68 protein-coding genes, 2 tRNA genes and 1 pseudogene (2 of these 71 only partly in view) are annotated in these 56,794 nt (G+C 32.8%); 36 read left to right on the top strand and 35 right to left on the bottom strand.

Translation table 11 applies throughout. The features are described from left to right. The 3 genes from sucD to sucC all read right to left on the bottom strand — a co-directional run. On the bottom strand, positions 1–805 hold the 5' portion of the coding sequence (gene sucD, locus ACQH2P_RS05650) for a succinate--CoA ligase subunit alpha (RefSeq protein ID WP_425363383.1). Its footprint begins 74 nt before the window's first position; the window shows 805 of its 879 coding nt (coding positions 1–805); the start codon lies at positions 803–805; its stop codon lies beyond the left edge, outside the window. Positions 806–870: 65 nt separating this feature from the next. Continuing rightward, complete coding sequence (locus ACQH2P_RS05645; RefSeq protein ID WP_425363382.1) at positions 871–1,791, bottom strand: Rpn family recombination-promoting nuclease/putative transposase; 921 nt, start codon at positions 1,789–1,791, stop codon at positions 871–873. Positions 1,792–1,894: 103 nt separating this feature from the next. After that, positions 1,895–3,055: an ADP-forming succinate--CoA ligase subunit beta gene (gene sucC, locus ACQH2P_RS05640; protein WP_425363381.1), complete on the bottom strand. Its 1,161-nt coding sequence runs from the start codon at positions 3,053–3,055 to the stop codon at positions 1,895–1,897. A gap of 486 nt (positions 3,056–3,541) precedes the next feature. On the opposite strand from sucC, the gene ACQH2P_RS05635 reads away from it, so the two are divergent. From ACQH2P_RS05635 to ACQH2P_RS05625, 3 genes are all read left to right on the top strand, one after another. Further along, complete coding sequence (locus ACQH2P_RS05635) at positions 3,542–5,071, top strand: N-acetylmuramoyl-L-alanine amidase (protein WP_425363380.1); 1,530 nt, start codon at positions 3,542–3,544, stop codon at positions 5,069–5,071. Positions 5,072–5,120: 49 nt separating this feature from the next. Beyond that, on the top strand, positions 5,121–5,252 hold the full coding sequence (locus ACQH2P_RS05630) for a hypothetical protein (RefSeq protein ID WP_425363379.1): 132 nt from the start codon (positions 5,121–5,123) through the stop codon (positions 5,250–5,252). Positions 5,253–5,471: 219 nt separating this feature from the next. After that, positions 5,472–6,917 carry an SH3 domain-containing protein gene (locus ACQH2P_RS05625; RefSeq protein WP_425363378.1) on the top strand — a complete coding sequence of 482 codons (1,446 nt, stop codon included), beginning with the start codon at positions 5,472–5,474 and terminating at the stop codon, positions 6,915–6,917. 308 nt (positions 6,918–7,225) lie between these two features. Here the strand turns inward: ACQH2P_RS05625 and ACQH2P_RS05620 are convergent, their stop codons facing one another. Further along, positions 7,226–7,600, bottom strand: a complete 375-nt coding sequence (locus tag ACQH2P_RS05620; protein WP_425363377.1) for a helix-turn-helix domain-containing protein — start codon at positions 7,598–7,600, stop codon at positions 7,226–7,228. 986 nt (positions 7,601–8,586) lie between these two features. Here ACQH2P_RS05620 and ACQH2P_RS05615 point away from each other — a divergent pair. After that, positions 8,587–8,688 carry an integrase core domain-containing protein gene (locus tag ACQH2P_RS05615; protein WP_425364114.1) on the top strand — a complete coding sequence of 34 codons (102 nt, stop codon included), beginning with the start codon at positions 8,587–8,589 and terminating at the stop codon, positions 8,686–8,688. Positions 8,689–8,809: 121 nt separating this feature from the next. Here ACQH2P_RS05615 and ACQH2P_RS05610 read toward each other — a convergent pair whose 3' ends face one another. Next, positions 8,810–8,935: a hypothetical protein gene (locus ACQH2P_RS05610; protein ID WP_425363376.1), complete on the bottom strand. Its 126-nt coding sequence runs from the start codon at positions 8,933–8,935 to the stop codon at positions 8,810–8,812. A gap of 245 nt (positions 8,936–9,180) precedes the next feature. Here ACQH2P_RS05610 and ACQH2P_RS05605 point away from each other — a divergent pair, with 245 nt between their 5' ends. The 3 genes from ACQH2P_RS05605 to ACQH2P_RS05595 all read left to right on the top strand — a co-directional run bounded on the left by ACQH2P_RS05605 (position 9,181) and on the right by ACQH2P_RS05595 (position 12,581). Further along, positions 9,181–9,549: a hypothetical protein gene (locus tag ACQH2P_RS05605; RefSeq protein WP_425363375.1), complete on the top strand. Its 369-nt coding sequence runs from the start codon at positions 9,181–9,183 to the stop codon at positions 9,547–9,549. 435 nt (positions 9,550–9,984) lie between these two features. After that, positions 9,985–11,031, top strand: a complete 1,047-nt coding sequence (locus ACQH2P_RS05600; protein WP_425362708.1) for an IS110 family RNA-guided transposase — start codon at positions 9,985–9,987, stop codon at positions 11,029–11,031. A gap of 326 nt (positions 11,032–11,357) precedes the next feature. After that, positions 11,358–12,581: an IS256 family transposase gene (locus ACQH2P_RS05595; protein ID WP_425362497.1), complete on the top strand. Its 1,224-nt coding sequence runs from the start codon at positions 11,358–11,360 to the stop codon at positions 12,579–12,581. 746 nt (positions 12,582–13,327) lie between these two features. Here the strand turns inward: ACQH2P_RS05595 and ACQH2P_RS05590 are convergent. The 6 genes and pseudogenes from ACQH2P_RS05590 to ACQH2P_RS05565 all read right to left on the bottom strand — a co-directional run bounded on the left by ACQH2P_RS05590 (position 13,328) and on the right by ACQH2P_RS05565 (position 18,846). Continuing rightward, a complete protein-coding gene (locus tag ACQH2P_RS05590; protein ID WP_425363374.1) occupies positions 13,328–15,190 on the bottom strand; it encodes a patatin-like phospholipase family protein in 1,863 nt (620 codons plus the stop codon). A gap of 265 nt (positions 15,191–15,455) precedes the next feature. After that, positions 15,456–16,652, bottom strand: coding sequence for an SGNH/GDSL hydrolase family protein (locus ACQH2P_RS05585; RefSeq protein ID WP_425363373.1), 1,197 nt, complete (start codon positions 16,650–16,652; stop codon positions 15,456–15,458). A 260-nt stretch (positions 16,653–16,912) separates the two neighbouring features. Then, positions 16,913–17,209 (bottom strand): annotated as a pseudogene (locus tag ACQH2P_RS05580) (DUF2335 domain-containing protein); the annotation flags it as partial. Next, entirely contained in the window at positions 17,196–17,369 is a 174-nt protein-coding gene (locus ACQH2P_RS05575; RefSeq protein WP_425363372.1) for a hypothetical protein, read from the bottom strand. The pseudogene ACQH2P_RS05580 and the gene ACQH2P_RS05575, both read right to left, overlap by 14 nt. 101 nt (positions 17,370–17,470) lie before the next feature. Continuing rightward, the gene (locus ACQH2P_RS05570; RefSeq protein ID WP_425363371.1) at positions 17,471–18,259 is read right to left on the bottom strand and encodes a DUF2163 domain-containing protein; all 789 of its coding nucleotides are present in this window, start codon (positions 18,257–18,259) and stop codon (positions 17,471–17,473) included. After that, entirely contained in the window at positions 18,256–18,846 is a 591-nt protein-coding gene (locus ACQH2P_RS05565; protein WP_425363370.1) for a phage distal tail protein, Rcc01695 family, read from the bottom strand. The genes ACQH2P_RS05570 and ACQH2P_RS05565 overlap by 4 nt, the downstream gene beginning before the upstream one ends. A 110-nt stretch (positions 18,847–18,956) precedes the next feature. On the opposite strand from ACQH2P_RS05565, the gene ACQH2P_RS05560 reads away from it, so the two are divergent. After that, positions 18,957–19,124 (top strand): hypothetical protein, encoded by a 168-nt coding sequence (locus tag ACQH2P_RS05560; protein ID WP_425363369.1) that lies wholly within the window; start codon positions 18,957–18,959, stop codon positions 19,122–19,124. Here ACQH2P_RS05560 and ACQH2P_RS05555 read toward each other — a convergent pair. Both ACQH2P_RS05555 and ACQH2P_RS05550 read right to left on the bottom strand, forming a co-directional pair. Next, positions 19,092–19,376 carry a nucleotidyltransferase domain-containing protein gene (locus ACQH2P_RS05555; RefSeq protein WP_425363368.1) on the bottom strand — a complete coding sequence of 95 codons (285 nt, stop codon included), beginning with the start codon at positions 19,374–19,376 and terminating at the stop codon, positions 19,092–19,094. The genes ACQH2P_RS05560 and ACQH2P_RS05555 overlap by 33 nt on opposite strands. Further along, a complete protein-coding gene (locus ACQH2P_RS05550; RefSeq protein WP_425363367.1) occupies positions 19,363–19,758 on the bottom strand; it encodes an HI0074 family nucleotidyltransferase substrate-binding subunit in 396 nt (131 codons plus the stop codon). The genes ACQH2P_RS05555 and ACQH2P_RS05550 overlap by 14 nt, the downstream gene beginning before the upstream one ends. A 42-nt stretch (positions 19,759–19,800) precedes the next feature. Here ACQH2P_RS05550 and ACQH2P_RS05545 point away from each other — a divergent pair, with 42 nt between their 5' ends. Next, entirely contained in the window at positions 19,801–19,935 is a 135-nt protein-coding gene (locus tag ACQH2P_RS05545; RefSeq protein WP_425363366.1) for a hypothetical protein, read from the top strand. Between the two features lie 61 nt (positions 19,936–19,996). On the opposite strand, the gene ACQH2P_RS05540 is transcribed toward ACQH2P_RS05545, so the two are convergent. The 8 genes from ACQH2P_RS05540 to def all read right to left on the bottom strand — a co-directional run bounded on the left by ACQH2P_RS05540 (position 19,997) and on the right by def (position 26,228). Then, positions 19,997–20,263 carry a type II toxin-antitoxin system Phd/YefM family antitoxin gene (locus ACQH2P_RS05540; RefSeq protein ID WP_425363365.1) on the bottom strand — a complete coding sequence of 89 codons (267 nt, stop codon included), beginning with the start codon at positions 20,261–20,263 and terminating at the stop codon, positions 19,997–19,999. A gap of 253 nt (positions 20,264–20,516) precedes the next feature. After that, positions 20,517–20,924: a tail completion protein gp17 gene (gene gp17 / locus ACQH2P_RS05535; protein ID WP_425363364.1), complete on the bottom strand. Its 408-nt coding sequence runs from the start codon at positions 20,922–20,924 to the stop codon at positions 20,517–20,519. A 19-nt stretch (positions 20,925–20,943) separates the two neighbouring features. Continuing rightward, positions 20,944–21,282, bottom strand: a complete 339-nt coding sequence (locus ACQH2P_RS05530) for a phage head closure protein (RefSeq protein WP_425363363.1) — start codon at positions 21,280–21,282, stop codon at positions 20,944–20,946. Positions 21,283–21,297: 15 nt separating this feature from the next. Beyond that, positions 21,298–21,834 (bottom strand): head-tail connector protein, encoded by a 537-nt coding sequence (locus ACQH2P_RS05525; RefSeq protein ID WP_425363362.1) that lies wholly within the window; start codon positions 21,832–21,834, stop codon positions 21,298–21,300. 153 nt (positions 21,835–21,987) lie between these two features. Next, on the bottom strand, positions 21,988–23,505 hold the full coding sequence (locus ACQH2P_RS05520) for a phage major capsid protein (protein ID WP_425363361.1): 1,518 nt from the start codon (positions 23,503–23,505) through the stop codon (positions 21,988–21,990). 395 nt (positions 23,506–23,900) lie between these two features. After that, a complete protein-coding gene (locus ACQH2P_RS05515) occupies positions 23,901–24,242 on the bottom strand; it encodes a hypothetical protein (RefSeq protein ID WP_425363360.1) in 342 nt (113 codons plus the stop codon). 541 nt (positions 24,243–24,783) lie between these two features. Next, positions 24,784–25,704: a methionyl-tRNA formyltransferase gene (gene fmt, locus ACQH2P_RS05510; protein WP_425363359.1), complete on the bottom strand. Its 921-nt coding sequence runs from the start codon at positions 25,702–25,704 to the stop codon at positions 24,784–24,786. Continuing rightward, entirely contained in the window at positions 25,701–26,228 is a 528-nt protein-coding gene (gene def, locus ACQH2P_RS05505) for a peptide deformylase (protein WP_425363358.1), read from the bottom strand. The genes fmt and def overlap by 4 nt, the downstream gene beginning before the upstream one ends. 234 nt (positions 26,229–26,462) lie before the next feature. Here def and ACQH2P_RS05500 point away from each other — a divergent pair, with 234 nt between their 5' ends. The 5 genes from ACQH2P_RS05500 (at position 26,463) to ACQH2P_RS05480 (ending at position 28,962) form a co-directional block, all read left to right on the top strand. Continuing rightward, complete coding sequence (locus ACQH2P_RS05500) at positions 26,463–26,726, top strand: hypothetical protein (RefSeq protein WP_425363357.1); 264 nt, start codon at positions 26,463–26,465, stop codon at positions 26,724–26,726. A gap of 74 nt (positions 26,727–26,800) precedes the next feature. Continuing rightward, positions 26,801–27,025: a TA system antitoxin ParD family protein gene (locus ACQH2P_RS05495; protein ID WP_425363356.1), complete on the top strand. Its 225-nt coding sequence runs from the start codon at positions 26,801–26,803 to the stop codon at positions 27,023–27,025. Between the two features lie 3 nt (positions 27,026–27,028). Then, positions 27,029–27,310 (top strand): type II toxin-antitoxin system RelE/ParE family toxin, encoded by a 282-nt coding sequence (locus ACQH2P_RS05490; protein WP_425363355.1) that lies wholly within the window; start codon positions 27,029–27,031, stop codon positions 27,308–27,310. A 277-nt stretch (positions 27,311–27,587) separates the two neighbouring features. Next, positions 27,588–28,229: an exopolysaccharide biosynthesis protein gene (locus ACQH2P_RS05485; RefSeq protein ID WP_425363354.1), complete on the top strand. Its 642-nt coding sequence runs from the start codon at positions 27,588–27,590 to the stop codon at positions 28,227–28,229. Positions 28,230–28,242: 13 nt separating this feature from the next. After that, complete coding sequence (locus ACQH2P_RS05480; RefSeq protein WP_425363353.1) at positions 28,243–28,962, top strand: phosphoribosylaminoimidazolesuccinocarboxamide synthase; 720 nt, start codon at positions 28,243–28,245, stop codon at positions 28,960–28,962. 465 nt (positions 28,963–29,427) lie between these two features. Here ACQH2P_RS05480 and ACQH2P_RS05475 read toward each other — a convergent pair. The 4 genes from ACQH2P_RS05475 to ACQH2P_RS05460 all read right to left on the bottom strand — a co-directional run bounded on the left by ACQH2P_RS05475 (position 29,428) and on the right by ACQH2P_RS05460 (position 32,811). Further along, positions 29,428–29,504: transfer RNA gene (locus tag ACQH2P_RS05475), tRNA-Arg, on the bottom strand. A gap of 41 nt (positions 29,505–29,545) precedes the next feature. Next, on the bottom strand, positions 29,546–30,403 hold the full coding sequence (locus ACQH2P_RS05470; protein WP_425363352.1) for a M23 family metallopeptidase: 858 nt from the start codon (positions 30,401–30,403) through the stop codon (positions 29,546–29,548). A gap of 8 nt (positions 30,404–30,411) precedes the next feature. Continuing rightward, positions 30,412–31,716, bottom strand: a complete 1,305-nt coding sequence (locus ACQH2P_RS05465; protein ID WP_425363351.1) for an APC family permease — start codon at positions 31,714–31,716, stop codon at positions 30,412–30,414. A gap of 852 nt (positions 31,717–32,568) precedes the next feature. Further along, a complete protein-coding gene (locus tag ACQH2P_RS05460; RefSeq protein WP_425363350.1) occupies positions 32,569–32,811 on the bottom strand; it encodes a hypothetical protein in 243 nt (80 codons plus the stop codon). A 214-nt stretch (positions 32,812–33,025) separates the two neighbouring features. On the opposite strand from ACQH2P_RS05460, the gene ACQH2P_RS05455 reads away from it, so the two are divergent. Beyond that, complete coding sequence (locus tag ACQH2P_RS05455) at positions 33,026–33,202, top strand: hypothetical protein (RefSeq protein WP_425362513.1); 177 nt, start codon at positions 33,026–33,028, stop codon at positions 33,200–33,202. A gap of 11 nt (positions 33,203–33,213) precedes the next feature. Here the strand turns inward: ACQH2P_RS05455 and ACQH2P_RS05450 are convergent, their stop codons facing one another. The 4 genes from ACQH2P_RS05450 to ACQH2P_RS05435 form a co-directional block, all read right to left on the bottom strand. Further along, complete coding sequence (locus tag ACQH2P_RS05450) at positions 33,214–33,375, bottom strand: hypothetical protein (RefSeq protein ID WP_425363349.1); 162 nt, start codon at positions 33,373–33,375, stop codon at positions 33,214–33,216. Between the two features lie 104 nt (positions 33,376–33,479). Next, complete coding sequence (locus tag ACQH2P_RS05445; protein WP_425363348.1) at positions 33,480–34,508, bottom strand: ferritin-like domain-containing protein; 1,029 nt, start codon at positions 34,506–34,508, stop codon at positions 33,480–33,482. Positions 34,509–34,878: 370 nt separating this feature from the next. Next, positions 34,879–34,953 (bottom strand) — tRNA-Glu (locus ACQH2P_RS05440). Between the two features lie 117 nt (positions 34,954–35,070). After that, positions 35,071–35,532, bottom strand: a complete 462-nt coding sequence (locus ACQH2P_RS05435) for an outer membrane protein assembly factor BamE (RefSeq protein WP_425363347.1) — start codon at positions 35,530–35,532, stop codon at positions 35,071–35,073. Between the two features lie 106 nt (positions 35,533–35,638). On the opposite strand from ACQH2P_RS05435, the gene rpmF reads away from it, so the two are divergent. The 4 genes from rpmF (at position 35,639) to ACQH2P_RS05415 (ending at position 37,610) form a co-directional block, all read left to right on the top strand. Beyond that, a complete protein-coding gene (rpmF, locus tag ACQH2P_RS05430) occupies positions 35,639–35,839 on the top strand; it encodes a 50S ribosomal protein L32 (RefSeq protein WP_425363346.1) in 201 nt (66 codons plus the stop codon). 6 nt (positions 35,840–35,845) lie between these two features. After that, on the top strand, positions 35,846–36,799 hold the full coding sequence (locus ACQH2P_RS05425; protein WP_425363345.1) for a beta-ketoacyl-ACP synthase III: 954 nt from the start codon (positions 35,846–35,848) through the stop codon (positions 36,797–36,799). Between the two features lie 219 nt (positions 36,800–37,018). Continuing rightward, positions 37,019–37,315 carry an HU family DNA-binding protein gene (locus tag ACQH2P_RS05420; RefSeq protein ID WP_425364113.1) on the top strand — a complete coding sequence of 99 codons (297 nt, stop codon included), beginning with the start codon at positions 37,019–37,021 and terminating at the stop codon, positions 37,313–37,315. Continuing rightward, complete coding sequence (locus tag ACQH2P_RS05415; protein WP_425363344.1) at positions 37,305–37,610, top strand: MerR family transcriptional regulator; 306 nt, start codon at positions 37,305–37,307, stop codon at positions 37,608–37,610. Before ACQH2P_RS05420 ends, ACQH2P_RS05415 begins: the two co-directional genes overlap by 11 nt. A 431-nt stretch (positions 37,611–38,041) precedes the next feature. Here ACQH2P_RS05415 and ACQH2P_RS05410 read toward each other — a convergent pair whose 3' ends face one another. Further along, positions 38,042–38,200, bottom strand: coding sequence for a hypothetical protein (locus ACQH2P_RS05410; RefSeq protein WP_425363343.1), 159 nt, complete (start codon positions 38,198–38,200; stop codon positions 38,042–38,044). A gap of 8 nt (positions 38,201–38,208) precedes the next feature. Here ACQH2P_RS05410 and ACQH2P_RS05405 point away from each other — a divergent pair, with 8 nt between their 5' ends. The 4 genes from ACQH2P_RS05405 to ACQH2P_RS05390 all read left to right on the top strand — a co-directional run bounded on the left by ACQH2P_RS05405 (position 38,209) and on the right by ACQH2P_RS05390 (position 40,265). Continuing rightward, positions 38,209–38,352, top strand: a complete 144-nt coding sequence (locus tag ACQH2P_RS05405) for a hypothetical protein (protein ID WP_425363342.1) — start codon at positions 38,209–38,211, stop codon at positions 38,350–38,352. 30 nt (positions 38,353–38,382) lie between these two features. Beyond that, complete coding sequence (locus tag ACQH2P_RS05400) at positions 38,383–38,616, top strand: hypothetical protein (protein ID WP_425363341.1); 234 nt, start codon at positions 38,383–38,385, stop codon at positions 38,614–38,616. 38 nt (positions 38,617–38,654) lie between these two features. Further along, positions 38,655–38,825, top strand: a complete 171-nt coding sequence (locus tag ACQH2P_RS05395; RefSeq protein WP_425363340.1) for a hypothetical protein — start codon at positions 38,655–38,657, stop codon at positions 38,823–38,825. A 117-nt stretch (positions 38,826–38,942) separates the two neighbouring features. Beyond that, positions 38,943–40,265 (top strand): IS5 family transposase, encoded by a 1,323-nt coding sequence (locus ACQH2P_RS05390; protein WP_425362791.1) that lies wholly within the window; start codon positions 38,943–38,945, stop codon positions 40,263–40,265. Positions 40,266–40,768: 503 nt separating this feature from the next. Here ACQH2P_RS05390 and ACQH2P_RS05385 read toward each other — a convergent pair. The 5 genes from ACQH2P_RS05385 to ACQH2P_RS05365 form a co-directional block, all read right to left on the bottom strand. Continuing rightward, positions 40,769–41,815 (bottom strand): IS110 family RNA-guided transposase, encoded by a 1,047-nt coding sequence (locus ACQH2P_RS05385; protein WP_425362708.1) that lies wholly within the window; start codon positions 41,813–41,815, stop codon positions 40,769–40,771. A gap of 223 nt (positions 41,816–42,038) precedes the next feature. After that, entirely contained in the window at positions 42,039–42,956 is a 918-nt protein-coding gene (gene secF, locus ACQH2P_RS05380; protein WP_425363339.1) for a protein translocase subunit SecF, read from the bottom strand. 16 nt (positions 42,957–42,972) lie between these two features. Then, the gene (locus ACQH2P_RS05375) at positions 42,973–43,209 is read right to left on the bottom strand and encodes a DUF2312 domain-containing protein (protein WP_425363338.1); all 237 of its coding nucleotides are present in this window, start codon (positions 43,207–43,209) and stop codon (positions 42,973–42,975) included. A 617-nt stretch (positions 43,210–43,826) separates the two neighbouring features. Further along, the gene (locus ACQH2P_RS05370) at positions 43,827–45,077 is read right to left on the bottom strand and encodes an MFS transporter (RefSeq protein ID WP_425364112.1); all 1,251 of its coding nucleotides are present in this window, start codon (positions 45,075–45,077) and stop codon (positions 43,827–43,829) included. Next, entirely contained in the window at positions 45,070–45,960 is an 891-nt protein-coding gene (locus ACQH2P_RS05365) for a DMT family transporter (RefSeq protein WP_425363337.1), read from the bottom strand. The genes ACQH2P_RS05370 and ACQH2P_RS05365 overlap by 8 nt, the downstream gene beginning before the upstream one ends. Positions 45,961–46,137: 177 nt before the next feature. Between ACQH2P_RS05365 and ACQH2P_RS05360 the strand changes: the two genes are divergently transcribed. From ACQH2P_RS05360 to ACQH2P_RS05300, 13 genes are all read left to right on the top strand, one after another. Beyond that, entirely contained in the window at positions 46,138–46,866 is a 729-nt protein-coding gene (locus ACQH2P_RS05360) for an OmpW family outer membrane protein (protein WP_425363336.1), read from the top strand. A 98-nt stretch (positions 46,867–46,964) separates the two neighbouring features. Next, positions 46,965–47,531, top strand: coding sequence for a cell cycle transcriptional regulator TrcR (locus ACQH2P_RS05355; protein ID WP_425363335.1), 567 nt, complete (start codon positions 46,965–46,967; stop codon positions 47,529–47,531). 168 nt (positions 47,532–47,699) lie between these two features. Next, on the top strand, positions 47,700–47,852 hold the full coding sequence (locus tag ACQH2P_RS05350; protein WP_425363334.1) for a hypothetical protein: 153 nt from the start codon (positions 47,700–47,702) through the stop codon (positions 47,850–47,852). Positions 47,853–47,933: 81 nt separating this feature from the next. Continuing rightward, on the top strand, positions 47,934–48,107 hold the full coding sequence (locus tag ACQH2P_RS05345; RefSeq protein ID WP_425363333.1) for a hypothetical protein: 174 nt from the start codon (positions 47,934–47,936) through the stop codon (positions 48,105–48,107). Then, positions 48,104–48,277 (top strand): hypothetical protein, encoded by a 174-nt coding sequence (locus ACQH2P_RS05340; RefSeq protein ID WP_425363332.1) that lies wholly within the window; start codon positions 48,104–48,106, stop codon positions 48,275–48,277. Before ACQH2P_RS05345 ends, ACQH2P_RS05340 begins: the two co-directional genes overlap by 4 nt. Continuing rightward, on the top strand, positions 48,274–48,492 hold the full coding sequence (locus tag ACQH2P_RS05335) for a hypothetical protein (RefSeq protein ID WP_425363331.1): 219 nt from the start codon (positions 48,274–48,276) through the stop codon (positions 48,490–48,492). The genes ACQH2P_RS05340 and ACQH2P_RS05335 overlap by 4 nt, the downstream gene beginning before the upstream one ends. Positions 48,493–48,571: 79 nt before the next feature. Next, a complete protein-coding gene (gene murJ, locus ACQH2P_RS05330) occupies positions 48,572–50,116 on the top strand; it encodes a murein biosynthesis integral membrane protein MurJ (RefSeq protein WP_425363330.1) in 1,545 nt (514 codons plus the stop codon). Continuing rightward, on the top strand, positions 50,103–50,807 hold the full coding sequence (locus ACQH2P_RS05325) for a TraX family protein (RefSeq protein WP_425363329.1): 705 nt from the start codon (positions 50,103–50,105) through the stop codon (positions 50,805–50,807). The genes murJ and ACQH2P_RS05325 overlap by 14 nt, the downstream gene beginning before the upstream one ends. A gap of 41 nt (positions 50,808–50,848) precedes the next feature. Beyond that, complete coding sequence (gene ligA, locus ACQH2P_RS05320) at positions 50,849–52,945, top strand: NAD-dependent DNA ligase LigA (protein WP_425363328.1); 2,097 nt, start codon at positions 50,849–50,851, stop codon at positions 52,943–52,945. An 88-nt stretch (positions 52,946–53,033) separates the two neighbouring features. Further along, positions 53,034–53,837, top strand: coding sequence for a signal peptidase I (gene lepB / locus ACQH2P_RS05315; protein ID WP_425363327.1), 804 nt, complete (start codon positions 53,034–53,036; stop codon positions 53,835–53,837). Then, entirely contained in the window at positions 53,824–54,540 is a 717-nt protein-coding gene (gene rnc, locus ACQH2P_RS05310) for a ribonuclease III (RefSeq protein WP_425363326.1), read from the top strand. The genes lepB and rnc overlap by 14 nt, the downstream gene beginning before the upstream one ends. Before the next feature lie 26 nt (positions 54,541–54,566). Beyond that, on the top strand, positions 54,567–55,457 hold the full coding sequence (era, locus tag ACQH2P_RS05305) for a GTPase Era (RefSeq protein ID WP_425363325.1): 891 nt from the start codon (positions 54,567–54,569) through the stop codon (positions 55,455–55,457). A gap of 118 nt (positions 55,458–55,575) precedes the next feature. After that, positions 55,576–56,794: the 5' portion of an ATP-dependent DNA helicase RecG gene (locus tag ACQH2P_RS05300; protein WP_425363324.1), read on the top strand. The gene runs 857 nt beyond the window's last position; the window shows 1,219 of its 2,076 coding nt (coding positions 1–1,219); the start codon lies at positions 55,576–55,578; its stop codon lies off the right edge, out of view.

Raw genomic sequence — 56,794 nt, 5'->3', positions numbered from 1 at the left:
TCTGTAGTGCCTCTAACTTATGTTCAGCTGACCCTTGACCATTAGAAATAATCGCACCAGCATGCCCCATTCTTTTTCCTTCAGGAGCGGTAATACCAGCAATGAAACTAACTATCGGTTTTTTAATCTTTGAACTTTTTATTAATTCAGCAGCCTTTTCTTCAGCATCCCCACCTATTTCGCCAATCATAATAATTGATTCTGTTTCATCATCTTTTAAAAACATTTCAATACAATCAACAAAATCAGTACCGTTAACTGGATCTCCACCAATACCAATACAGGTGGATTGACCAAGACCAGTAGCTGTAGTCTGTGCTACTGCTTCATACGTTAAAGTACCGGAACGAGATATAATTCCAACCCTTCCTCTCTTATGAATATAACCAGGCATTATGCCTATTTTACACTCATCAGGAGTAATAATGCCTGGACAATTGGGGCCAATTAATTTAGTTTTTGATCCGACTAATGCCCTTTTGACCTTTATCATATCAAGTACTGGTATACCTTCTGTAATACATACTACTAATCCAATTCCTGCATCTATAGCTTCCAAAATTGAATCAGCAGCAAATGGCGGTGGAACATAAATAACGCTGGCTGTAGCCCCTGTTTTTTCAACTGCTTCATGTACTGTATTATATACAGGTAAACCTAAATGAGTATTTCCTCCTTTTCCAGGAGTTACTCCTCCTACCATCTTAGTGCCATAATCAATGGCTTGTTCAGAATGGAAAGTCCCTTGTGAACCAGTAAAACCCTGGCAAATTACTTTTGTGTTTTTATCAACTAATATTGACATATATGTATTTTCCGTATTTTTTGAAATAGTGATTGAATAGACCTATTTTAAGACTAATAATTTGTTTACTGTATTTTCAGTAATTCATTGATTTTAGTAATAGATAGCCCTGTCATTCTAGCTACTTCTTCAATAGAGCTACCATTACTTATCATCATTTTTATTAATTTAGCTTCGCCCCTAGCTTCGCCTCTAGCTTCGCCAATTTGAATACCTTCTTCTGTCCATACTTGGGTTATACTAGGCATAAGTTCCTCTCCTTTTTCTTTAGTTAAACTGGTGATTAACATTTTTTCTAACTCTATTTTATCACTTTGCTCAATAAAGGTCAAAGTATAGTGTAATAGATTTCTTATATGGTCATAACCTATGCTCACTTTAGTTAATTCAGGCAAGAGATCAGAGATTTCTTGCCATCTTTTCAGTAATTGACGCTCGTGGATGTGTTTGAGAAAAAATAACAGAATACCAGACCACACCTTTTTCTTAAGTTCTTCATCTGGGATATCCTGCACGTTAATAAGCTGATAATCATTTATCCAGAAGCACCTTGCTAAATCTGGGTAGGTAAATAAATCCCATATGTTAAGTGGGGCATCATATTTTTTCTTGCCATTGTACAACACTAACGGATAGATTAACGGAAGGCGTTTAGATTTAGGATTAATAGTTAAATATCGATCGCAAATATTCACCATATATTTAAATAACCTAAACGCCATTAGCTGATCAACCGTACTTTGATGCTCTAATAACAAAAAAATATAGCCATCCGTATCATTAAACTTAACAGAAAATAATATGTCCGAGATAGTTTCAGAAAGGTCTGGTTCAATAAAACTATCTTTTTCTAATTTTAGAGTTGTGCTGTCAATTAAAGCCAGTACCTCTTTAGGTAAGTGAGTTGCCAGAAACTCTTTGGCAACTATTGGATTCTCCATAGATTTACGAAATATTTTATCATGTTTTGGTCTGTCTGGAGTCACAATAAAATTACCTATAGTTTAAAATTCATCATTTCCCAGGGTGTTTTATGGCACTAAAATTAAAAGAAAAAGTTGTTTTGTAACAATGTCTAAGTTCATGCAATTACTTTACCGCAGCAACAATTTTAACAGCAGCATCACCTAAATCATTTGCAGCGATTATTTTTAAACCAGAATTTGCTAAAATATCTTTACCTAACTCAAAATTGGTGCCAGCTAAACGCACAACCAGGGGAACCTTGATGCCAATTTCTTTTACTGCAGCAATAATACCCTCAGCAATTATATCGCAACGCATTATCCCACCAAAAATATTAACTAAAACTCCTTGTACGTGCGAATCTGATAGAATTATTTTTAGCGCTTCCGTTACTTTCTTACGATCAGCTCCACCACCAACGTCTAAAAAATTTGCTGGTTCAGCACCATAAAGCTTGATAATATCCATTGTCGCCATAGCTAATCCAGCACCATTCACCATACAACCAATAGTACCATCCATCTTAACATAACTAAGACCAAGGCTATTTGCTTGCATTTCAAGAGCATTTTCTTCATCATTGTCTCGCATATTTAAAATATCAGGATGTTTAAATAATGCATTATCATCAAAGTTAATCTTAGCATCAAGTGCCAATAAACTACCATCAGGTTTTGTGATTAATGGATTAATTTCAATTTGGTTAGCATCAGTTGCTATAAAAGCCTGATAGGTTGATTCAACAATTTTCATCATTTGTTTTGCTTGTTCATTTTTAAAGCCAAGCTTATATGCTATTTGACGACAATGAAATGGTTGTATGCCTGTTGCAGGATCAACTGATATTTTGATAATTTTTTGTGGAGTATTATGGGCAACTTCTTCAATATCTACACCACCTTCAATAGAGGCTATAAAGGTTACTTTACTATTACTACGATCAAAAACAGCACTAAAATAATATTCTTTTAGAATATCACAGCCAGATTCAACATATAGACGACGAACCTTTTGCCCATCAGATGATGTCTGATGAGTTATTAGGTTAATTCCAAACATCGCGTGAGCTGCCTTCTTTGCCTCTTCTTTACTTCTTACAACTTTTACACCACCAGCTTTCCCCCTACCACCTGCGTGAATTTGGGCTTTAACCACATATAGCTCTGCCTCTAAATCATCAATTAGTTTATCGATATCTTCTTTTTGCAATATCACAACCCCTGTTGAGGTAGGTATGCCATATTGTCTCAAGATCATCTTTGCTTGGTATTCATGAATATTCATTTTTATAATTTTTTAAGTATATTTAAGCTTATGTTCTTATATACAACAAATGTTGTCCATCTGTAAAGCATCATTTAGTTTTGTCATTACCCCATATCAGCTAATTCTAGTGCAAACTGAATGCTACCAAAAAAAATAGCAAGTATAATATTAAGGAGATAATGCCTAGGCGTCCAGAAAAATGTGTAAATTTCGAAATAGATTATATATACAAAATATAACGAAGAAGGAATGAGGTGTTCCTGATTAATCCCTTGAATTTACCATTGAATAATCTAAAATAAAAGATATAGCTAACCTAATTGACATTCATCCATAGTAAATTGGCGTCATTGCGAGGAAGTAGCATTGCTACGACGAAGCAATCCAAATACCACTTTATTGGATTGCCTCGTTGCCACTAAAGTGGCTCCTCGCAATAATGGTAATGCTAATCTGGCTAGCTATACGTACTTAATTTTTTAACATATTTTATTTAGTGATTGTATGACCAATAAAACTCTTGAGACTTTTTTAAGATACTATGTTATAATAGTTGCATTGTTAAATGCTGGGTGTTCCCATAAAGAAGGGCGTACTTTATCTAAGCCGTATCCTGATATTGTAATCTTTCAAAATGATTTTGATCATTTACAAAAAGAGCTTCCTTTATTACAAAAGAAGAATTTACTGTTCCTAGCCCCTGTTCCAGTTGCAAATTATGGTGACAGAGAAAATAAAAAAGTATCAATGGTTATAGTTCACCATACTGTTGTATCAACATTAAAAGATACAAAAGAATTACTAAATAAAGTAGGTTTATCTGCTCATTTTATTGTAGATAGAGATGGTAGTATTACGTTAACGGTTCCTTTAGAAAAGCGTGCGTACCACGCTGGTATTAGTTATGCTAAAATTAAAACGGGTGAGCGATTTGAAGAGTTAACTGCTTTAAATGATTATTCTATCGGTATAGAAATAGTTAATACTGGGCGTGAGTTGTTTCCACAACAGCAAATGGAATCTGTAAAAGAATTGCTCCTATATCTTATGAAACGTTTTAAAATAAGAAAAGATATGATATTTAGTCATGCTGAAATAGGGACAATATTGTACAGTAAGGCACTTGACAGTTATGTGCTACGTAAAGTTGATCCTCATAAATTATTTGATTGGGAGTTATTGGAAAAAAATAATATAGGGTTGCATATAAATGATAGAATAGACCACAACAAGGCTAAGCACTTAATGGATAAAGTCTTATATAAAATGGGAGATAAAAACGTAGCTATTTTGAAATTAAAAGAAAGGCTGAATAGATTCTTTTATAAGATACGACCTTGGAGTGATAAAGAAGGTAAGATAAATGTACCTGATGATCGTATCAATTACTCAAATGAATTTGATGAGAGTTTTATGTGGGTAGTATATCAGTTTTCGATACATAATCTACCAATAAAAATTAGGAAAGATTTACCTTTGAAATTGGAGCAACAAGATATATTTCCTAAGCTTCTAGGTAAGTATCGAGATAGTATTTATAGTGAATTTAATAATTTGCGTTCCAAAATTCATATGCTTATTAAATCACGTGATTTAAATGAAGAAGATTATAAATATTTATTAACTTGCCTTACAAGTTATGAACAAGAGGTATCACGTGAAGCGTTCAATAGTCTAATAGATACAATGGAAATATATTATAATTCTGATTTAAGGTATGATATAAGCTTGCTATATAATACCTTTAAGAGCAATATATTAAATAAAATAGATATTTTACAACAAGACATTTTATCTTTGAAATCTTTAGATAGTCATAAAATTACTAAGGTTTCAAATTTAATAGCTATGTTTAAAACAAATATTTCTTCTGAATTTCAGAAGTGCGAAAAAGAATATTCTCAGCAATATATAAAAGTATGGAAGGAAGAATTTCTACCTCTCATGAAAAAACAAGTTAAATGGACTGTATTACATGAAGAAATATTAAAATACTTAGAGAAATCTAAATTACAAGTTAATGAGACAAACTAATATTATAGCTAACTCGATTAGCATTTAGCTATTTGTTTCAACGAAAAGGATGTCATTCCCGCGTAGGCGGGAATCTATAATAGCTAAGGGCTTTTTGAGTGTTATTCTAGACCCCTGTCTTCGCAGGGACGACAACATTACCCTAGATCAACTATGGATAAATGCTAATCGGGTTAGCTAAAAAATTTCTTAAATAATTTGCGTATATCTATTAGTGTAGTTGATTTTTATGATATATTGTTACTTAAGTATGGCAATTTAAAAGTCATAGGGAAACAACCTGGCATTAATTTGTCGCGACTAAAGTATCATTTCCTCGTTAATAGACGTCTGTAAATGGGGGATAATGTTATCCAGGTTAGCTATAAAATAATAATGGTAGAATTTAGGAGTTTATTTTATGATAAAACGTATTTTTTATTTACTTATATTATGTTCTATGACTAGTTGCACTTTAACAGCTACTAAGAATCGGAAAATAGACCAAGATGTTATCCAGATATTTCCTCTAGAAAATTATTCTCAAAATATTAATGACTGGATAAATAAAAATAATCCTGATTACGATACTCCATTATTAAGTCCAGATGTACAAAAGAAACATCTAGAAAAACTTTATGAACATAATTATGGTAATTTATCCCCATGGAATAAGCAATATGTAAACCAATTATTACATAAAGCTGCACCGAATGATATAGTGACTATTATACAAAATAGTTTAATTGAATTTGGCAACAAAGATAAAACCGGTAATGCAATTGCTTATGGAGAGAATTTCCGTCCTTATACGGAAGGTTGGATTGATAATATTAGTGCTAATATTAATATAACACAATTTTATAATTTAACTTATCAAGCTAGTAACAGAGCTATTGCCATTGATAATTTGCATGGACGATTATTACCAACTGATGACGTCCATTTTTATAGTTACAAGCAGGCAGGTCAAGGATATCCTTTTGATAACTTACAAATGTCATCTATTTGGGCTGGAACACCTCTTTATATTATAGGAACAACAAAGGATAGAGCCTGGTCGTTGGTCATAGCTCCTGATTTTATTGTATGGGTGAAAAGTAGTGGGATTGCCCAAACAACCACAGAATTTGTTAATAAATGGCAGATGGCAGCAAAATCTCACCTTGTGGCAATTACTCGTACTCAAACAGCTATAACTGACACAACAGGTCAATTCCTATTTTATGCGTATATAGGCTCCATATTCCCAATGAACAACAATAGCACTCTCAGCAAAGAGTTAATGATACCTTCAATAAGCAATGGATATGCTGTGGTCAAATATGCTCAAGTATCTAATCAAAATACTATAGAAATACCTTTGATGGTCACTCAGCGTAATATAGCTAATATTCTTAGTAGTCTAGTTGGTCGTCCATATGGTTGGGAGAATTTGTATTTTTATAATGATTGTTCCGCAGAATTAAAAAACTTTTTTGCTACTTTTGGGATATGGTTGCCAAGACAAGCATCAGATCAATCAAAATATGGTAGAGTGGTGGATATGAGTTCTGCTTCTCCAGAACAGAGGATATCGTATCTAATGGGGAGCGGTAAACCGTTCTTGACCATCATATATATTGGAGGACATGTAGTTATGTATATTGGTAATTATCCCAATTCTCATAATAAAGAAATCCCCTTAATGGCCATGAGTTATCAAAATGTATGGGGATTACGTCCTGCTGGAGTCAATACACGTATTGTTGTTGGAGGAAGCGTATTCTTACCGTTATTACTACAATATCCTGAAATGCCTAATATAGAGTCGTTAGCGGCTAAAAAATATTTTCAAGTAATTTATTTAGATCAGGTTGCTGAATGAATTAGAGATTGTAAATTTATCACATTATTTATGTTGGGTATAAAGAAACATGTGACATAATAAGCACATAGGTTTAAATTTGGAAATTTAATACTTGCGAATTGTGAGTTATAGTAGATTGGTTGCTCAACTCAACAAACCCACTATAACTCACAAGTTCTAGGATTCCTTCCTATAACTTTTAGTGTAACATAAATAAAATCTTTAAAAGTACGATAATGACTCAAGTGAAATATCACTATAAATTATAGTGATATTTTCTGAGAAAGTTATACTACTTTTAATAATATAATTATGTTTTATTTCGCCTAATCTTCTTTAATCAAAGAACGTATCAATGCATTAATAGCTTGTTGATGTGCGGAGTTACGAATTTTCATAAAATTCCTTGATACTTCTATACACATACGCTGATGTTGAGTATGTACAGGCTCGACATTATCAGCTCCTTCTAAACCATTATAAAAATAATCGATATTTTTTTCTAGTGCTTTAGCAATAAGAATCAGTCTACCCATTGGTATTCTATTAACCCCCTTCTCATATTTTTGTAACTGCTGATGTGTTACTACTATTACTTTTGCAAGTTGTTGACGTGACAACCCCTTAGCAAGCCTTAAAGAATAGATCTTCTCGCCTATAAATTTGTCAGCTTTTTCTATAAAGTCATTCTTTCGTGCCATAGTTAACTCCTTTATGAATGAATTATTAAATTTTTGCAAATATACATATTAACAAATGCAAAGATTACTGTCATATATTATCTAACCTAGAAAGGCAACAATTAAAATAGGTTTATTCCCATGTAAACTAATCTACTATCAGTAAATATTGATATATCGTTTGTTTTCATACTAATTAGTACTTAATATTTTTTAACTTTTATATCATTATAAGGATCTTATAGATACTTATACATCTTGTAAATTATAATTTCATTCTTATTATATTTTTAAACCTATATTTTACTATTTTAATAGAATAAGACTAAAAAGTGAAAATTGTAGAATTATATTGCGAAGGGTTTATACCACAACTGTCGAAAATTAGAAAAGGAAGAGGTTTTAGATATAGTGAAACCTATTGAATTAGGTGATACATGTTTGCGGTTAAAAATCACATCAAAATCCATAAGATTTTCACCCTATTTTGTCAAAAACCTTATGGATTTACAAAGTTTTTATAACCTAATCACAGTACCAAGCTTGTCATCCCTGCAAAAGCAGGGATCTAAAATAGTGGACAAAAAGCCCTGAGATATTATAGATTCCTGCCTACGCAGGAATGACATCCTTTTTGTTTAAACATATAGTTATGCTCATAGGATTAGGTGATAAAGAACATAACGATTGTAAGTTGTCATTCCTAGCTGCGGCGGGAATCTAGATACCTGCTTTCGCAGGTATGACACAAAGTTTGTATCACCTAATTCAATAGGTTTCACTATAAATGACTCTTCAAAATTCAATGTGGCTCACTTTAATTGACCGCTTAATTGACCGCAAAAAATACCTGGCTCACATTAACTGATTTTATATTTTCCTTCAGTTTACATTATTTGACAATATCGTTAATTTTCTTGGGTGGTAATGTGGTGCATAATTAGATAAAAACGTTCATTATTTCCATCTTCTGCACCTTAAAATTAAGATTATGGAATTAGCAGAAAATACTGAATGAATTTATTAGGTGGTATAACAATGAGAGACGACATCAATCTCTCAATTATAAAAGACCAACTGATATTTATCAACCAATAGAAGTGAATTAGCTATGTTGAAATTTTGTATTAGCTGTATTTTTTGATTATAAAAAAATAGTTAATTTCTAAATAGTTAAAAACAGATTAACTTATTTTTTTAGTTTAACAATTGGGTACACTATAGTTATGCTCATAGGATTAGGTGATAAAGAACATAACGATTGTAAGTTGTCATTCCTAGCTGCGGCGGGAATCTAGATACCTGCTTTCGCAGGTATGACACAAAGTTTATATCACCTAATTCAATAGGTTTCACTATATACCTAACTAACCTGAATTTGATATAATAATAACTACATCTTATATCGAATTCAGGTTATTATAGGGTAGTTTTATCTAAGTTATTCAAGTCATTTGACCCCATACATCTATAAATATTAAGATAGTTTAAAATATTTATAGATTTTTATCTCGAAACTATTAGTACAACCATAAAAATCATTATACTTCTTAGGTTCTGCATGCAGAACCTAAGTGAAATCAATATATGGTAATAAATTTATGGTAAATAAAGTAAATATATCTAATGTTATTAAATTCCCATCTCCATTTGAACGCCTTAAGTCATACACTAATTCTCCTGATGTCAGCTTGCGTAAAGCTATTATTACTCAGGCAATTATTGATGCAACCAATATATCAGAATTCCGTATTGCAAAAAAGCTCGAACAAGAAGCAAAATCATGGATTTTCGGTGGTGGCGAATCTTTTAAAGCAATTTGTATGGAAGGTGAGATTGAGCCGTCTTTTGTAGTAAGAGTAACCAAGGAAATTATAAAACTACATAAGAATAAATCTAGTTTTAGGAAGCAATCGCAACAAAACTCAGTAGATAGTAAAAATAAAAAATCATTATTTAAAACAAAATAATAGATATGTTTTCTATCTATTAAATATTATAATAAATATGTTATAATTTAGATAAAATTACGACCAAAAGCTCTCCTTTTGATTAAATAGCAAACTAGCATAGACAACTTAAAGTAAGTGCTATGGCTTATATTTTAGCTAAAACAATCATCAAGCCATTATAAAAATTCAAAATAATGGCTTGAAATTCATTATGATTATATAGTCTCCCCGTCAAAAGTTTTAAAACACAACATCTACTATAGTGAAACCTATTGAATTAGGTGATACAAACTTTGTGTCATACCTGCGAAAGCAGGTATCTAGATTCCCGCATAAGCGGGAATGATGGTATGGACGAGTGAAGCGAAATATGCTTTACTTGTACGGAGTCTGGTGAAAAATGTTTTTCAGTTGCTCCAAATTAAATAACAATTTAATTAATAGGTCCATACCATGATAAATAATAGCATAGAAAATAGTATAATTGGAATAGATTTAGCAAAAAATATTATGCACTTGGTGCAAGTTGATCAAAATGGCAAAAAAGTCGGTCATCAAAAAGTTAAAAGAGATGAGTTAATAGGATGTTTAAACAATCTCAATAAAAGTTCACTGGTGGTCATGGAAGCATGTGGAGGAGGTAATTATTGGTCGCAAGAAATTAACAAGCTTGATTTGCAAGTTAAGTTGATGAAAACAAAAGATGTAAAAATTTATGCAACATCGAGGCAGAAAAATGATTATAACGATGCCTTAGCAATATGTAAAGCTGCTCGCGATCCAGAGCTAAAAGATGTGTTACCCAAAAGCAAAGAGGAACAAGATATAAAATTTTTGCATAAAATCCGAAGTAATACGATCAGAGATCGAGTACAAAAAACTAATTCTACAATATCAAGTTTATATGAATATGGTTATAATACAAAATTAAGCAAAAATAAATTTTGCAAAGCATGTAAGTCGGAGGTAGAATTAGCGTATATAGAAGGTTATATAACTTCTGGGGTACAGTCAATTTTACTTTTAGAATGTGAAGAAATTGAGAATTTGTGTAACAAAGAAAAAACTTTAGAAAAGCTGATAATCAGTAATAATAAACAGAATGAGAAAGCTATTAGGTTGCAGACAATTTTTGGGATTGGAGCAATCAATGCTAGTTGTTTGAGCGTAGCACCAATGGAAAATTACGCAACCCCGAGGGATTTTTCTGCGTCGCTTGGTTTGGTGCCAAAACAATACACCTCAGGAGATAAGATAGTTTTAGGAGGAATTAGCAAACAAGGTGATAGATATGCTAGAACTATGTTGATTCAAGCTGCAAGAACAATAGCAATAAGAGCCAAAAGCGATAAAGAATCAAAAGATAAGCTAGTTCAGTGGGCAGTGAAGAAATTTGCTGAAAACAAATCATATAATATTATATGTGTTGGTTTAGCGAATAAATTAGCTAGAATAGCTTATGCAGTAGTTACCAATGGCAGCGAGTATGTCGCAAATTAGCGCTGTTGGCAAGAAGGATAATTTATGTCAATTAAGCAAAAGAATGGCAATTGGTAAATATTGCGAGTAAGTTAGTAACAATAAAGAGAACGAAAGTAAAAGAGTTAATGAAATAAGTATTCTGAACAAAATCCGCAATTATGTCGAGGCTCTAGAAGCCGTGGGAATGAGAGGTTACTCAAGGATATTTAGAAGAATGCAGAAACCATTATGGCACTCGATGCCGAATATATGACCGCTTCCTTTGTGGCTCTAGGCTCTGTCCAGAAAAGTGTGTAAATTTCGAGATAGGTTATATATAAAAATATAACAAAAAAGGAAATTACATGAATAAAAAAACAAATGAATCAATAAAGCAAGCAGTAGATTTATTAATAGATAATGATACAGATGTAAGCACAATACTGAAAGAAGGAGGATTATTAAAAGAATTGACCAAACGCTTGATAGAGAAGGCATTGCAGTCAGAATTGAATAATCATCTAGGCTATGATAAATACAGTCGTGTAGATAATGATAATGCTCGTAATGGTATAACTAGCAAAAAACTGATCTCCGAACATGGAGCGGTTGAGATAGAAGTACCAAGAGATAGGCGTAGTACCTTTGAACCAGCAATACTACCGAAAAGACAAAAACGTTTTGATGGTTTTGATGATAAAGTCTTATCATTATATGCTAAAGGTATGAGTGTATCTGATATTAAGGTTCAATTACAAGAGTTGTATAGTGTTGAAATAAGTGAGAGTTTAATCAGTCAGATCACCGATGATGTAATGGATGATGTAAAAGCTTGGCAGAGTAGACCGTTAGAAGAGATATATCCGATAGTATTTTTTGATTGTTTAGTAGTAAAAGTTAGGCAAGACAAAAGGATAATTAACAAGGCAATATATGTTGCATTAGGGATTGATTTATCTGGTAGAAAAGATATATTGGGATTATGGATCAGTGAAAATGAAGGGGCAAAATTTTGGCTTGGTAATTTTACTGAAATGAAAAATAGAGGATTAAAGGATATACTGATTGCCTGTAGTGATAATCTTACTGGTATGTCTGAGGCGATAGAAGCAGTTTATCCAAAAACAGAACATCAATTATGTATTGTACATCAGATTAGAAATAGTTTAAAATACGTATCATATAAAGATAGGAAGCAGGTGGCTAGCGATTTAAAGCCGATATATACTGCAGCAACGGAAGAACAAGCACATTTAGCTTTAGTATATTTTGAAGAAAAATGGAATAAACAATATCCACAAATTGCCAAATCATGGTATAATCATTGGGATAATTTAATGATTTTTCTAGGATATCCAGAGGCAATTAGAAAGGTAATTTATACCACTAATTCAGTTGAATCTGTTAATAGTCAATTGCGTAAAGTAACAAATAATAAGCGTGTTTTCCCTAGTGATAGTGCTGTTTTTAAAAGCTTATATTTGACAATTGACTATATGACCAAAAAATGGACTATGCCTATTCCCAACTGGAATGAAGCTATGGCTCATTTGATGATCAAATTTGAAGATAGGCTTAACAAAATTTAATGACCTATTTTGGAAATTTACACACTTTTCTGGACAGAGCCTGGCTCTATTTTTTATTTTCTTTATTGACAAATTCACTCGTCCATATATGACAACTTACAATTACTTCGTCGACCTACGGTCTTCTCGCAATGACTGTTGACCACATACGACTTTTAAAGTATACTATCTAAACTCGCTTCCCCTTCTAACTCTCGATAGTTGTGGTAACAGAGCCTGTCCTGTGGTTATAGTGAAACTCAGTGTATTAGGTAACAAAGATATAGCAATAAGTTCCTAAAGATTAGTGATATTTTTCTTCTATTTATATCATCTAATTCAATAGGTTTCACTATAGACTGCAAAAATTTTGAGAATCCATAAGATTTTCACCCTATTTTGTCAAAAACCTTATGGATTTCAAAGTTTTTATAACCTAATCACAGTACCAAGCTTGTCATCCCTGCGAAAGCAGGGAGCTAGAATGGCGGACAAAAAGCCCTGAGATATTATAGATTCCTGCCTACGCAGGAATGACATCCTTTTTGTTTAAACATAGCAGATGTTGTATCTTTAGACTTTTGACGGGGGGACTTTATAATCGCTGTCATTGCAAGAAGGCGTAAGCCAACGAAACGATCCTGTTTTTTGTCATCCCCGCTTCAGTGCGGTATCTAGATTCCCGCCGTTGCTAAGAATGACACCTTTTTCGTTTAAATATAGTAGATGTTGTATTTCTATACTTTTGACAGCTCAACTATTTATGGTCATCCACCCTTAGCAGCTCCAGCTCCTTTCCCCTGATTACTAATACGAAAAGCTTCACTTTTATTTTTACTTAGAAAGGCACTAAAATCTTCTTTTGTGAATTTAAACTCAGCAATATTTTTTGCTGGACTTTTTTCGGTATCCAATCTTTTATCTTGTTTTTTATCAATAGCTAATAATTCTATAAAATCTTCTTTAATTTTACTTGATGTTGTTGGAGAATTTAAGGTCTTGATCAGTGATTCTAAAGCCTTGGTATCATTTCTAACTTCTTTACTGCGGTTAGTCGCTGCAAGTATTACATAATCCTTTAAGCTACTCTTATTATCTTTACCTTCCCAACGTTCTGAAGTACAAAAAGATAAAAGTGTATCAGCTTTTGCTTGGTGACTTTGAGTAGCATCACGATCTTGCCAACTTTTCTCAGTTTTAGGCTTTGGCGGGATTACATGGTCTAACATTTTCTGAGGAAATGTTTTATTCAAATTTTCATTATCATAAACCTCATAGACCTCTAGAAGAAATTTCTGATGTTCAAACGTTTTATCTACCCCTTTACCTAGTTCATAATTATCTAAGTATTCCAAAGTCTGAAAACGACCTTTAATATGCAAATAATCCGCATATTTTTGAGCATCGTCAAAATCAAGAGTGGATATACCTTGAGTATCTAGTGTCACCGTGTTTAGCGCATGCTCGCGTAAATTAGTAAGAGTGTCTTTATTAGTTTCCGTATATTTAAAATGCCCACCAACCTGAGCCAACGCTTTATATACTACATCCATTAAAAATTTCATTAAAGCACTTGGACTTTCAAAAGGCTTGGCACTATATATAGCCATATTTGTTGAAGCATCCATACCACTACCAAAAGCAAGAGCTAGAACCCTACCTTGTGTTTTTGCTAAAGTGACATCTTCAAAACCATCTAATTCTTCAGCAGAATCCACTTTACTCTCATTCTCAGGAAAATACCCCATAGGTACATTGTCTCTATATCCCCCATCAACATATTCAACACCATTAATTGTTACAGGTTGAAAAACTACAGGAATTGAAGCAGAGGCTCGGCAAGCTAAAGCAATTTCAACATTAGGGCTATTTTCCGCACTAAAAATTTGCAACGTACCATTGTCTCGCCTTACTGCAGTAATTAATAAATCTTTAAATTGTTCTGAATCAACAAGTTTTAAAAGAGCTAAATCCTTAAAAAGAATTTTCCCACCACTTTGACATTTCTCCATTAATTCACTAAACTCTTTACCATTGGAATCTATTATAGTTTGAATTTTGGCAAATTGCTTATTTAGCTCTTGTTTTTGAAAATCCAACCCTCGAATATTTTCATTTATATCGGTAATCTGCTGACTATTATCACCTTCTTGTTGTTTTAATTGTTCAATTGAGTTTAAAAGCTCTTGCTTTTTTTTCTCTAATTTTTCTTGCTCTTGTGAAATCCTATCATGACCCGCCTGACAAAGCTTTACAGGGTTCTTGTCCTTTAAAAAGTCAGATACACCTTTTCTTATAGTCTTATTTAAAAGATCATATAATGGCATACCATCCTTACCAATCTGCACCGGACCAGCTGAGAATCCTTGTGTGCCAAGTAAACCTTTTAGGTTGGTCTCTTTTGAAATTTTTTCAAATGTTTCAGGAGCTATACCACATGCAACCATTGCAGCACTTATCGCCCCGGCAGATGAGCCGGCAACCGCTTTGACCGCTCCAACTGCTCCAGATTCTGCCAAAGCTGAATAAACACCGGAATATATTGCTCCCTTAGCTCCACCGCCACTAAAAACCAAATATTCAAAAGGAGTTTCCTGCCTTTCCTGCATTTCTTTTTGTAACTTACTCATAATTTTCACTCAACATTTAATTTACCCAGTGTGCAAGTTTATTTGGTCGCTTCATCAAAATGCCTACAAGCATAAAAGATATTCGTGGTCAGGAAATTACTTTAAATCCACAAGATTTTTACCTTATTTTATTTAAAACCTTATGAATTTCTAACAATTTAGTATCCCCTGCACATAATTTAGTGTCATCCCTGCGAAAGCACACTAGTGCGTCTACGCTGACAATTGCTTCCTTCCACAAAAGTTTGCAGTAATTTTATCCACTTTATTTCACTATCAGATCATATAATATCTCACCTGCAACTTGATCTACCAACGTAGTTGGATGAACATCATCAAAGAATACATAATCGGAAATTTTACAATCATTACACGGAGCAATATAGCTTGCTTTCAACTCCCCTGTTAGCACTAATTCTAGTAAAGTTATAGCACCCTTGCCAAGAGGCATATCTAAGACACAAGCCTTAGAGAAGGTCTGCCCATTCTTCTTGTAATCAGCGATTATATTCTGCAATACATTATTCATATCAAATAGTCTTATATCAATTGTTGGATATATTTTTCTTAAATTCTCTATTTGATCATTTAATTTTTTATTAAACTCCTGTGTTAATTTTGTAGCAAATGCTTGTGCCTTGGTATTGACCACAGCTGGGATTGAGCCAATATCTGGTACGTTACCAACAACTATGTGTCTGACATTTCTTTTTGCTAAAATATTAATGGCTTTAAATATTTCAGTAACACTCTCATTAATTATTCCAATGGGATCTTTATCCAACAAAGCTGCTTTAATATCATTCCCACCAATTATAATTATGAATAAATCGTTTACTCCAATATCTGGGTGATGTTTAATAATGGAATTAAGTTGATTTTTTAACTGAAATTGATTGAACCATAAAGTATATGGTAACTCATTACCAACAGAGGCTCTAGCAGATGAAACGGCATAATTAGTGCCAATTTGATCATACGAAACGTAAGATGCACTTTTTAAGTGTTCTTTTTGTAAAATGTCTGCAAGCGGTATGGATAATTCCTTGGATTTTTGTTCTAGAATCCATTGTTTAAATGCAGGTGTTATGCTAAAACTCCAGCCTGGTGTTATTGACACCCCAAAACTTGCGGTTGCATATTCAACGATTAATGAGCCATTACTAAAGGATCTTTCTTTATAGAATGGCGGAGAGAAATAGACTCTCTCAGCCCACTTTAACCTTGGGAAGTCTTGTTTCATGGAGTTCAGTACACTGTTAAAAGAACCAACAAAAGCCCCGGTGTCAGACAAACTATCTCCCATAATATACACTGCTCTATATTGACTATTTATGTGAGACGGAGATGAGGAACTCGTTTGTTTAAATAATGGGCTTGGCGAAATATTTTTGTTGTTGCCACAACTAATTAGTAATAGCGACAATGACGATATTAAGAAAAATTGATTTAATAATTTCATAGCAATATATACCTTGATGTACCCTATCAGACTATTCCGAATCAGGCGATTTTAAATATAGCGATTTCCTGAAGAATAACACTAATTCCAACCTAATGACAACAATTTTTTCATCTTCTATTATAGTCTTTCTGCCTAGTAAATTTAGTAGAAGATAAGAATAATCCGGTTCCCATAACTAAAAATACTGAAACAATAAAAATACTAGTAATCATAAAATGCCCGAGCATTGCTAAAACTACAGTAGTAATACAGACCATTATCATAAATATAATGGCACTAAGTTTACCTTTTTTTGTGATGCTTTCATAAACTTCAATACTTTTAATATCCCTTTGATGTCTATGTATTTGCTCTTTTTCTGCCATGACTATTAACTTTGCCAAGGTTCCTGGATAAATATTTTCATATTCTTCCATTAAATCTATAGGGGGCATAACATGCTCAAACTTCTTACGATAGAAGCTATTATCTTTGTCTCTAGGATTATTGCTAACTTTTAAATATCCTTTATTCAATCTATTATTACTAGCAAAGAAACTTTTACTCTCTTTCATATTCTTTTTTTATTTCTTGAAATGTTAAATTAATATCTTTTTCTATTTTAATAAAATACTCAAGCAGATCCGTCTCTGGCTTCTTTCTTATTGTTGTTTTAGATATTTTAAATATACTAAAAAAGCCAGTTAGGAAATGTCTTATAAAATCTTTATTCATTTTTTCTTGTACTCTTTAATACCCTTCCCCAAAATGTCATCCATAATTTATACGGATGTCATCCTGAACTTATTTCAAGATGACGTTATTCTTAAATCCATCTAAATCACTTTTATAAAGTTATCATCAGGAATCAATGGCTCTCCTCTGAAATTTACTGCATTGTTGAATTTATTGCAACAAGTTATAAAATTTTTATCACAACCTACAGTAAGATCAACCGTTTTATTATGTTTCATACTATCAGGAATTAGTTTATCCAATATGACTACATTCCCAGAATGACTAATGATCTTACTGTAAAATTGTCCCTTTATAAGACCATTTAAAATAGCATCTCCGTAATTAAAATAACCATTTTCTTTATCAAGATTTGAGATAACTATAGTTCTACCAAACATTTCCTTAATATTATATATCTGACTATAAACTATTTTATCTATTTTGCATTTCAAATCACCAAAATTAGCACGACATTTCTTACTAAAAGATTGCAGTAACGACTGGTTATATAGTTCTATATTGGGTTCTAAATACAAAGTAAAATCTAAATCCCTTTTGGTATAAGTGCTACAGCGATAAGTAACAAAATGCTTATAAGAATTAGCACAACAAATATATATTTTAACCGTAGCTTGTGTCAAATCATAATGTTGCTCTACTCCATTATTCTCGAAAACTCCTTCTAAGATAATGTGATTCTGAGCAGAATCATTAAAAACCCCTTCCTTTAAAGCCATTCCAGAATTTGGCATAAATATTATGTCATCAATCGATAAAGATTTATCAGACTCAGTAAGGTACAACTCAAAACCATCCTGTAACGTGATATGGAAACAGTAAGTAAAATTTTGTAATTCTGTTATGGAATTATCAATATATTCTGTCATATAACCTCCAATAATTCTATTTGTGATAATTCTATTGATCCGTCTGCAGAATGAAAATACTCAAAACTATCATTAATAAATCGCACAGCTACATCAAAAATAAAATTCCCTGTCAAAATTTGCCCTTTATCTAATGGGCTTGGCAAAGTTACTAATCCGGTATTATAATCAAGCTGGACTGCTATATTGATATCATTAACATAGAATTTTTCGCTCCCAGCTACCGGTTTATTAATTGTTCTAGCATAGGGCAAAATTGGATCTTCATATAATTTAACCAGTTGGCATTGCGTTAAATTCCCATCACCTTTAGCAATAAATTGCCCTGACACTTGATAATCGACATTATCCCTAAAACGAAAGGAAAAACTCCCTCCCCTTCTTGCTCGAAAGAAAGAACTAAACTGCTCAAATTCGCGACTACTCAAACGACAATTTTTAATCAAATATTTTTGTTTCGCATATTCTCTATCTAAATTTCTTACTTCTCTGCCTGATAATGTCATAGCACAAGAAGTAGCAAATTCCGGTTTACCAACAGCAAAAGTTTCAATAAATTCCGGCATACGTATATCATGAAAATTCATAATTTCTCCTAATATTTAATAACTGTTATAGTGAAACCTATTAAATTAGGTGATACAAAGTTTGTGTCATACCTGCGAAAGCAGATATCTAGATTCCCGCCTACGCGGGAATGACAAGAGAGTGCGGGAATGGCACTAAAACTGTAATGTCATCCCTGCGTAGGCTTAACTTGTCATCCCTGCTTCGGTACGGTATAGTTATGCCCATAGGATTAGGTGATAAAGAGCATAACGATTGTAAGTTGTCATTCCAATGGTATAAGATCCTTTTCTATTAGCGACCTAAAATCCTCATCCATATCAACAAACCATCTTTTTACATCCACTTTAATAGGTAAATCAGATTCCTCCAATTCCTCTTGCAAATTAAATAACTCTTCATCACTTACTACTTCCATAATACAGATATCAAGATCAGAAAACTTCCTGTGACTACCTTTAACACGAGAGCCGTATGCTTGAAATGTATAAGGATATTTCCTTAAGATAGATTTTAATAATAAAAAATCTTTCTTCTCAAGATTGATCATTTAATCTCTCCAAATTTCTCAAAAACTCGTGTAACATGCCAGAAAAATCATCAAAAGTTGCAATAACTTGTTCTACATTTTTGATATCATAAGTATGTACCGTAATATTTCTAATCTTGATAAAATCAAACCAAGCGGCAGGGTCTGAAATTAACCCGGCAGCAGCTGCCTCACGAAATACTTCACGTGGGGTATAAGCATTTCTACCCTGAACCTCTAACAATCGCTTCATTGTTTTCCAAGCTAACTCATAACAATATTCAAATGCTTGAATAGCCCCAGCTTTATTCTGTTCAGTATCTAAATTAAGACGAAACTCCTCAAACTTATTATGCGCCTTTAATAAGTTACTAATATCAATATTGTCAATCAAATATACCATTTTGTACCTTTAGATTTGTTATAGTTATGCCTATAGGATTAGGTGATAAAGAACATAACGATTGTAAGTTGTCATTCCCGCGAAGGCGGGAATCTAGATACCTGCTTTCGCAAGGTTAACACAAAGTCTGTATCACCTAATTCAATAGGTTTCACTATATCAGTATACTGTTCTTAATTATCACCATAATGACTCCACATACGTAGTATTTTTATCTTCTCATCTACTATAGTTATGCTCATAGGATTAGGTGATAAAGAACATAACGATTGTAAGTTGTCATTCCTAGCTGCGGCGGGAATCTAGATACCTGCTTTCGCAAGGTTAACACAAAGTTTGTATCACCTAATTCAATAGGTTTCACTATATCTTTCCAGTCTTGTTCTGAAATTAAAACTGCTGCATTTCTTTTGCCTTTTATTATTGTTGGCTCATGATTCTCTGCCACCAAATCTATCAATTTATATAAGTTCTTTCTAGCTTCACTAGCTATTAAATATGTCATAATTACTCCTATTAAAATGTTAATTAATAGCTCACCTTACGCATAACGCTCATGGCAATTTAAAAATTGCAGAAAAGTACAATACGTCATTGCGAGACCACGTGAGTGTAGTGGCAATCCACATTCATTAGATTGCTTCGTCGCCACCAAAGTGGCTCCTCGCAATGACGTCTGGCTGTTTTCCCTATGACTTTTAAATGCCATGCGTAAGGTGAATTAATAGTACTGTATATGGTACTGTTAATCAATATCTTTAAATCTCTTTTACTACAGACTTCTTGCCAATTTTATTCCCCTTTAATAAGGCTTTGTAATCTATGGTAAGCTTAGTAGTAATAAGGTCAGAACTACGTTGAAAATTTATATTACACGCCTTCATACCAGCAACAATGTAATCTTGAAGAATACACGAATTAGCTGTTAATTTATTAGTAATTTTCTCAGCCAATGAAGTTAAAAGCCCCTGGTTTTTATCCCTAGCAAAAGCATTTATCTCAAATTCTACTTGGTAAATATCCTGACCTAATCTTGAAATATTTTCAACTTTCAGAATATTTACTAGTAAGAACGGATATTTTGCATCCTGGACTACCGATATGTAAATCCGGTCAACACTAAGCCTAATATCTGGGTCACCTGATAATAAGTTATATATGGTCATGTGAAAATCATGAATAAAATTAACAGACATATATTTCTAACCCTATGATATTCAAGAATTTACTTTTTTCTTCAACATTAATAATTCGCTTAATTTCAAATTGCCTATCTCTAAATGATATACGCATTTTGGTGGTAATGCCTGTGATAAATCTCATTTTAAACACATAAAACCCTTCGGTCATAATATGACCAAAATTCAAATGTTCTATCGAGGTAAATCTATTATCAGAAATAGGTTTTATTTCGGCATAAGTAGAGAATTTCTCTTGCCATTTTTCTTGTTCTATTTCACTGGCAGAAAAATTCTCTAGAATTTTCACCTGATGTTGTAAAGTACGTGCTACTGATTTTTTCATTCTTACCTTTAAGCATTATATTTTTAATTGTCTGTATGCCAGATACAGATTCTTAATTTCTGTTGACAAGGAAGTACCATTCTGCCTTTCCCTATCATACATTTCTGCTATATGCATTAATATGCCATGCTTTATTGAAGCTGGAATATTAATTTTATCATATCCAATAATATATTCAACTATTAATTGATAATTTTCTAACTTTTTATTTAGAAATAATAATGATCGATCGTGATCTAGATAATATTGATCAGATCGCAGCTCAATAGATTCACTATTATTTGTTAGAGCAATCTTCGTTATCTCCTTTATCGGTTGATATTTTAACTGAAAATTTTGTTGATTTTTAATATTACAAACAAACTCTATTCTCCTTGTTATTATTGTAAGTTTAGTAAAATTCTCAGCAGCCGTAATTGCTGCATCTATCAACCCACCAATTAACTCATCATCATAATTTCCTTCTATCCTCATATAGTTTTTTACTTCTATTAGAGTCCAAATAGTCTGAGGGATTAATTCAATAATCCTAAATATATCCTTTTTATACATATATCCTACTTCACAATGTTAGACCAAATTTACAAACGTCATTGCGAGGAGGCATAAGCCGACGAAGCAATCCATTTTTGGTTACTTTTATAGATTGCTTCGTCGCCACACCAAGGTGGCTTCTCGCAATGACGCTGTCGAGTTAGCTTGTAGTCAACTAAACGCAGCAAGCTTAATAGCACTCTGATTCACTACGTCGCCCCCTACCCTTTTAACTGCGTAAAATTTGACAAACGGCTTGTCGGTATAAGGATCTCTCATTATATTAATACCACCACGATCTATGATTTTATAGGCTGATTTAAAATCTCCTATAGCAATTGCCATATTACCTTCCTTTATAGCCGGCATCTCAGAGCAGCAAAGCACAGATATGCCAAATATTGTTTGCTTTAAAGAATCAGAAAGCGATTGTTGCCAAATAAATCGACCATTATTATCTTGGAGTTTTTGAATTTCCGATAAAGTAGTACGGTTCATCAGAAAAGTAGCATTTGCCAAATATTCTTCATCGAGTAAATTAATGAAATCTAATAATTTTTCTGCAGTAACTCGTCCCCCCATCTCAAATTGCTCTATTTTATCATGATCTTTTGATAAAATACCCTTCGGCCTCTTCTTGCCGTCACCATTAATAAACGCATCATTTTCTGCTTTAACAAAACTATCTCTTAAACGTTCGAGCAACCAGTTCTCTATCCGAATAGCCGAATCATCTATCAAAGTTTGGCTAGCTTTTGGCTGGGCATAAAGCTCGTGTACAAAAATTCTCTGTTGCTTTAGCTTAGAAGCAGCTGTTTCTTCTCTTGTCTGCAAATCACCAACCCAACCGCTAGCAAAATTACCCTCTTCAATTACTATATCAAGAGCATTACTAGAAATTGTTTCGATTGATGCTAATTGCCGCATAGGCGATCTAGCATTAATCTCAGTGATTATACTATTATATAAAGCCGGTACTAATAATACCCCTCCTTCCTCAGCTCCACTATTTAAGGATTTTTCGATTAATTCACTCTGGCTGCCTTTGCGAATATAACTATTAAAAGCAGTTTTATACTCGATATCTTGTATTCTTCCTATTTCCGGACGAGATAGAAAATTTTCTAGATTATAGATTTTCTCCTGTAATTCATTGATTTTCATTTCATTACTATTTTGTTTTGTCATTAATTCTGTATCCATGTTATTCTCCATTAAAATTTGTTTGGTGATATGCGAAATTTTGGCATGATCATTGGCTGGAAAAGTTACTATACTAACCTCAATTAACTCAGCCTCAGTGATAATTCTTTGATTTACGTTATTGTAATTTGCTCGTTTTATATTAAAACCAATAGAAAGGCCATCAACTGCCCCTTGGCGGACAAGTTCTATAGCCTCTTTACCTTTCTCGATTTTATTATTAATTATAGCTTCGACTTTTAAGCCGTAATCATCCTCTGTTAAAGATTTAATCACCCCTATTGGCTGTTGCCAATCATGCTGCCAAAGAAATTTGATGAGCGAATGATCGGCTGAGGCAAAAGCCCCTTTAGCAATCAGGTCATTATGCTGATCAGAAATATTATAAACACTAGCATAACCTGAAATAACTACGCTATTATCTGTAATAGATTTTATGATTAAATTTTGAATCGCTTGATTTTGCTGTAAGTTTTCAGTACACATATTACCCCATAATTGCAATAACTATAGGTAATATATACTAAAAATCTTTAGCACTAAGTATTTTGGAAAAAAAATTATCGATTTTTATCAAATATTTTTTGAATAGACTTAACCTCAGAACTATGCTGTCATCACTGCGAGGCTTAACTTGTCATCCCTGCGAAGGCAGGTATCTAGATTCCCGCCTTCGCGGGAATGACAAATTCACTTGTCCATATATAACATATCTAGAACTTATTCGGGTTAGTTATAACTATACACCTAATACACATCTAACCTGCCAACTGTTATTTGGTATGACTCCCAACATAAATAAACAGCCGAGAATCTGAAATTAACTCAGCACCAGATTCCGGCTTGTAATAAATATGACTGAAACGTTTATAGAGTAGAACCTAATATGCCAGATCTAATACCAAATCTCCAGCACAAGGAACGTCATCAATATTAAAGTCATCACATGAAATGTCACATGTTAATTTTGTATCTAATACTGTATTTTCAATAGACTCAGTTTTGCTATTGAGCTTACTAGTAAAATTATACCACATAGAATTGAAATTTGCAATAATTATATGAGCCAAAACCTCAGAAGGAACAGAAGATAAATTTGTAGATATGCTGTCAAGAGTATCTGAGAGAGGTCTATGTGCTGCTGCATATTCATTGAACTCAATGTTGTTGATAGTAGTAATGTCTTCAGGAAGATTTTTTTCTTTTTCGTTAGAACCAACCATAATTTTTCTCCTAATAAATTAATTTGTTAATAATACATGACAACGTTTTGTCCGTATGTTACGGTTTATACAACATTCTTATAAACTTACAAGTACTATTTTCATTTATTTTAAAATTAGCTGAATGAGTATTATTTCTCATATTTTTTTAGCTTATATCTAACTCGATTAGCATCACAGTTGTCTATTAGCAAGGAGCTATAGTTATGCCCATAGGATTAGGTGATAAAAACATAACGATTGTAAGTTGTCATTCCCGCGTAGGCGGGAATGACAACTTACAATCGTTATGTTTTTATCACCTAATCCTATAGGCATAACTATACCTTACAACTGTCGAAAGTTAGGAAAGGAAGCGGTTTTAGATAGTGTGCTTTAAAAGTCGTATGTGGTTAACGTCATTGCGAGGAAGACCGTAGGTCAACGAAGCAATCCACAAAAGTAACCAAAAATGGATTGCACTACACTCACGTGGTCTCGCAATGACACTGTGCTGTTTTCTCTATGATTTTTAAATGCCATGCGTAAGGTGACTAATTAATTAACCAAATGCCATTGGGGGGCTTTGTAATCCACGCATAAACTCTTCAGCATTTAAGATTTTTCTTCCTTCTTGCTGTAATTTTCGGATGATCAAAGTGCCTTTACCACAAGCTATCTCCAAGACACTATTACTATTAACCACGGTACCAGGAGGCAAATTAACATCCACATCATTATAATAGGCTTCTAGAATTTTTATAATTTTACCTCTATATTCAAAATATACACCAGGCCAAGGATTCATACCTCGAATTCTACAATCTATTTTGTAGGCAGTTTCACACCAATCTATCTTTCCTTCTTCCTTCTTAAGTTTATGAGCATAAGTTATACCGTTTTTATCCTGGGTAATTCTTGGTAAATTATCAATATTATCTAAGGTTTTAATCAATAAATCAGCTCCTATTTTCGCACATTGGTCATGCAAAATTGGTAAAGTTATTCTAGGAGAAAGTGACAATGAATGCTGCAATATAATATCACCAGTATCAAACCCTTCATCCATCTGCATTATGCACACAGAAGTTTCTAAATCACCTTCTATAATAGTACACTGCAGTGGAGCTGCACCCCTATGCCTTGGTAAACTTGACGGATGAATATTAAGACATCCATATTTTTTAGCTTGTAGGATAACTTCCGGTATTAAAAACCCATAAGCAACTACCACTATTATATCCGCACCGATTGAATTAATTAAATTGGTTATTTCTTCGGTTCTTAAAGTCTTAGGAGTATAAGTTGCAATATTATATTTTGATGCCAAATGATGCACAGGTGATGCTACTTCATTTAGCCCTCTCCCTTTAGATTTTGCCACTTGCGTAAATACACCAACCACCTGGTGGTCGTTACTGTTAATTAACTCCCTAAGAGTGGGTACAGCAAATTCTGGCGTACCCATAAAAATTACTTTCATAAATTATTATTTTTTAGCTTTTTTAATTTACGTAATGCTATATCCTTTTTTAAAGGACTTAAATGATCAACTAATAACCTACCATCTAAATGATCCATTTCATGTTGAAGAACCCTAGCAAGCCAACCATCAGCTTTTAATTCTTGCTGTATATTATTATAATCTAAGAACCTTATAGCTATAGATTCAGCCCTTGCTACCTCAACCTGCTGTTCCGGTAAAGACAAACACCCTTCTACTGCTACAACCAATTCTTTAGATTTGTCTATTATTTCTGGATCTACGATAAATAATGGATAAAAATCTACAGCTCTTTCTGTATCGTCATTATTCTGTAAATCAACTACTAATATACGCTTAGCTATTCCAAGCTGAATTGCTGCAAGCCCTACCCCATGATCATGATACATGGTTTCAACCATGTCATCCATCAACTTTCTTATAGCATCATTGACTGTACCTACTGACAAAGATTTTTGTTTTAATCTTGAATCCGGAGCAGTCACAATAGGTAACACAGACATAGTATCTTAAAACCTTAGATTATTTGCCAAAAACTTACATTACTAAATCTTGTATTGTAACAGAAATCAACAAATAAGTCCAGTGTAGGCTATTTATTCAGGGCGATTTATTAGCAGGGCAGTTTAAAAGTCGCAACTAATGATATAAAATACTAGATTATAGAAACGAATAACCGTCATCGCGAGCCACGAAGTGGCGTGGCGATCCAAATATAGTTATGCCTATAGGATTAGGTGATAAAGAACATAACTATTGTAAGTTGTCATTCCCGCGTAGGCGGGAATCTAGATACCTGCTTTCGCAGGTATGACACAAAGTTTGTATCACCTAATTCAATAGGTTTCACTATAAACAGCTTGCTGTTTTATTTTTGCCGTTGCAATTTTTTGGATTGCCGTGTCGTAGCGAAGCAGCTCCTCGCAATGACGTTTATACATTTCTCAAAACAGATTCTTATATCATTAGTTGCGACTTTTAAACTGCCCTGGATTTATTAGGTGTCAGAAAAAGGTTGTATATAGTTACTTTTTGTAGTAAAATGCACCTATTATTATATTAAATAGGTAATATTATGTCAGCAGTAGTAAAATTATCAGATAAATTAGTTGAACAAGCTAAACGTCATTCTATCATTTATAATCGTTCAGTTCCCAAACAAATTGAATATTGGTCTCGTATTGGCAAGATGGCTGAAGAAAACTCAGATTTGCCATATAGCTTCATTAAAAGTATACTCTTTGCTTTAGATGAGGTAAGTGGTGGTCATGTCGAAGACTACAAGTTTACTACCAAATAAGTCATGCATATTCTTCAAACTAATACCTTTAAAAAGGTAGCAAAAAAATTACATCCCAACCAAAAAGATTGTTTGGATAATGCTATTCGTATTATTTTGTCTGACCCTTTAGTTGGTATTGAAAAAGTTGGTGACCTTTCTAACATACGTGTCTATAAATTTCGTATGATAGAACAACATACTATTCTTGCTTATATGTACAATCAACGAGAGCAATCAATAATACTTCTTGCACTTGGATCGCACGAAAATTTTTATCGTGATCTTAAAACTCAACTAGATTAACAATTAGTCGGATAAGCAGAACTCATTATTTAATCATGAACGAAGAACGTTTTACAATGAGATTTAATCTATACTGGCTATTTGTTACTTTAATACTTAAACTTCATTATAAAAAAATATTCTTTGCTAAATCCATTACAATTGTGTTACATTCCGCAATAGCTTTTTAGAATTTAGGAAAATCATTGATTGGATTACCCCATTATTAATTATTTCCTAATAATCTAAAATTATAGTATAACTTATATAGTACAACTTACAAAAAATTTAAGTATATATGTTTAATATTACTGCAAAAAATAAACAACTAGATAGAGCTAAAGTATCTAGTATTTTTTGCAAACTAGGACAGAAAGAGAAAAAAGAAAAAACTAAAATCAGTGAGTTGTTAACTGACTTTCATGAAAACGGGCTTCTATTAACAATGCTTTTCTTTGCCATACCAATTGCAATTCCTCTACCGTACCCTCCGGGTTTTACTACTATAGTAGGGATACCCTTGATTATTTTATCTATGCAGATGTTGCTTGGCTTTAGACAAGTTTCTTTACCATCGAAAATTAATAACTATCAAATTGGCAATGATATACTTATCAATATAAGTAACAAGATTGTACCAAAAATTAAATTGGTAGAGAAATATATACGACCAAGATTTAGTTTTGCATCTTCTATATATTGCGAACAATTTGTTGGTTTAGTATCACTGATTTGTGCTATTGCCATATCAATACCTTTGCCTCTAACCAATGCTGTACCTGCCCTTGGTATTACTATAATGACATTAGGTCTTTTAAATCGAGATGGATTAACTATATTTCTTGGGTTTATAATCTCTATAATTGGTCTTATTATAGCTGTTATAGCAATTACTGCCAGCTGGATTAGCATAAAATATTTATTTAATCTATTTTTCTGACGTTATTCTTCCAATGAAACAAAAATTATATCAAGGATCAAGCAAAGCTCTTTATCAGTCTCAAGAAGATTTTGCTTTTATTATGTCCTTTACTGACAAAATTACTTTAGAAAGTGGCGAGATTTTTGATATTTCGGGTAAAGGAGTGCTGAATAATAATATTTCATCCTTTATAATGAGTAAGCTCGATATGGTGGGGATAGAGAATCACCTAATTGAAAAAATAAATATGCGTGAACAATTAATACAATCTGTGGATATTTTCCCCATTCAAATATCGATTTCTACAGTAGCATGCGGCAGATTTGTAAAAGAGTTCTCTATGGAAGAAGGATATGTATTCGATCACCCAGTTATCGATTTTAGAGTCAGAAGTAGAGAATTAAAGCATCCTATAATTAATGAACATCAAATACTGAATTTTGGTTGGCTAAGTAAGCAAGAAATTGATGAGGTAAAACATCAAGCCATCAGAACACATGATTTCTTAAGTGGACTATTTACAGCTATTGGTATAAGACTTGTTGAATGCAGACTAGAATTTGGTAGAGTATTTAATGGTGAAGACTTTATGGTAATGTTGGCAGATGAAATCAGCCCTGATAATTGCCGTTTATGGAATATGAGTAATAATGAGAAACTGGGAGCAGAAATGATTGCCACTGATCCAGAAAGAGCTATTAAATCTTATCAGGCAATAGCTGATTTATTAAAAGATAGAACTTATAGCTAATCTGAATAGGTTCTTGATATTGTTATAAGTTCCTAAATGTCATTGAGAAAAAGACCGTGGGTTGATGAAGCAATTGTAACCCCTATTTGATAGCTTTTCTATTCATAATTAACTTTTTCTGACGGTTTAGTTGAAAACCATAATAGACTTCCTGCATAAGTCAAAAATAGTTGAGGGATTTTTAGGAGAAACGAAGCCGAGCACCGCAGCGTACATAGACGTACGTGAGGAGCGGAGGCAAGTTTCGACGACAAAATCACCAACTAGATTGATTTATGCAGGAAGTCTAATACTATTTTCTACAACATAGTCGGTAATTTTGCCCCCTTGTAAAACGGTTAAAAATAGATTTTTTTGTAGGTCAAATTTGGGGACTTTTAATAAAAAACAGTAATGAAATAGCCATGGAAATTGCTTTAAAAAATTATAAAATCGCTGAAATACTGATATATATAAGAAAGAATCTGGTGAAACCGGAGGGATTCGAACCCCCGACCTAGTGATTAGGAATCACTCGCTCTATCCTGCTGAGCTACGGCTTCTCTTGTCACTATTGTAAAGAACCAGCATTATAGCAAAGTTTTTAACAATTGCAAGCGTGTGATATGAAATCAAAAGGGTTGATATGCTTGTTATTGAGCCAAATTTCAAAATGCAAATGCTCTCCCGTACTATTACCACTATTACCTTGTACTCCAACAATCTGACCTTTGGTCACCATATCTCCTTCTTTTACGTGTATTTTTTTTAAGTGAGCATATTTGGTAATGAATTTATCTGAATGTTTTATTTCTATCAAATTTCCATAAGCACTTTTTCGCTTTATGGTAATAATTATTCCATCAGCAGAGGCATAAATGGAAGAGTCTTGGTATCCTTTTAAGTCTGTTCCACAGTGGAGTTTTCTTTGTTTTTTCCTAGGATGTTTACGCATGCCGTAATGACTAGTAACCTTTACATTATATTGTGGTAACATTATAGGAATAGTAGCAGTTAGCTTATCTAGTTGCCCCAACTCATTAATGTTATAAGAGCTATTTTTATTGCTAGCTTTTTGAACAAGCTGTAATTCTTTCTTAGATAAGAACTTATACTTACAATTTAACTTTAGCAGTAAATCTTTAATCTTGGTTGATTTAATCATTGCCTGGCTATTAATTGCTTGACTATTAATATTCTTAGTCCTACTGGCTTTAAATTTTTGTAAAAAAGCCTTGTTATATTTTTCATTATTAATAACAAGACCAAAATTTTTTGCATAGATACAGTTATTTTTACTTAGTGCTGCTAAATTATATTGTATAATTAAAGTGCCGTGATTTAGTTTATGATCCTTTTGTAATTGTTGTGCAGTGACATTTAAAAGTGTCTTGTTAATAGGTGAGGTGCTACATCCTTGTAGGAATAATATAGTTAATAATAATATAAAGGACTTAAGCATTTATATCCTTATAAAATTTGTTTACATAACCTAAAAAGCCATTGCTTATACCAAAGAAAATAAACAGGTATTCCGCTTAACACAAATGAGATAGCTATTACTGTAACCTTTAATGGTGTTTCATAAATAATCCATAAACAAAAGACAATTGATCCAAGGGCAATCAACCATTCATATATTGAAGATTTCTCTGATTTTGTTAACAGTAATTTTAAAAAAGCTATGCTACAGGCTAGATATACAAATAAAAAAGAGATAACAGAAAAATCAATTATGTCGGTAATTTGTTCCGATAAATCTTCATTGGTTGTACTAATCAATAATGCTAATATTCCAGTACAACTTATGACCAAACTCCAAATTGGAGCACCATTTTTATTTTGTTTAGCAAAAAAAGATGGCATTAAACCGTCTTGGGCTAGTCCCAAAGAAATCTGTCCACTGATTAGTACCCAGGCATTTAATGTTCCAATGCAAATAATTGAGGCAATCAAAGAGATAAGTATATGCCACTGACCACCAAAAATTATTTGGGTAGCATCTACATAAGGAGCTTTAGAATGTATTAAATCTTCTGGAGGGATTAAACCAATTATTCCAACACTATTAATGAAATACAAAATAGCAACACAAAGCGTACCTATTACTACGGCTCTTGGTATTGTTTTCGATGGGTTAATTACCGAACCAGCTTGAGCAGTTGCTGACTCTAAACCAATGAATCCCCAGAATGTTAATAATGTTACCTTACCAATAATTTGAGAAAAAGTTAAATTAGTTATTTGCTTATCCATAACAAAATTATTACTATCAAACTGATATAATGCTGTAACTGGCACTACTATTAGTGGAATAAATTTTAACGTTGTTAATATAAATTCAGCCCTTCCTGCTGTTCCTATACCTTTAAGGTTTAGCAACATAATAGCAAATAGCAATAATATTTGCAAAATTAAGCATATAAAACTATTATTCACCCCAATTAAAGGTGTGAGATATGTAATAGCTGAAATAACCACTACAGCCGTACTAACCCATGAAATAACCCAATAAGTCCAACCTGTGAAAAATGCTACATCGTTGCCAAATGCCTTTTTTAAATAAACATGTGGTCCGCCTGTTTGTGGGAATTGTGAACAAAGTATAGCAAATAACAAGGCTAAAATTACAGCACCGCAGGAAGATATTATCCCTCCAACTAAACTAAAAATACCGAATGGTGCTAAACTTGCTGGTAATATTAAAACACTGGTGCCAACTTGGCTACCAATAACTAAAGCAAAAACTGACCAAAAACCGAGCTTTTGTGACATATAATCCTGAACTGTATGTATAAATCCTGAACTTATTTCAGACTGTAATAATCACAAACTGTGCATAAAAAAATAAAAACTTGAAAATTGATAAATCAATTACTCAAGTTTTTGTAAGCTATATACTAAATATATTTATTATTGAGTATTGGTAAGCCCTAGTGGATGATTCTTGAACCCAAATGGGGTAAGAATAATCGTTACACAGTGTTCTTATAGTAGGGTTATGTAGATAGTGATCATTTCATTAGTAAAATAAACAATCTAATTGTTTATTGAACCTATTTTCTGCAACCCTAATTTAAATTTTCCTAATTAAGACATTGTAACAAAATATCCCCTCAAAATTAAAAAGTTATTTTTGTTACAATGTCTTAATGATATTTCTAAACAGCTATAGATTAATTTCATCTAAATTACAAGGTTATTTTATGACAATCCTTAGGTTCTGTTGACAAAATTTAAATTATTCTATTTTGACTCTTTATTAGCTGCAAATTATAAGATTTTTTTGAAATAGGAATAACTATTCCTGCAAAAATCTTATTAATTTTTGCTTAAAAATACTCAAAATATAAACAATTTAAATTTTGTCAACAGAACCTAGTAAATAAAAAAATGATTTAGGACACAACAATACGATCTCGTATACTTTTTCAAAAACAACCATATACATTTGAAATTTTCCCTAACAAAAATTCCGGTGATTTAGTTTAATTCAGAAAATTTAAATTAAGAGTGTAGAAGATGCGATTGATCACTATAGTTAAACCTATTGAATTAGATGACAAGAAACATAGCAATAATTTCAAATAATTTTTAAAGATTACTGATATTTTTCTCCTATTTATATCATATAATATCACCTAATTCAATAAGCTTTACTATAGTTTGCAGTTTTCCAACTGATCTGTCACTTGCAGGAATAAATTGTACTTTAAGATGAAAGAAATAAAGAGTGGCAACTTTTAAATGTATTATTATAATAATTAATATATATCTTATCTGGTGTGTCTTAGTGTCTAGTTTGCTAACCTTGACAGAGTTAAGAATGGCTGCCATCCAATGCTTTTCCTTCCTATCACTTTCACTCAATAGCAATTATGCATAACTTCACTTAACATAAAACATCTCAACATTTCTATTACAAAATACTATGCTAATTTTAAGAATTTTGTTTAATATGAAGCAACTAATTTAATTCTCTATCATATTCTTTATTTTGAATTTTTTCTACATATTTGTAACCTAAATTAGTGCAGGGCAGTTTAAAAGTCGCAACTAATGATATAAGAATCTGTTTTGAGAAATGCATAAACGTCATTGCGAGGAGCCGCTTCGCTACGACACGGCAATCCAAAAAATTGCAACGGCAAAAATAAAACAGCAAGCTGTTTATTTGGATCGCCACGCCACTTCGTGGCTCGCGATGACGGTTATTCGTTTCTATAATCTAGTATTTTATATCATTAGTTGCGACTTTTAAACTGCCCTGCCTTAAAGTCTTTTATCTGCTTCTCTTAGCAATAATACACCGCCATCACTACTAATATTACCCCCTGTAAAATTTATTTCTATTTGACGATTTTTTACTTTCGATTGGTAACTTAATCCTGTACAATTTGTCATGACAAAACCCTCTGTGTAATGTTCTTTCAATACCAATATTATACCATATTACGAGGGTTTTGTCTCCATCCTTTCATGCAATATTTAGGCTAGGAGCATGGAAGGATATTGCTTATCCGACTACACTGATTCATTCAACAACCAGGCATATATTCAAAACTTGGACTAGCATTAAATAACTTATCTTTTGGAAACGGGCTCTTCATTATCTGCAAGGCTAAATACTTCAGCTCAAGCATTGTAGCGACGCATTCATGCACGATATCTGGAGTACCATTAAAAGCTTGTTCTAGTTTTTTAAGCATACCAGTATATTTCTGGTTAAATAACTTAATATTTTCATAAAGCTCAGAATCTTTTGGATAATCAGATAACTTTGAATTTGGATATATGTTATAGACTTTATCCCAGTTAATTTTTATCTTGTCCCCTGTTGGACCAGACCTTACGGTGTCACCGTTCTTATATCTTCTTCCTTGTTTTATTTCATTAAAGCGAAAATAATGAGCTAATTCCTGATTTGGATCCTGATTCTTATTAGAACCTTTTGCAGCATCATATATGGTGCGATCCATTCCTTCACCTTGTTCAATTATTATATTAAGGGCTGACAATGCTGTTGCTAGGTCATGTACTTTGATGTCTTTACCACCTGCACCATAGTGACATAAATTAGTACCAAATTGTCTGTTTATATTACCTGAAAATACTTCTTTTTCACCAAGCTCATGCACTAGATATTTTAGACCATCGATTATTGCATCATAAAATTGTTTAATTGTGCTGTAAAGAGTCTCTTTGGGAGAGGCTCCAGTATCTTCTGGTTTTTCAATTCTAAGAAATAAGTCAATAGAATCTTCTGAAAAACAAGCAAGACTTATTAAAAATGAATCATTGCTATGAGGAAGATAAGCTGGATAGTTAGGAACAAATTGAGGAGAGCCGATTCGAGGATTGCCGCCGATAGCATTCAAAACATTAGCTGCAAGAGTTATATGCAGCATCTCTTCTTTGACAACGCTTATAATCAAATTATAGGCATCTGGATTACTATCTGGCATTAAGGAATAAGCGGCACATAGATAGGGAGGAATTATAGTGTGTTCTAATTCTATTGCCGTTTGCAAAAGTTCTTGTAAATGTTTTTTATTTCTGATTTTCATATGTTTTTACCATTTCAGTTTTTTAATATATCTTATGCAGTTTTAAATGCTAACTCGGATATTGCATGATGGATAATAAGTCAATTGCTCTAGCCCTTGTATTAAAAAGGCTACATACTAAAATATACTAAAATTAGAAACATACAATTTGTATTTTTATATAATTCCTATGAATCCTTTATATTACAAGGGGGTCATAGATAAATTTCACTGCATTTATGCAATATCCAGGCTAAAAGGTTAGAATGTTAAGGGAAAACGTAAATTGATAAATTTTGTATTTGCGAACCTGGAATTGAAAGGCGATAAGCTAAGCTTTATGCTACATCTACCGTTCGATATGTTCGTAAAATATAGCAAAATTGAAGAATGGTGACCCCTACGGGACTCGAACCCGTGTTTTCACCGTGAAAGGGTAACGTCCTAACCACTAGACGAAGGGGCCATAAACTCTTTAAGTTCGTCTATATACTCTTTAAATTTGCAAAGAGTATATTCGAATGATTTAAGAACTATCAGCGTTCAGTTTATACAGTATTCACGAAATATTGCAAGTATGATTTTATCGTTTCTTTTTCTTTTTTCCCTCAGTGGTTTTATTAAACCTACCAATATTCTTTACAAATTTTTGTAGTCCGTTTAATTCTGTACCATAAGTTTCCGTATATTCCCCCATTATAGTTATATCATCTTTATGCGAATCACTAAGTACTAAAACCTCCTCAATGACATTCTTTTTATTAAAAGTAATTTTTATTATTTTTTGTTCTATTACTTTTGGCTCAAGCCATGCTCTCCTATCTAAAGAACGTTGAACATAATACCAAGTATTAGGAGTATAGTCGGGTATAATTGTTGGTGTACCAATTAAATCTTCTACCTCCGATTTGTTAAGTCTTTTTTCTTCAAGTGTAGCTAACAAATTATCATCAATATACTGTCCTCTTGATTCTACAGTTTTACAACTACACAATGTGAGTAATATAGATGAAATAAGAAAAGTTCGAATTATAATAAATTTCATAAAGTTTATGTTTAAAATACCTAGATTTTGTAATGGAAGTATAATATACTGCTCAATCGATTTGACAAATACTTTTTATCATAAAGTATAATTTTTAAGAGGCTATATGGCAGTTCCAAAAAAGAAGACATCAAAATCAAGACGTAACATGAGGCGTTCTCATCTTGCACTTGGTAAAATTAATGTAGTACTAGATTCTCAGACAGGGGAATATAAACTGCCTCATCATATATCTTTAGCTGATGGCACATATAATGGTCGTCAAGTTATTGTTAAGAAGCAAGAAAAAGATGAAGAAGTAGCATAAACCACGATGGCTTGTAAAATTCTTGGATGTGGTGCCTATTTGCCGGAGCGTATTGTTACTAACGCAGAATTATCGCTATTGGTTGATACTAACGATGAATGGATTCATTCAAGGACGGGTATATTACAAAGACATATCGCGGCTGATAATGAATATACATCACATTTAGCTATTAAAGCCTGTCAGGATGCTATAGATGATGCTGGATTAAAGGCATCATCTATAGATTTGATCATTACCTGCACCACTACTCCAGATAATAGCTTCCCTTCTACCGCCTCTAAGTTACAAGGTTATCTCGGGCTTGGTAATGTACCTTCATTTGACTTACAAGCGGTGTGTTCGGGTTTTGTATATGGTTTACATGTTGCTGACTCTTTGATGAAATCTAGAAAATATAAAACAATATTACTAGTTGGTGCTGAAAAAATGTCGTCTCTAATAGATTGGAGTGATAGAGCTACTTGTATTTTATTTGGTGATGGTGCTGGGGCAGTAGTCTTGCAATATAGTGATGATAGCTCTGGTATAATAGATAGTGATATTTATTCGGATGGTCGTTATCACGATATTCTTTACACTGACGGTGGTGTAAGTAGCAATGGCAAAATCGGTAAAATAAAAATGAAAGGACAGGAAGTTTTTAGACATGCAGTAGAAAAGATGAGTAAGACAGGTGAAGAAATATTGCATAATAATAATTTTACCGTAGATGATGTTAATCATTTTATCCCCCATCAAGCAAATGTAAGAATTATAGATGCAGTTGTGGAACGACTAAAGATTGATCCGAGCAGAGTAGTAAAAACGGTTGCAAAACATGCTAATTGTTCGGCTGCTTCAATTCCTTTAGCACTTGCTTCGCTAAAATCTTATGGTAATATCAAAAAAGGCGATATATTGCTTCTCACTGCCATTGGGGCTGGAGTAAGTTGGGGATCGGCTTTAATCAGATGGTAACAACTATGGCCAATCCGAATAGCATTTGTTCATTTGTCCTAACGAAAAATATATCATTCCTGCGTAGGCAGGAATTTATCATAGATTGTCATTCTCGCCTACACGGAGGTGGTGGCGACCGCTATCAGACTAAAACCTTTTTGAGTTAGCTATATGGTTGATTTAGGGAAATTTTATGATGATGAGGAAAAAGATACTAGTTCTAGTATATCCAAATCAATCAACTATACATCTATTACTAAAGAAAAGATTGCTTGTATGTTAAAAGCTAAATTGGGGCTATCAAACCTTATATGCGAAGAAATAGTCAATCAAATGTTTAGCAATATTCAGCAAATGACAAGAAAGCAAAGACTAACGTTAACGGGGTTTGGCAGTTTCTGTACTAGCACAAAGAAACCTAGACCTGGTATAAATTTTCATACAAAAGAAGTGGTAATAATTCCAGAAAAGAAAGTAATACGTTTTATACCAGCCAGAAAATTAAAATTATTAATTAATAAAAATGCAGGATAAAAAATATTATTCTATTGGAGAAGTAACAAAACTTCTAAATATTCACTCTCACCAGCTAAGATATCTAGAGTGTATGTTGCCAAACCTATCTATACATAAGATACGTAATAGACGATATTATACAAGCCAGGATATTGAATATTTGAAGACCTATATGGCAAACAAGAGTACACCGGTAGAATTAGAGCAACCTGTTAACCTACTTGATAATCAAATAAATAAGATTGATGGTCTAATCAAAAATTTTTACGACTTATCATTAACTATTCAGAAAATTCTTTCTAGGTTTTGTTGACAAAATTTAAATTGTTTATATTTTGAGTATTTTTAAGCGAAAATTAATAAGATTTTTGCAGGAATAGTTATTCCTATTTCAAAAAAATCTTATAATTTGCAGCTAATAAAGAGTCAAAATGTAAACAATTTAAATTTTGTCAACAGAACCTAGAGTTGGTATACTCAAATGATTTGAAGAATTGGAACGTAAAACAAGGGTATACTTGCAGCAAAACTGCATAACTCTATTAAATTTTTTGCTAGTATGAATTTATTTTATAAATTTGGGTTCCTACTATGCAAATATCACCGATTAGTAAAAAAACTGGTTGAAAAACTATCAGTTATACTATAACATTTCAATTATTAAACGTAATGAATGAATCAAAATGAAAAAGCCAAAAGTAGCGACCTTAAGTGCTGAGGAACGAGAAGAACTAATCCAGCATATTAAGGCAAATTCATTAACAGGAGATGATCAGCAAGCAATGATATAGTGAAACCTATTGAATTAGGTGATACAAACTTTGTGTCATACCTGCGAAAGCAGGTATCTAGATTCCCGCCTTCGCGGGAATGACAACTTACAATCGTTATGTTCTTTATCACCTAATCCTATGAGCATAACTATAGAACTTGTGAAATTTTGTAACGAACTAATAGACAAGCTAGCATCATCAAACATCAGTATAAATAAGCTTAAGGAGATGATGATTGGTTTTAAGGCAGATAACATAAAAAAGATAGTTCAGATTCATTAAAAGAACCACCGAGTGAATCTGATAATAAGAATGGTGGTAATGAAGAAGAGTACGATGAGTCCAAGAAGAGAGATCGCAGTAATTGGCAAGGTAAATATGGATTTGATGATTATCAGGATACGAATACCAGCTATTTATCTCCTGAGAATTTTTGTAGTGGTGATAGCTGTCCTCACTGTGATAATGGTAAACTCTATAATAGTGAAGCTAGAAAATTGCTACAATTTACAGGTAATGCTCCAATTACAGTCAACAGATATGTAAAGAAAACGTTACGCTGTAATGCTTGCGATTATACAGTTATGAACAATAAGAATATCAACAAATGGACAAATAGTAGCAAAAGTGCAATAGTGTTACAAAAGACCTACGGTACTCCCTTCTATCGTTTATCTAGGTTGCAAAGTTTAAGCGGGGTTCCTGTATCATATATAGTTATGCCTATAGGATTAGGTGATAAAGAACATAACTAGTCTCCCCGTCAAAAGTCTAGAAGGATAATATATAATATGGTTAGCGGGTAAAAATATCTAGATAATCCATAAGAAAATGCTATAATATTGGCAGAAACCTTATGGATTGTATGAATTATGCCGATAGAAGATATAATAAAATCCCAAAAACAAGGACAGCTTTTTGGTTATAAATTGACCGAAGAATTAAACCCTAATAACAAGTTATATAAATTAAGATCGTTAATAAATTGGACTGTTTTAGAGGAATGGTTATTGACAAATGTTAATATCAAGAAATTTGGTAGGAATCGCAGATGTCACAGGTTATTACTTGGAGTAACTATGCTGCAAGCGATGTATAACCTGTCAGATGCTGCAGCTGAAGAAGAGCTGAGAGAGAACGTATATTGGCAATATTTTTGTGGTTGGGAATATTTGCAGAAAGATGCTGAGATATCAGAAGCTAGTATACGAAGGTTTCGTGCTATATTAGGGGAAGAAGGATATAATGAGATATTAAAAGAATTAACAAGAATTGGTTGCAAAGTCGGAGTGCTTAAAAAAAAAGACTTAGCATCGATAATCGTTGATACTACAGTACAAATTAAGAATATTAAGTATCCTCATGATGTGTATTTGATGGATAAGGCAAGAATAGAGCTAGTAAAGTTATGTCATACTTTAGGCATTAAGTTACATGAGACATATGCCAAGCAATATAAAAAAGACATAGTAAAATTATGGAAATATAAGGATAATAGTAAAGCCAAAAAACGTAAGAAGGTAATGCAACATTTAAAGATATTGCTGGGTCGTTTAATAAGAATATCTCAGCGAGAAATAGCAAAAACAAAGTTAAGTTTGTCATTAAAGCAGCAAGAAATACTAAATAAGATTAAAAAGATTCAGGCACAATCTATACTGAGTAAAGCAGAGAAAGAGCGATATAAGGAGGATAATAAAGTATTATATAGTTTTCACGCACCGGAGGTAGAGTGCATAGGTAAAGGGAAATTAAACAAACCCTATGAGTTTGGTAACAAGGTTTCGATAGCAGTAAGTGGTCGAGGTAATTTTGTATTAGCGGCCAAATCATTTCATGGCAATCCATATGATGGTCATACATTATCGCAGACTGTAGAGGTTGTAAAGAAATTAACAGGAGTGGGAATAGCCAGGACATTTGTTGATTTAGGCTATAAGGGGAATAATTTTAAAGAAAAAGACAAGGTGTATAGCCCATATTGCAAGAAGAAGCTATCCTCAGATGATAAGGCAATGATCAAGAGAAGAAGTGCTATAGAGCCGATAATAGGACACCTTAAGCATTATGGTAGAGTTGGCAGAAATTACTTAAAAGGAGTAATAGGAGATATAATAAATCCGTTAATTTCCGCTGTAGGATTGAACTTACGGTGTATTGCTAATCACCTGCTCAAAACAAATTTTTCTACATAAAAATTAGCAAATAAAGAAAATTAATCAAACGATTACAAAATCGTTAACAAAACGTCATGCAAAAATTTTCTAAAAATCATCTTTTTATATCAAAAAATTACATCAGAACAATTAAACTCTAAAATTTTATACAAAAATTTTTTGCTAAGGTGCTAATTTTTGAATTTTTTGCACTTTTGACGGGGAGACTAACTATTGTAAGTTGTCATATATGGACGAGTGAATTTGTCAATAAAGAAAATAAAAAATAGAGCCACAAAGGAAGCGGTCATATATTCGGCATCGAGTGCCATAATGGTTTCTGCATTCTTCTAAATATCCTTGAGTAACCTCTCATTCCCACGGCTTCTAGAGCCTCGACATAATTGCGGATTTTGTTCAGAATACTTATTTCATTAACTCTTTTACTTTCGTTCTCTTTATTGTTACTAACTTACTCGCAATATTTACCAATTGCCATTCTTTTGCTTAATTGACATAAATTATCCTTCTTGCCAACAGCGCTAATTTGCGACATACTCGCTGCCATTGGTAACTACTGCATAAGCTATTCTAGCTAATTTATTCGCTAAACCAACACATATAATATTATATGATTTGTTTTCAGCAAATTTCTTCACTGCCCACTGAACTAGCTTATCTTTTGATTCTTTATCGCTTTTGGCTCTTATTGCTATTGTTCTTGCAGCTTGAATCAACATAGTTCTAGCATATCTATCACCTTGTTTGCTAATTCCTCCTAAAACTATCTTATCTCCTGAGGTGTATTGTTTTGGCACCAAACCAAGCGACGCAGAAAAATCCCTCGGGGTTGCGTAATTTTCCATTGGTGCTACGCTCAAACAACTAGCATTGATTGCTCCAATCCCAAAAATTGTCTGCAACCTAATAGCTTTCTCATTCTGTTTATTATTACTGATTATCAGCTTTTCTAAAGTTTTTTCTTTGTTACACAAATTCTCAATTTCTTCACATTCTAAAAGTAAAATTGACTGTACCCCAGAAGTTATATAACCTTCTATATACGCTAATTCTACCTCCGACTTACATGCTTTGCAAAATTTATTTTTGCTTAATTTTGTATTATAACCATATTCATATAAACTTGATATTGTAGAATTAGTTTTTTGTACTCGATCTCTGATCGTATTACTTCGGATTTTATGCAAAAATTTTATATCTTGTTCCTCTTTGCTTTTGGGTAACACATCTTTTAGCTCTGGATCGCGAGCAGCTTTACATATTGCTAAGGCATCGTTATAATCATTTTTCTGCCTCGATGTTGCATAAATTTTTACATCTTTTGTTTTCATCAACTTAACTTGCAAATCAAGCTTGTTAATTTCTTGCGACCAATAATTACCTCCTCCACATGCTTCCATGACCACCAGTGAACTTTTATTGAGATTGTTTAAACATCCTATTAACTCATCTCTTTTAACTTTTTGATGACCGACTTTTTTGCCATTTTGATCAACTTGCACCAAGTGCATAATATTTTTTGCTAAATCTATTCCAATTATACTATTTTCTATGCTATTATTTATCATGGTATGGACCTATTAATTAAATTGTTATTTAATTTGGAGCAACTGAAAAACATTTTTCACCAGACTCCGTACAAGTAAAGCATATTTCGCTTCACTCGTCCATACCATCATTCCCGCTTATGCGGGAATCTAGATACCTGCTTTCGCAGGTATGACACAAAGTTTGTATCACCTAATTCAATAGGTTTCACTATATATAACAATTCTTGAAATCACTTAGAAATCATTTGGATATACTGAATTTCTTAGCGACAAATAACATCAATATAGGAGCGGATATGAAGATAGATGAATATGTACCAACTATTATGCCAAAAAACACTAATAAGCTAAAGCTATGAATAGCTTCTCCACCAAATATTACTAAAGCTAGGTTTGCTAGCAAGGTTGTCACAACTGTTAGAATTGTCCTAGACAAAGTTTCATTAATACTCATATTAATAATTTGTGGCATTGTTTTCTGATATGATTTTCGTAAATTTTCTCTAATCCTATCATAGATCACTACTGAATCATTGACGGAATAACCTATTATGGTAAGGATAGCAGCTATGGAAGTTAGATTAAAGTCTAACCTCATTACACTCATAAAACCTAAACTTAGTATGGCATCATGTAGCAAAGCTATCAATATACCAAGCCCAAAATACCACTCAAATCTAACCCAAGTATAAACCATTATGGCAAGAAAAGAAAGAATTAGAGCTGTTATTCCTGACTTTATCAGATGAGAACCAACTTGTGGACCAACAAAATCTACTTTACGATATTCAAATTTATAAGGAAATTGGTTGCTTAAAGTCAACTTGATTAGCTCAATATTGTGCATTAAAGTATCTTCACTATTACTGCCAACTCGTATAGACAAATCATGTTGGTTACCAAAATTTTGTAGTACTACTTCACCAATCTTAAGGTTATTAAGTACTTCACGCATTTTGGTTAAATCAGGTTCTTGGTCAAGACGTACTTCTATAACAATTCCACCAGCAAAATCAATACCAAAATTAAACTTATAAATTCCTATCCACATAATGCTCACAAGAGACAAAATAATGGACATCGTATAACTTACTTTTTTAAATTTGATAAAATCAAAATTGACTTGATCAGGTAACAGTCTTAGCGGATATAATTTCATTATTAAATTCTTTAATTTATATACCGAGAGCTTGCCTGTACAACTCTAAGATTGCATCTTGTTCAGCCAACTTATTTCTATCAAGCTTTTTCAGTTTTAACACAGACTTCATAGCCTTGGTATCAAAACCACTGGAGCTGGCTGCATCAAATATATCTTTTATTGCTTCAGATAGTTCAGCTTTTTCTTGTTCAAGCCCTTCTATTTGATTTATATATTGTTCTAATTGTTCTTTAGATATCACTTCTGTCATAAAATCAAAGTTTTTTTGTTTATCAAAATATCCTAATTATATAGCTAACCCGTTAAGTCTTTAGATAACTCCTTCGTCATTGCGAGACCACGTGAGTGTAGTGGCAATCCATTATTCATTAGATTGGATTGCTTCGTCGGTCTCATGACCTCCTCGCAATGACATTTGGGAACTTACAACAATATCAAGAGCCTATCCAGTTTAGCTATAGTATAAACTACTTTTATTAGGCCACTAAGTAGTTTATAGATAATTTTGCTATAAATGCTAGAAAAATCTTTAAAATGTACTCGATTAGCATTTAGCCATAGTAAACCTTTGTCATTGCGAGACCACGTAGTGGTCGTGGCAATCCATTTTTGGTTACTTTTTTGGATTGCTTCGTCGCTACTAAAGTAGCTCCTCGCAATGACGTCTATGAATTTGGCGTAATGCTAGGAGACTGTCGGAAATAACTAAAGTAATTCTATATTTGGCTCTTTTTGGCTGTTAATAAACAGGATTTTCTTGAAATAGGTACACTATTCCTTCAAAAATCCTATTTATTCTCGCCGAAAAATAGCTCAAAATATAATTAATTACTCATCTCCGACAGACTCCTAGTCAGGTTAGCTATATTATATCCTTGAACGATCCTTATAAAAATAAAGTGCTATTAAACTTGAAATAGCACAAGCAATTATATAATAAATAGACGAAGTAATAGTACCAGTTTTTTGTACAAGATACTCTATCACTAAAGGTGTTGTGCCACCAAAAATACTAGTTGCTATATTATAAGATAATGATAAAGCCGTGTTTCTGATATTGGTTGGATAGAATTCAGCTTGTAGTGCAGGTTCAGGTCCAATATAAGAGGCAGCTAAAATTGATAATATGATTTGAGATGTAATTATAAAATAAAAGTCCCAGGTTTCAATGACATTCATCAAAAATGGGGTAACTAAAATAATTACCAGCAAATTGATCACAAAAATTTTCTTGCGACCAATTATATCAGACAAATAGCCAGAACATAAAGTAGCAATGATCATGATTATATAACAATAATTGGCTAAATTGGTCACTTCATCATTGCTGAAACCACGATTTATCCTCAAAAATGACATTAGATAAATAGTTTGTAGATAAAATAATACTGAACCTGTAGAATTGATGAAGATTGATATTATCATATCAAACCAGTATACAGAAATAACTTTTTTCAGAGGAGACTTTAAGATACCACCATTTTCCTTCATACTTTGAAAACTAGGAGTTTCACTTGTATATTTCCTTATATAAAGTCCAGCAAATAAAATAAAGATTCCTAATAAGAATGGTATTCTCCACCCCCAATCATTAAATTGATCTACTGATAAAAAGCTTTGTATACATTGCGAGATTCCTGAACCAAACAATAAACCAATACAAATACTGGACATTGACACACTACCACTAAAACCACGGTAGGCTACACCTGTATGTTCAATAACAAATGAAATTGATCCAGTAAGTACTCCGCCCATTGATAAACCTTGCAACATTCGAACTAAAATCATCAATATAGTTGCGGTAATACCTATATCGTCATAAGTGGGTAACATACCAATTAGTGCTGTTGGCAGGGACATACAAAACATAGATGCACTTAAAGCAGTTTTTCTACCAAAACGATCTCCGAGTATCCCAAAAAACACTCCACCTATTGGTCTCATCAAATAACCGATAGCAAATGCCAAAAAAGCATGCAATAAAGATGAGCTAGGGCTTGATCCAGGAAAAAATTTTGCACCTATTATAGGGGCAAAAAGACCAAATAGTGCGTAATCATACCACTCAAATGCATTTGCTATACCGCTTACAAAAACCAACTTACGTTTATTCATGCGATATTTTATCATCTTGGATCATGTTATCTTTCTCAGAATATATTATAAACAATGTTGCAGGAATTACTATCAGTGCCCCATATAAAGTACTATTATCAGGCATTTCATTAAAAACAAGATATCCGGCTAATGCTGAAATTATTAACTCTAAATATCTATAAGGTGCAATGGCAGTAGCGTCAACTAGAGCGAAAGCCTTTAATAGAAAGAATAAAATTAAACTACCTCCTGATCCTAAAATAAATAGCAAAATAAATTCTGAAATATTAGGTGTTTTCCAATACATTATTGATGGCGGTATTGATACTAAAGATGTTGCTAGAGCAGAATAAAATAACATGCTAATCATTGACTCTTTTATTACAAATTTCTTGTTAATAATATCTAACATGGCAAAAGATATAGCAGCTAATACAAAAATCAATATATGTGGGTTAAAATCACTAGCATGTGGTTTCAGAGTAACAACAATTCCAATAAAGCCAAATAAAGTTGCTGCCCATCTTTGCCAGATAATATTTTCGTTTAAGAAAAATACTGCCAAAACCAAGGTAAATAAAGGTATAGCCAGGCTAACAACTGTAGCAGTAGTTACTGGTGCAAGTTGTAAGCCATAAGTCCAAGATGTCATACCAAAAAATAGCAATATCCCTCTTGCAATATGGACAAAAGGACGAGTAGTGGTTAAAGTTTGTTTTCCATAATAAAAAATAAACGGTATAAGAATTAGAGTGCTAAAGAGAAAGCGAAAAAAAGCTACCTCAAAACTATGTAGCCTGAATCCAAGATATTTTGCCGTTATATCATTAGTTACACTAGTTAGCATACTTAATATAAACCAACCAATGCCAATAAAATAAGTATTTAATTTATTATTCATATAGACCTTAAATTTTTTAGTTTATTTGTTTTTTTATACTTAGTGTTTCTTATATTTAGTGTTATAGTATCAATCATTGTTAGACAAGTTTTAAAAATCTTATTATCATTTGATTTCCAGATAAGAAGAGTATATATAGTACAGCAATATATTTAAAGCAAGAGAAGGTTTATAGTTATGATAAAAGTCGCAAAAAAGTTAGGGATATTTCTATTGGTAAGTTGCACTAGTATTTCTAGCTTTGCTAATGATTCAGTTAATAATGATGCAGTTGGTAAGGACTATGATGCTGATTATTATGAGAATGAAGGTAATCTTGTATTTAAGATGAGAGCAATAGGTATAAAATCTAGTGCAAAGCAAACAGACTTGCCTGATGCTACTGCCAAAGATCCAATATCGATTGGTAGCTTTGCCGAGAATGGTTACGGTTTAGAGGCGTCCACGTCAATATTCTTTGCTAATAATGTTGCCGCAGAGCTATCTTTAGGTTTCGATCTATTGCGTAATAAAAATATTAACTTAAAGAATGTGGCTTATAATTATGGCACTAATCCAGAAGATGTTGGTAAAAGAAAACCTCTTTATATGATTCCTATAACTGTCACGGGACAATATCACATAGCTTCTTTTGGTGGTATCAGACCTTATATTGGTGCTGGTTATCATGGAGTTTATTTTATCAATAAATCTAAAGGATGTACAGTCAGAAATGGTCACGGTGCTGTGTTACAGGTTGGGGTTGATTTATATGCTAAGGATGATACATTGATTAACTTAGATGTAAAACAGTATTTTCTTGATACCACGGTTGATTATAAATCTCCTTTAGTAAGAAAGCCTGTCTCCTCTAAAGTAAAGTTTAATCCGCTAATGATTGCAATAGGTGTTGGTTTTAGGTTTTAGGTCAGATACGGCTGTACTATAAGTCTATTGTTGACTTATCAGTTAGAAGAGACTATATTTTTTAGAAGAACACATAATCAATATTATATTAATTTACTATGAGCTCACAACAGAAATTACCTATACTGCCCAGAGCAACTGCTATTTGGTTAATTGATAATACTGCCTTAACATTTAAGCAGATAGCTGATTTTTGTGGGATTCACGAGTTTGAAATTAAAGGTATTGCTGATGGTGAAGTATCCCATGGTATTAAGGGCTTAGATCCCATTGCTGGAGGACAGTTAACCAAAGAAGAAATAATGCGTTGCACGAAGGATCCAGCTAGTAGTCTAAGGATTTCTGTTAATGTCGCATACGATTTGGTAAATACTAAGAAAAAACAACAATCTAAGTACACTCCTATTGCTAGACGTCAAGATAAACCAGACGCGGTATATTGGTTACTTAAAAATTGTCCAGAGATTTTAGATAACCAAATTGTCAAGTTAGTTGGTACTACCAAGTCTACCATAGATGCTATCCGTGATCGTAGTCACTGGAATATGAAAAACATTCGTCCACGCGATCCCGTTTTACTTGGAATTTGTAGTCAAGTAGAATTAGATAAGAATGTAGAGCAAGCAAAACTTTTATCTCAACAAGAAAAACCCCCTAAAGAATGACTGTACATCTAATTCAATTAGCATTTATCCATAGCAAACTATCGTCTATTAGCAAGAAGTTGCTTTAGCCACAGTTGTCGAAAGTTAGAAGAGTTAGGAGAATTATATAAAGTTGATACGGGAATCTAAGATACCTGCTTTTGCAGGTATGACAAAGGAAGTGTGGGAATGACATTAAAACTATGGTGTCATCCCTGCGAAAGCAGGGAACTAGATTCCCGCCTATGCGGGAATGACAAGAGAGAGTATGGGAATGGCATTAAAACTATGATGTCATCCCTGCGAAAGCAGGGAACTAGATTCCCGCCTACGCGGGAATGACAAGAGAGAGTATGGGAATGGCATTAAAACTATGATGTCATCCCTGCGAACGCAGCTATCTAGATTCCCGCCTACGCGGGAATGACAAGAGAGAGTATGGGAATGGCATTAAAACTATGGTGTCATCCCTGCGAACGCAGCTATCTAGATTCCCGCCTACGCGGGAATGACAAGAGAGAGTATGGGAATGGCATTAAAACTATGATGTCATCCCTGCGAACGCAGGGAACTAGATTCCCGCCTACGCGGGAATGACAAGAGAGAGTGTGGGAATGACATTAAAACTATGGTGTCATCCCTGCGAACGCAGGGAACTAGATTCCCGCCTATGCGGGAATGACAAGAGAGAGTATGGGAATGGCATTAAAACTATGATGTCATCCCTGCGAACGCAGGGAACTAGATTCCCGCCTACGCGGGAATGACAAGAGAGAGTGTGGGAATGACATTAAAACTATGGTGTCATCCCTGCGAACGCAGCTATCTAGATTCCCGCCTACGCGGGAATGACAAGAGAGAGTATGGGAATGGCATTAAAACTATGATGCCATCCCTGCGAACGCAGCTATCTAGATTCCCGCCTACGCGGGAACGACACAGGAGTACGGGAATGACAAAGGGAGTGTGGGAAGTGGTATAATATCAATAACTTATTCGGGTTAGTTATAGGTGTATTTCTATTTTTTTAAACTAATATTTTTGAATTTGTAATTGCTGAAATGAAAGTAACAGAGTATACATTATTTCGTTCTGGAATTATAATAGCTTTCTTTACCTTAATTTCCCGTATATTTGGTCTTGCTAGAGAATTATTTGTTGCTTCATTATTTGGGGCTGGTAGTGTTGCTGACAGCGTTAATGTTGCTTTTAAATTACCCAACCTATTTAGGCGTATTTTTGGGGAAGGGGCTTTATCAGTCGTTTTTGTACCTATTTTTAATACAAAAATCATAGAATCTCGTGAGGCAGCACGCCATTTTACCGGCATTATATTTACTATTTTACTAATTACTTTAGTAGTGATAGTAGTGCTAATGCAGATTATGATGCCTTTCTTAATGTTTATTATTGCTCCTGGTTTTCATGAAGATGCAGAGAAATTTAATTTAACAATCGCTCTGTGTCGCATCACTATGCCATATTTGATTTTTATCTCGGTGGCGGCTTTACTCGGGGGAATTTTAAATTCAGTAAAGAGGTTTGCAGCTTTTGCTTTTTCTCCGATTATTTTAAATATTATTGTGATCATTACAACGGTAATATTACAAGATCGTATATCTGCTCCTATATCGATTAGTTTATCTTTGGTGATTGCTGGCTTATTACAAATCATCTTTATGTTTTATTGTGTCATTAGAGTTGGTTTATCGTTTCCGCTAGTTTTTGATCCATGTAATAGAGATGTAAAAAAGTTTTTGTTTAATATGGGACCAGCAGTTGTTAGTTCAGGATTTCAGCAGCTTAACTTATTTATATCGCAATCAATAGCTAGCTTCATCGAAGGGGCAATTTCAATATTATCTTATGCAGATAGAATATATCAATTTCCTTTATCGATAATAGGGGTAACTTTCGGTACTATATTATTACCAGAATTATCGAAAACCTACCAAATGAATGATTTAGAGAAAGCAGCAAATATCCAAAATAATGCTATTAAAATAGGACTTTTATTATCTTTACCAGCTGCCTTTGGTATTATTATATTATCAGAACCAATCATTCATATAATATATCAGCGTGGAGCCTTTACTTATGATGATACAATTAAAACTGCTGAGGCTATTTCTGCTTTTGCCCTTGGTTTACCAGCTTTTATACTTGCCAAGATTTTAATGCCGATTTTTTATGCCAATCACGATACGAAAACGCCTTTAAAAATCACATTATATTCTCTTGCTGTGAATACTATATTAAATATTGTTATGATGAAGCAATTTGGTCATCTTGGCATCGCTCTTGCTTGTTCTATTACCGCTTGGTATAATGTTTGGTTGTTATATATACAGACAAAGAAATATGGTCTTTCTTTTATCGATTCAAAATTATATTCTTTTGGTGGCAAAATTTTATTAAGCTGCGTAATAATGGTGCTAGTAATCTGGGGAATTAAACATTATTATGCTGAATATTATTATACCGAATTGTTATTAGTAAAAGCTTTTATGTTGGCAGCAACGATTATAATTGGAGCAGCAACATTTTTTCTAATGGTTTTTTATTTTAAGCTTTATCCAAAGAAATTTATTAATGACAAAAACTGAGTCTAATTATCAAGACTTTTTAAAGACTATAGCCATGATAACCATGGTAATAGATCATTTAGGGTTATATTTTTTTCCTGAGTATGAAATAATGCGGATTATTGGTCGCACTGCTATGCCGATTTTCTGCTTTTTTGCTGGATATAATTTTCATACAAAACCAAAAATTAGGATTCTTGTAGTTGGGGTTCTACTAGATATTCTTACTATCATATTATTTAAGGAATTTGTTACAACTAACATACTTATCCCTATTTTTTTAGGGCAGTGCTATCTTTTTTATTTTCGTAATAGCTTAAATAATTTTTTCTATAAAGGATATTGTCATGTTGTTCTCCTTGGAACTCTTTGGTTCTGTAGTTGGTTCCTTATTGATTACGGCACCTTATCTATGGCTATCATGCTACTTGGCTATATAGCTAAGCATGATCTAGCTAATCTTAGGCTTACCATTGCAATATCTATAATTTTGTCTATAATGCATACTATGACTACTTTTCAGTTCTCGTCTATCTATGTATTTATAGTAATTATATTCGGGGTTTTGGAATATATATTTATGGTTGCAAGAAATTTTGAGCAGAAAATTGCTATAAATTTACGGATTATCAGTCATAATGCTTTATATATCTATGCTATACATCTAGCAATTTTACAATTTTTATTTTTTAAATTCTACTTATATAGCTAAACTGCCCTGCTGGCTAGGAGGCTGTCGGAGATAACTAGTATATGCAAAATATTCCAACTGATATCGAACAGCTTTCTGAATTAGAGGTAAAAAATTTACTAAAGCAACTGGCAAATAAGATAAGAGAATATAATAACGCATATCACCAAGAAGATGCTCCCCTGATTTCTGATGCTGAGTATGATCAATTATTTAATTTAAACCTTGAACTTGAAAAGAAATTTCCTCATCTGGTGCTGGAAAATAGCTCGACTAAACAAATTGGTAGTTCTGCAGCAGAGAAATTTTCGAAAATAAAACATATCAATCCGATGTTTTCGCTCAGTAATGCCTTTGATAATGAAGATGTATCAGAGTTTATCAATAGAATAAAGAATTTTTTACGCCTTGATAGTTTCCAACCTATTTTTTGTGAGCCTAAAATAGATGGTTTATCTTTTTCTGCTACCTATGAGAATGGAATACTCACCAGAGCTGCGACAAGAGGCGATGGCTTTATTGGGGAAGATATAACGGAAAATATCAAGACTATAAAGAATTTTCCTCATTCAATAGACTTGGCTTCAGCAATTTTGGAAGTAAGAGGTGAGGTCTACATTAATAAACAGGATTTTTTATTATTAAATCAAGCACAAGAATTATCCCAAAAAGATAAATTTGCCAACCCGCGTAACGCGGCTGCTGGGTCATTAAGGCAGTTAGATCCAAACGTTACAGCTAGTAGACCTCTAGGGTATTTTGTGTATGCTGTGGGGAGTAGCAGTAGTAAAATAGCTGATTGTCAAGATGCTTTATTAGATAAGTTAAAAGAGTTAGGGTTCATCGTCAATAATATAGGAAAATTAGCCTATTCTGAAGATGACCTGAAATCTTTCTATGAATATTTGAATTCATCTAGAGAAAAATTACCTTATGAAATTGATGGTATTGTATATAAGCTAAATGATTTCGCTCTGCAGCAAAGAATGGGTTTTATTGCAAGAAGTCCAAGATTTGCTATCGCTCATAAATTCCCTGCGATAATTGGTCAAACTAAACTAATTAACATTACTCTACAAGTAGGTAGAACCGGTGTATTAACTCCGGTTGCTGAGTTAGAGCCGCTTTCTATTGGTGGAGTTAGAATATCACGGGCTACCTTACATAATTATCAGGAAATCATCAGAAAAGATATACGGATTAATGATTATGTATTTTTGCAGAGAGCAGGTGATGTTATACCGCAAATTACTGCTGTAGATTTTACTCGGCGTTCTAGTGAATCACAAAAAATAGATATGCCGAAACTTTGCCCATCTTGTGATTCTCAGTTACATTATAATCAAGAAACTATAATTATTCGTTGTGATAATGGTTTAAATTGTCCTGCCCAGAATTATGAACGAATATGTCATTTTACCTCTAAAAATGCTTTAGATATAGATGGTTTGGGGAAGAAACAAATAGAATTTTTGTTGGAAAAATCTTTAATAGAAAATCCAGTGGATATTTTTTATTTACAAAATAATAATGAAAAAAACTTAGTCAAGCTTGAAAATATGGTAGGATGGGGGCGAATATCTGTAGAAAACCTATTTGCGAGTATTGAAAAAGCCAAAACCGTTCCCCTAAATAAATTCATTTATTCCTTAGGAATCAGACATATTGGTGAACAAACCGCCAAATTACTTGCTCGAGAATTTCAAAATTATAATAATTTTATAACAGCTATGGAATCTTTATTGAAAGGTGATCAGCAAATTTACCAAAGATTAAATGATCTGGAAGGAATAGGAGATAAAATTCTGCTAGATATTATCGACTTTTTTGATATTAAAGAAAATCTACAAATTATTCAGCAACTAAGTAAAATTCTGAATATTCAAGACTATAATCAACAAACAACTGAAACCGTATTAACTGGTAAGATTGTAGTATTTACTGGCTCTTTATTAACTCTCTCAAGAGCTGAAGCCAAGTCTCAAGCGGAGAAATTAGGTGCTAAAGTAGCAAGTAGCGTTTCGTCTGCTACTGATTTAGTAGTGGCGGGTAGCGATGCTGGTAGTAAGCTCAAGAAAGCTAAGGAGCTGGGAATTAAAATTATTGATGAAGACCAGTGGCAGGAGTTAATACTCTTATGTAACACTCCAATATTTTGAAGAAAGAGATTCAAAATATTGCTGGATTTCAACATAGTAATGGGCTATCATTGACCAGATTTAACTTATCATTAAATAATTATTACATATGCAAGCAACAGCTACGAGTACCAACAAAAAAACATTCATACAAGAATGCTCATCTTTTATCTTTGTAATATTTTTGGCACTGATGATAAGATTCTTTGTGATGGAACTTTTTTTTGTGCCAACAGGTTCAATGAAAGCAACAGTGCTGGAGAATGATTATATTTTCTCAACAAAATATTCTTATGGATATAGTAATTATTCTTTTCCTTTCTATCCTAATATTTTTAGTGGTAGAATATTAGCGTCACAGCCACAAAGAGGGGATATAATAGTTTTTCGCCCACCAAATAATATGGATATTCGATATGTAAAAAGATTAATGGGGCTACCTGGAGATAAAATACAATTAATCAATGATGTAGTATATATAAATGATAAAGCTATAGAACGTACTGAAGCTGGGACATATAGAAGTGAACAAGGAAAAAACTATATAAAATATAAGGAAATATTACCTAATGGCGTAAATTATTTTTCTTATAAATTAAAACAAGACAATCACTTATTAGTAAATAAATATGGTAACACAGAAATCTTTTATGTACCGGAAGGAAAATATTTCTTTCTTGGTGATAACAGAGATGAATCGAATGATAGTAGGATAGAACTAGGATTTGTACCCTTTAAAAACTTTATTGCCAAAGGACAATTTATTATTTTTTCAACGAAAGAACAATTATGGCAAAGTGATATTGGGATAGTTAATCAAATACTCCGTGTTGGCACTTGGCTGGCATCTATTAGATTTAACAGATTATTTACCTCCCTTTATACAGATAAAATACAAGATGAGTACAAGTAAAAAATCCACACTCTCTGCTCCAGAAAAACTTGAACAGGATATAGGGTATAGTTTTAATAATAAAGATTTTTTACTGGAAGCGTTAAGCCATCCTTCTTTAAAGCAACATGTCCTAAAGCATGGAATACAAAAGAATTATGAACGTTTAGAATGGCTTGGTGATGCAATAATTAGTTTTGTTATTACTGAAATTTTATTTAAAAATTTTTCTACTTACGATGAGGGAAAATTAGCAAAAATTAGAGCATGTCTAGTCTGTAAAGAATCACTTTGTAAAGTAGCTGCCAGAATCAATCTGGCAGACTATATTATTATGACTTGCGGCGAAGAACTATTAGGAGGAAGACAAAATCCTAATAATATCGAAAATACTATGGAGGCATTAATTGCTGCCATTTATCTTGATAGTAATATTGATACTATCAAAAAAATAATATATGATTTATGGTATGAATTTATAGATATTATTGATTTAGCTGATTATGATCCTAAAAGTACTCTTCAAGAATTAGCACAGAAAAAGGGAACTGCAAAACCTGTATATCAAGTGATTAAAAGAGAAGGATCACCGCATGCAACCACCTTTACTGTATTAGTACAGATGGATGAATATCAACAAACTGGTACTGGTCATTCAGTTAAGGAAGCAGAAAAAGTTGCTGCCCGTAAATTAATGAACTACCTCAACAATTTAAAGTTGTAAGGTTTAGTCCGTGGAAATATACTCAAATGCAAAAGACAATTTCTCTATGTATCATTGGCAAACCAAATGCTGGTAAATCATCATTATTAAACAAACTTATAGGACAAAAAATATCGATAGTCACTCCTAAAGTTCAAACTACCCGCTCTATTATAACCGGAATAGTTACCATAAAAGATACACAGCTGATAATATTAGATACACCAGGTATATTTGAGCCAAAAAAACAGCTAGAAAAAGCAATGGTAAGGTGTGCATGGTCAAGTTTACATGGCGTAGACCTAGTGTTATTGATAATAGATAGTACGAAATCTATTGATCAATTTACTTTGCAAATACTTAAGAAGTTGCAAACTCTTAAAATAAATTTAATATTATTGTTAAATAAGATTGATAGTTCTTCTGAATATCTAGAAGAAATAGAAAATACTCTAAGAGTTCAGTTCATAGATAATTATATATTGAGAATATCCGTCTTATCCGGTAAAAATGTTAATAAATTACTCAATTACATCCAAAGCCAAGCTAAAGAATCGCCTTGGCTGTATGAAGAGGATGATGTTACTAATTTGCCTATGCGATTTTTAGCAGCTGAGATAACTAGAGAACAATTATTCTTGAATCTTTACCAAGAATTACCTTATAATTTAACTGTACAAACTGAAATGTGGCAGGAGAATAATGATAAATCCATCAAAATTCATCAGGTAATAGTTGTTTCAAGAGATTCTTATAAGACTATTATTTTAGGAAAAAATGGTTGTAAAATTAAAGAAATAGGCTCTAAGGCAAGAATAGAAATGCAGATAGCCTTTGATTGTAAAATTCACCTTTTTCTTTTTGTAAAAGTACGTGAACTTTGGCAAGATGACCCAAACTCATACAGCCATATGCGGTTGCAACAAGCTCAAATATAGAGCTAACCAATTCATTATTGCGTCATTGCTCCTCGCAATGACGTCTGTGAATTGGGAGTATATTAGACACTGTTAACTATAGTAAAGACAAAATGTATATAGTAATCTAAAAAATCATATGTTAACTATCAGTAAGTTTTTTTTCTTACCAATTAAATCACATATTAACGTTAGTGATAATATAATTGATGGACTCAAAAGATTGGGGATAATCAATTTAAGAGATTTGCTATTTTACCGCCCTACTTCTTATCAAGTTAAAACAACTTCGCCCAATTTATCTTTACTGAAAAATGGTCAGTTAATTCAAGCTGAAGTAACAATTGAAGAGGTTCTTGTTCCTAAAAGCAAAAAGCAGCCTTTAAAAATCCTAGGAACCAATGAAACGGGGTCTATTCTGCTAGTATTTTTTAATAGACCGCCTTATTTTTTGCTAAATAAATTTATGATAGGCAGTAAGCATATAGTTGAAGGCAAGGTGCAAGTATTTTCTAGCTTAGCTCAAATAGTCCACCCAATGTTTATTTTTGATACAAAACTTACCAACTCCATAGAATCAATTTATCCTTTGACTTATGGAATAATTAATAAGCAACTTTATTCCTATATAATAAAAGCTCTTGATTTGTTTGAAAAAGAGTGTGACAACATCCCTGAAAATTTCCGGGAAATAAAGGACTATACTAAATCATTATTAAAAGATTTAAAAAGCATGCATTTATATCAGACTCAAACTGAGAAGCTAGAAGAACTGCATACTCAAGCTTTAAGACGATTAGCAGAAAAAGAGCTATTTGCTAATCAGCTGTCATTACAACATTTCCGCCAGCAAACAAAATTAAAACAAGGTAATTCATTTACTAAATCCGATCAGCTACAGCAATCAATACTTAAGATATTAGGATTTGAACTGACACACGACCAAAAGAAAGTAATTGAAGAAATTGAAAAGGATCAATTATCCCCTACAGAAATGATGCGTTTACTGCAAGGGGATGTGGGGTCTGGCAAAACCCTGGTAGCTTTATTAACAATAGTCAATGTAGTATACCATAAATTTCAAGCTGCACTAATGGTTCCTACTGATTTATTAGCAAACCAACATTACCAATTCTTCATTAAAGCCTTAAGTGAAAGCGAAATAAGGATTGGTTTACTTACCGGAAAAATATCTGGCAAAGAACGCAACAAGCTGTTATCAGAACTAGAAAACGGAGATATTGATATATTAATTGGCACTCATGCCTTATTTCAAGAAAAAGTAAATTTTAAAAGTTTAGGTTATATCGTCATTGATGAGCAACATAAATTTGGCGTACAACAACGGTTAGATTTAA

The organism is Candidatus Tisiphia endosymbiont of Hybos culiciformis (genome assembly GCF_964030975.1).
Classification (GTDB): Bacteria; Pseudomonadota; Alphaproteobacteria; order Rickettsiales; family Rickettsiaceae; genus Tisiphia.
Note: the sequence above shows the minus strand (reverse complement) of the source record. Positions and strands in the feature narration are given on the sequence as shown.

Bases quoted from the DNA above. Each gene is read 5' to 3' on its own strand.
- sucC (WP_425363381.1), bottom strand. From the start codon at position 3,055: ATGAATATTCATGAATACCAAGCAAAGATGATCTTGAGACAATATGGC.
- ACQH2P_RS05635 (WP_425363380.1), top strand. From the start codon at position 3,542: ATGACCAATAAAACTCTTGAGACTTTTTTAAGATACTATGTTATAATA.
- ACQH2P_RS05630 (WP_425363379.1), top strand. From the start codon at position 5,121: ATGTCATTCCCGCGTAGGCGGGAATCTATAATAGCTAAGGGCTTTTTG.
- ACQH2P_RS05625 (WP_425363378.1), top strand. From the start codon at position 5,472: ATGATAAAACGTATTTTTTATTTACTTATATTATGTTCTATGACTAGT.
- ACQH2P_RS05620 (WP_425363377.1), bottom strand. From the start codon at position 7,600: ATGGCACGAAAGAATGACTTTATAGAAAAAGCTGACAAATTTATAGGC.
- ACQH2P_RS05605 (WP_425363375.1), top strand. From the start codon at position 9,181: ATGGTAAATAAAGTAAATATATCTAATGTTATTAAATTCCCATCTCCA.
- ACQH2P_RS05600 (WP_425362708.1), top strand. From the start codon at position 9,985: ATGATAAATAATAGCATAGAAAATAGTATAATTGGAATAGATTTAGCA.
- ACQH2P_RS05595 (WP_425362497.1), top strand. From the start codon at position 11,358: ATGAATAAAAAAACAAATGAATCAATAAAGCAAGCAGTAGATTTATTA.
- ACQH2P_RS05590 (WP_425363374.1), bottom strand. From the start codon at position 15,190: ATGAGTAAGTTACAAAAAGAAATGCAGGAAAGGCAGGAAACTCCTTTT.
- ACQH2P_RS05585 (WP_425363373.1), bottom strand. From the start codon at position 16,652: ATGAAATTATTAAATCAATTTTTCTTAATATCGTCATTGTCGCTATTA.
- ACQH2P_RS05575 (WP_425363372.1), bottom strand. From the start codon at position 17,369: ATGAATAAAGATTTTATAAGACATTTCCTAACTGGCTTTTTTAGTATA.
- ACQH2P_RS05570 (WP_425363371.1), bottom strand. From the start codon at position 18,259: ATGACAGAATATATTGATAATTCCATAACAGAATTACAAAATTTTACT.
- ACQH2P_RS05565 (WP_425363370.1), bottom strand. From the start codon at position 18,846: ATGAATTTTCATGATATACGTATGCCGGAATTTATTGAAACTTTTGCT.
- ACQH2P_RS05560 (WP_425363369.1), top strand. From the start codon at position 18,957: ATGACAAGAGAGTGCGGGAATGGCACTAAAACTGTAATGTCATCCCTG.
- ACQH2P_RS05555 (WP_425363368.1), bottom strand. From the start codon at position 19,376: ATGATCAATCTTGAGAAGAAAGATTTTTTATTATTAAAATCTATCTTA.
- ACQH2P_RS05550 (WP_425363367.1), bottom strand. From the start codon at position 19,758: ATGGTATATTTGATTGACAATATTGATATTAGTAACTTATTAAAGGCG.
- ACQH2P_RS05540 (WP_425363365.1), bottom strand. From the start codon at position 20,263: ATGACATATTTAATAGCTAGTGAAGCTAGAAAGAACTTATATAAATTG.
- gp17 (WP_425363364.1), bottom strand. From the start codon at position 20,924: ATGACCATATATAACTTATTATCAGGTGACCCAGATATTAGGCTTAGT.
- ACQH2P_RS05530 (WP_425363363.1), bottom strand. From the start codon at position 21,282: ATGAAAAAATCAGTAGCACGTACTTTACAACATCAGGTGAAAATTCTA.
- ACQH2P_RS05525 (WP_425363362.1), bottom strand. From the start codon at position 21,834: ATGTATAAAAAGGATATATTTAGGATTATTGAATTAATCCCTCAGACT.
- ACQH2P_RS05520 (WP_425363361.1), bottom strand. From the start codon at position 23,505: ATGTGTACTGAAAACTTACAGCAAAATCAAGCGATTCAAAATTTAATC.
- ACQH2P_RS05515 (WP_425363360.1), bottom strand. From the start codon at position 24,242: ATGGTTGGTTCTAACGAAAAAGAAAAAAATCTTCCTGAAGACATTACT.
- fmt (WP_425363359.1), bottom strand. From the start codon at position 25,704: ATGAAAGTAATTTTTATGGGTACGCCAGAATTTGCTGTACCCACTCTT.
- def (WP_425363358.1), bottom strand. From the start codon at position 26,228: ATGTCTGTGTTACCTATTGTGACTGCTCCGGATTCAAGATTAAAACAA.
- ACQH2P_RS05495 (WP_425363356.1), top strand. From the start codon at position 26,801: ATGTCAGCAGTAGTAAAATTATCAGATAAATTAGTTGAACAAGCTAAA.
- ACQH2P_RS05490 (WP_425363355.1), top strand. From the start codon at position 27,029: ATGCATATTCTTCAAACTAATACCTTTAAAAAGGTAGCAAAAAAATTA.
- ACQH2P_RS05485 (WP_425363354.1), top strand. From the start codon at position 27,588: ATGTTTAATATTACTGCAAAAAATAAACAACTAGATAGAGCTAAAGTA.
- ACQH2P_RS05480 (WP_425363353.1), top strand. From the start codon at position 28,243: ATGAAACAAAAATTATATCAAGGATCAAGCAAAGCTCTTTATCAGTCT.
- ACQH2P_RS05470 (WP_425363352.1), bottom strand. From the start codon at position 30,403: ATGCTTAAGTCCTTTATATTATTATTAACTATATTATTCCTACAAGGA.
- ACQH2P_RS05465 (WP_425363351.1), bottom strand. From the start codon at position 31,716: ATGTCACAAAAGCTCGGTTTTTGGTCAGTTTTTGCTTTAGTTATTGGT.
- ACQH2P_RS05455 (WP_425362513.1), top strand. From the start codon at position 33,026: ATGCATAAACGTCATTGCGAGGAGCCGCTTCGCTACGACACGGCAATC.
- ACQH2P_RS05445 (WP_425363348.1), bottom strand. From the start codon at position 34,508: ATGAAAATCAGAAATAAAAAACATTTACAAGAACTTTTGCAAACGGCA.
- ACQH2P_RS05435 (WP_425363347.1), bottom strand. From the start codon at position 35,532: ATGAAATTTATTATAATTCGAACTTTTCTTATTTCATCTATATTACTC.
- rpmF (WP_425363346.1), top strand. From the start codon at position 35,639: ATGGCAGTTCCAAAAAAGAAGACATCAAAATCAAGACGTAACATGAGG.
- ACQH2P_RS05425 (WP_425363345.1), top strand. From the start codon at position 35,846: ATGGCTTGTAAAATTCTTGGATGTGGTGCCTATTTGCCGGAGCGTATT.
- ACQH2P_RS05415 (WP_425363344.1), top strand. From the start codon at position 37,305: ATGCAGGATAAAAAATATTATTCTATTGGAGAAGTAACAAAACTTCTA.
- ACQH2P_RS05405 (WP_425363342.1), top strand. From the start codon at position 38,209: ATGAGCATAACTATAGAACTTGTGAAATTTTGTAACGAACTAATAGAC.
- ACQH2P_RS05400 (WP_425363341.1), top strand. From the start codon at position 38,383: ATGGTGGTAATGAAGAAGAGTACGATGAGTCCAAGAAGAGAGATCGCA.
- ACQH2P_RS05395 (WP_425363340.1), top strand. From the start codon at position 38,655: ATGAACAATAAGAATATCAACAAATGGACAAATAGTAGCAAAAGTGCA.
- ACQH2P_RS05390 (WP_425362791.1), top strand. From the start codon at position 38,943: ATGCCGATAGAAGATATAATAAAATCCCAAAAACAAGGACAGCTTTTT.
- ACQH2P_RS05385 (WP_425362708.1), bottom strand. From the start codon at position 41,815: ATGATAAATAATAGCATAGAAAATAGTATAATTGGAATAGATTTAGCA.
- secF (WP_425363339.1), bottom strand. From the start codon at position 42,956: ATGAAATTATATCCGCTAAGACTGTTACCTGATCAAGTCAATTTTGAT.
- ACQH2P_RS05375 (WP_425363338.1), bottom strand. From the start codon at position 43,209: ATGACAGAAGTGATATCTAAAGAACAATTAGAACAATATATAAATCAA.
- ACQH2P_RS05370 (WP_425364112.1), bottom strand. From the start codon at position 45,077: ATGAATAAACGTAAGTTGGTTTTTGTAAGCGGTATAGCAAATGCATTT.
- ACQH2P_RS05365 (WP_425363337.1), bottom strand. From the start codon at position 45,960: ATGAATAATAAATTAAATACTTATTTTATTGGCATTGGTTGGTTTATA.
- ACQH2P_RS05360 (WP_425363336.1), top strand. From the start codon at position 46,138: ATGATAAAAGTCGCAAAAAAGTTAGGGATATTTCTATTGGTAAGTTGC.
- ACQH2P_RS05355 (WP_425363335.1), top strand. From the start codon at position 46,965: ATGAGCTCACAACAGAAATTACCTATACTGCCCAGAGCAACTGCTATT.
- ACQH2P_RS05350 (WP_425363334.1), top strand. From the start codon at position 47,700: ATGACATTAAAACTATGGTGTCATCCCTGCGAAAGCAGGGAACTAGAT.
- ACQH2P_RS05345 (WP_425363333.1), top strand. From the start codon at position 47,934: ATGACAAGAGAGAGTATGGGAATGGCATTAAAACTATGGTGTCATCCC.
- ACQH2P_RS05340 (WP_425363332.1), top strand. From the start codon at position 48,104: ATGACAAGAGAGAGTGTGGGAATGACATTAAAACTATGGTGTCATCCC.
- ACQH2P_RS05335 (WP_425363331.1), top strand. From the start codon at position 48,274: ATGACAAGAGAGAGTGTGGGAATGACATTAAAACTATGGTGTCATCCC.
- murJ (WP_425363330.1), top strand. From the start codon at position 48,572: ATGAAAGTAACAGAGTATACATTATTTCGTTCTGGAATTATAATAGCT.
- ACQH2P_RS05325 (WP_425363329.1), top strand. From the start codon at position 50,103: ATGACAAAAACTGAGTCTAATTATCAAGACTTTTTAAAGACTATAGCC.
- ligA (WP_425363328.1), top strand. From the start codon at position 50,849: ATGCAAAATATTCCAACTGATATCGAACAGCTTTCTGAATTAGAGGTA.
- lepB (WP_425363327.1), top strand. From the start codon at position 53,034: ATGCAAGCAACAGCTACGAGTACCAACAAAAAAACATTCATACAAGAA.
- rnc (WP_425363326.1), top strand. From the start codon at position 53,824: ATGAGTACAAGTAAAAAATCCACACTCTCTGCTCCAGAAAAACTTGAA.
- era (WP_425363325.1), top strand. From the start codon at position 54,567: ATGCAAAAGACAATTTCTCTATGTATCATTGGCAAACCAAATGCTGGT.